Origin of the sequence: Curtobacterium sp. NPDC087082, from assembly GCF_044745045.1 — a bacterium.
In the GTDB taxonomy this organism is placed as follows: Bacteria; Actinomycetota; Actinomycetes; order Actinomycetales; family Microbacteriaceae; genus Curtobacterium.
This window is the reverse complement of sequence record NZ_JBIUZN010000003.1, coordinates 1-56819: the sequence shown is the minus strand read 5'-3', so window position 1 is coordinate 56819 and position 56819 is coordinate 1. Positions and strand designations below refer to the sequence as shown.

Genomic DNA, 56819 nt, shown 5'->3' with positions numbered 1-56819 from the left:
GTTCGACCGGCTGACCGGCGCGCAGCTGCTGTACTACTCGGCGACCCTCCGCGGGCTCGACGGTGCCACCGCGCGCAAGCGCAGCAGTGACCTGGCCGAGGCGTTCGGTCTCGGCGAGGCGCTCGGCCGTCAGGTCGCCGACTACTCCGTGGGCATGGCGAAGAAGATCGCCCTCGCGGCGACGCTCATCCACTCGCCCCGGGTGCTCGTGCTCGACGAACCGTTCGAGTCCGTCGACCCGGTGAGCGCAGCGACCATCACCGAGATCCTCCGTCGCTACACGCGCGGGGGCGGCACGGTGGTGCTCTCCAGCCACTCCATGGAGCTCGTGCAGCGCACGTGTGACTCCGTCGCCATCATCGTCGGCGGCAAGGTCCTCGCCTCCGGCACGATGGCGCAGGTCCGCGGGCGCAAGAGCCTCGAGGACAAGTTCGTCGAACTCGCGGGCGGCCGCGTCGTGGCAGAGAGCATGGAATGGTTGCACAGCTTCTCCGGCTGAGGGCGGACCTGCTCGCGGGCGAGGTCCGCGGGAGCGCCCGTCGGTCGGTCCTCGTCGTGCTCGGCAGCCTCGCGGGACTCGTCGCCGCGGTGCTCGTCGCGATCGAGGTCGTCGGGCTCCGTGACGCCGCACCCGAGGTCGCGCGTTCGGTCGTCGTCCCGGTCGGCACGCTCATCGCCTTCGCGTTCACGGTCGTCCCGCTCGTCGTCGGGCGCGGCGACCAGTTCGATCCGCGGCGCTTCACCGTGTTCGGCATCGGCCGACGCGACCTGGCGGTCGGGCTCGGGGTCGCCGGACTCATCGGGGTCCCGGTCGTCGCGGTCGCCGTCGTGGCCGTCGCGCAGTCGGTCGCGTGGATGCGCGGTGCGGGTGTCGGCGTCCTCGGCGTCGTCGCCGCCCTCCTCGCCATCGCCACGTGCGCCCTGCTCATCCGCGTCGGCAGCGCCGTCGGTGCGTCCCTGATCGGTCCGCACCGGTCGCGGGACGCCGGCTGGCTGGTCGCGCTGGTCATCGTCGTGCTGGCGATCCCGGCCGTGTCGCTCCTGCTCCGCGTCGACTGGCTCGACCCGGCCGGCGCCGAGATGCAGCGCGTCGCCGACGTCGCCGGATGGACGCCGTGGGGCGCCGCCTGGGCCGTCCCGGCCGACGTCGCGAGTGGCCGTGTGGGCGAGGGCATCGTCAAGCTCGTCATCGCGGTGGTCGTCGTGGCCCTGCTCGGCCTCGCCTGGTGGGCCGTGGTCGGCCGGGCGCTCGAGACCGTCGACGGCCGTGCGCGGACCCGTCGGTACCGGGGCCTCGGATGGTTCGACACGCTCGGCTCCACGCCCGTCGGCGCGGTGGCGGCACGGGCCCTCACCTACTGGGGACGCGACCCGCGGTACCGCGCGTCCTACCTGATCATCGTCTTCGTCCCGCTCGTCGTCATCCCGCTCGGGGTTGCCGGCGTGCCGTGGCACTGGACCGCCCTGGTGCCGCTGCCGCTGATGGCGCTCATCGCGGGCTTCCTGCCGCACAACGACGTCTCGTACGACAACACCGCGGTGTGGCTGCACGTCGCCTCGGGAGCCCCGGGCTGGAGCGACCGACTCGGTCGCCTCGTGCCGGTGCTCACCGTGGGCATCCCCGCACTCGTCGCCGGCTCGTGGGTCTCCGCGTGGCTGTTCGGCGACTGGACTGCCTTCCCGCTGCTGGTCGGCGTGAGCACGAGTGCGCTCCTGTCCGGCCTCGGGCTGTCGAGCGTCGTGTCCGTCCTGCTGCCGTACCCGACCGTCCGACCGGGCGACCATCCCTTCCAGCAGCCGCAGGCCGCCGGTGTCCTCGCCTCGGTCGCGCAGTCGTCGATGGTGGTCGGCATCCTGGTCTGCTCCGTCCCCGCGGCCTGGCTCGCGGTGCTCGCGTTCGTCGACGGCCCGGAGCCGTGGGGGATCCTGACCCTCGTCGTCGGGGTCCTGGTCGGCGTGGTCGTGCTGGCGGCGGGCGTCGCGATCGGCGGTCGCCTCTTCGACCGCCACGGGCCGGACCTGCTGGCCGCAGCGCAGCGCAACTGAGCCGGGTCGCCTCCAGGGGTGACCACCTGACGGCCTGGAGGCGCGGGTCGACCCCGCCCCGCGCCTCCAGGCCGTCGCGGGTCGGCCACGCCCCCGCGCGTCGCGGACCGTCGCGGCGCGCGCCCGGTCGTCGTACCCTGGACGCATGAGCATGACGGAACCCGGTGGCGGCCTCGACGTGATGGACCGCGAGCTCGAGAAGCTCCTCGAGGAAGAGGCGATCGAGCCCGGCGACCACGAGCGCTTCTCGCACTACGTCAAGAAGGACAAGATCCTGCAGTCGGCCCTGACCGGCAAGCCCGTCAAGGCGCTGTGCGGGAAGAAGTGGATCCCCGGGCGCGACCCAGAGAAGTTCCCGGTCTGCCCCGACTGCAAGGCGATCTACGAGAAGATGAAGGCGGAGTGACGCCGACGCTCAGATGACGAGCGTGGGGATGGCCGGGTCGCCCCGACCGATGCGTGACGCGTCGGCGGGCAGCTCGGCCTTCGCCATCTTGTGGTGCGCGCGGGCCGCTTCGACGCCCTGCACGCCGAGGAACGCCGGGTCCACCTCGCCGTTCGTCACCACGGGGACGAGCAGCGGGCGCTCGTCCGGCCCGACCTGGCCCGTGGTCAGCACGACCTCGGCGGTGGCGATGCCGTTGCGGAGGCGGCGGCCGGCCTGCTTGCGTCCGCCGACGGTGGCCTTCTCGGCCGACTTCTTCGCGACCGGGACCCAGCCGTCGTCGTTCGCACCGCCGTCGGCTGTGTCGCGGTGGCCCGCGTCGCGGTGGCTCGCGTCGCGGTGGCTCGCGTCGCGGTGTGCGACGAGCTTGAAGACCATGCCCGCGGCCGGGTGGCCCGATCCGGAGACCACCGAGGTCCCGACGCCGTAGGAGTCGACCGGCGCCGCGCGGAGTGCCGCGATCGTGTACTCGTCGAGGTCGTTCGTGACCGTGATCTTCGTGTCGGTCGCCCCGAGCCGGTCGAGCTGTGCGCGGACCGACGCCACGACGGACGGCAGGTCGCCGCTGTCGATGCGGACGGCGCCGAGCTTGCCGTCGGTGAGCCGGACCGCAGTGTCGACCGCGGCCTCGATGTCGTAGGTGTCGACGAGCAGCGTCGTGCCGGTCCCGAGGGCGTCGATCTGCGATCGGAAGGCGTCCTCCTCCGAGTCGTGGAGGAGCGTGAACGCGTGCGCCGCGGTGCCCATCGTCGGGATGCCCCAGGTGCGCCCGGCCTCGAGGTTGCTCGTCGCCCCGAAGCCCGCGATGTACGCGGCCCGGGCGGCGGCGACGGCGTTCCACTCACCCGTGCGCCGGGAGCCCATCTCGGCGAGCGGTCGACCGTCGGCAGCGGAGACCATGCGTGCGGCGGCGCTCGCGATCGCGCTGTCGGCGTTGAAGATGCTCAGCGCGAGGGTCTCGAGCACGACGGCCTCGGCGAAGGTGCCCTCGATCTGGAGGACGGGGGAGTTCGGGAAGAAGACCTCGCCCTCGCGGTAGGCGCGGATGTCCCCGGTGAACCGGTAGTCAGCGAGGTACGAGGCCGTCCCGGCGTCGATGACGCCGCGGTCGCGCAGGAACGCGATCTCGTCGTCGCCGAACCGGAAGTCCGTCAGCGCGGTCAGGAACCGGCCGAGGCCCGCGGCGACACCGTAGCGGCGCCCGTCCGGCAGGCGGCGGGCGAAGACCTCGAACACGCACCGGCGGTCGGCCGTGCCGTCCTTGAGGGCCGCGTCGACCATGGTGAGTTCGTACTGGTCCGTGAGGAGCGCGCTGGTCACCTCTCCGACACTAGTGTCGCCCGGGCCCGGAGGTACGGATCCGCCGGCCGGCGCGCGCGAGCGGGCGGTGTGTGTCGGGTCGGCGCGGCGAGCGGTGCGTGTTCCGCCCGCTCGCGCGGCAGGCGGGTCCGCGCGAAGGCGAGCGGGCGGTATGTGCTGCGTCGGCGCGGCGGGCGGTGCGTGTTTCGCCCGCCCGCGGGGTGGGTGGCGGCCTGGAGGCGCGGGGCGGCCTGGCGGGGGCGGGTCGCGCCTCCTGGACCGGCGGCTTTCGCGAGCGAGCGGATTCCGTCGGGTCGGCGCGGTGAGCGGTGCGCATTGCGCCCGCTCACGGGGCGGGCGGGCCCGCGCGCTCGGTACGCTGGTGTCGTGACGGATGCACCGATCGGAGTCTTCGACAGCGGGGTCGGCGGACTCACGGTGGCCCGCGCCATCATCGACCAGCTGCCACGCGAGAGCATCCGGTACGTGGGCGACACCGTGCACTCGCCGTACGGCCCGAAGCCCATCGCGGACGTCCGTCGCTACGCGCTCGAGGTGATGGACGACCTCGTCGAACAGGGTGTGAAGGCCCTCGTGATCGCGTGCAACACCGCTTCGTCCGCGGTGCTCCGGGACGCCCGCGAACGGTACGAGCAGGCGTACGGCATCCCCGTCGTCGAGGTCATCCAGCCCGCTGCACGCGCCGCCGTCAAGCAGACCCGCACCGGACGCATCGGCGTGATCGGCACGGTCGGCACCATCGCGTCGCGCTCGTACGAGGACGCCTTCGCGGTCGCGTCGGACATCAGCCTGAGCCTCGCTGCATGCCCGCGCTTCGTCGAGTTCGTCGAGGCGGGGGACACCTCCTCCCCAGCGCTCCGCGAGGTCGCTGCGGGCTACCTCGCACCGATCCGCGCAGCCGACGTCGACACGCTCGTCCTCGGGTGCACGCACTACCCGCTCATGTCCGCCGCGATCCAGTACGTGATGGGTCCGGACGTGACGCTCGTCTCCAGCGCCGAGGAGACCGCCAACGACGTGTACCGACGACTCGTCGAGCACGGGCTCGAACGCACTGCCACCGAGCCGCCGACCTACTCCTTCGAGGCGACCGGCGACGACAAGAACGGCTTCATCCGACTCGCCCGACGCTTCCTCGGCCCCGAGGTCTCCAGCGTCGGCCACCTCCAGACCGGGGCCATCACGCTGCCCCGCATCGAAAGGACCCCATGAGCGACACGCTCCGCATCGACGGCCGCACCGCGACCGACCACCGTCCCGTCACGATCGAGCGGGGGTGGAGCACGCAGGCCGAGGGCAGCGCGCTCATCTCGTTCGGCAACACCAGGGTGCTCTGCACCGCGTCCTTCACGAACGGCGTCCCGCGGTGGCTCGCCGGCAAGGGCACCGGCTGGGTCACTGCCGAGTACTCGATGCTGCCCCGCTCGACGAACGAGCGCATGCAGCGCGAGTCGATCAAGGGCAAGGTCGGCGGGCGCACGCACGAGATCTCCCGCCTGATCGGCCGATCGCTCCGCGCGGTCGTCGACATGAAGGGTCTCGGCGAGAACACGCTCGTCATCGACTGCGACGTGCTCCAGGCCGACGGCGGCACCCGCACGGCGTCGATCACGGGCGCGTACGTCGCGATGGTGGACGCGATCGAGTGGGGGCGCGACCGCGGGTTCGTGGCGAAGAAGGCGACCCCGCTGCTCGACAGCGTGCAGGCCATCTCCGTCGGGATCGTCAAGGGTGAGCCGATGCTCGACCTCGCGTACACCGAGGACTCCGCCGCCGACACCGACATGAACATCGTCACGACGGGCTCGGGCAAGTTCATCGAGGTGCAGGGGACCGCTGAGCACGCACCCTTCGACCGCGACGAGCTCAACGTGCTGCTGGACCTCGGGCTCGCGGGCAACCAGTCCCTCGCGGCGATCCAGAAGTCCGTGCTGGGGCTCGCATGACCTCGCGCACGGTGGTCCTGGCGACGCACAACCAGGGCAAGGTCGTCGAGCTGCGCGAGATCCTCGGGTCGGCGCTGGGCGACGGCGTCGAGCTCGTCGGGTACGACGGCCCGGAGCCCGTCGAGGACGGGGACACCTACGCCGCGAACGCCCTCATCAAGGCCCGTGCGGCGGTCGCGCACACGGGGCTCCCGGCGCTCGCCGACGACTCGGGCATCGCTGTGGACGCGTTGGACGGTGCTCCCGGCATCCACTCGGCGCGGTACGCCGGCACGCGGGTCGACGCGGACAACATCGCCCTGCTGCTGCGGAACCTCGACGGGGTCGTCGAGCGCACGGCGGCGTTCGTGTGCGCCGCGGCGTTCGTCTCGCCGGACGGCACCGAGCACGTGGTCGAGGCGGTCTGGAACGGCGAGGTCACGACCGAGCCCATCGGCGACGGTGGGCACGGGTACGACCCGGTCTTCCGGCCGGACGACGCCGACCGGACGTCGGCGGAGTTGACGCGCGAGGAGAAGAACGCGCTGTCGCACCGGAGCAAGGCGTTCCGCGGGATCGCGCCGGTGGTGCGGGAGTACTTCGGCGTCTGACGCGCGGGCAGGCGGCCGCACAACCAAAGACGACCCGAGCCACGTCGCGACGTGGCTCGGGTTGTCTTTGGTTGGGCGAGGGACCGGCGCCGCCGCGGCCGTGCGGCGAGTGGGCGGAATGTGCCGCGCGGGGGCGCCGAGGGGGACGTACTTCGCCCGCTCGGCGAAGCGGGCGGCGGCTGGGCGCCGCTGGCCGCCGCGGGCGTGCGGCGAGTGGGCGGAATGTGCCGCGCGGGGGCGCCGAGGGGGACGTATTTCGCCCGCTCGGCGGAGGGGGCGGCGGCTCGGCGCGGCGGGCGTGTGCGGCGAGTGGGCGGAATGTGCCGCCGGGAGCGGCCGAGGGGGACGTATTTCGCCCGCTCGGCGACGCGAGCGGCCCGGCGCGCCGGCCCGGCCCGGGCCGGCGCGGCCCGCGACGGACAGGAGGCGCGGCGCCAGCCGGCACCGCGCCTCCTGTCCGGCAGGACGGACCGTCAGCGCTGCGGCTCGGTTCCCGCCTCAGCCGCGGCCTCGTCGCGCTTCGCCTTGCGCGCGTTCCGGAAGTACGTCAGCGCCATCGGCACGACCGTCACGACGACGGCCGCGAGCAGGATGATGTCGATGTACTCGCGGACGATGTGCGCGACGAACGGGATGTGCCCGATGAAGTACCCGAGGAACGTCACCCCGACGCCCCACACGACGGCGCCGATCGCGTTGTACAGGGAGTACTTCTTGTAGTTCATCCGGCCCACACCGGCGGCGATCGGCAGGAACGTCCGCACGACGGGGACGAACCGGGCGAGGATCACCGCGAGGGGGCCGAACCGGTGGAAGAACGCGTTCGTGCGGTCGACGTTCGCCTTGGAGAACAGCCCGCTCTCCTTGCGCTCGAAGATGGGCGGGCCGGCCTTCTTGCCGATGTAGTAGCCGAGCTCGCCGCCGAGGAACGCGGACGCGGCGATCATCAGCGCGGCGATCCAGACGGGGATGCCGCCGATCTCGCCACCGCGGTCGAACGCGAAGAGGCCGGTGATGACGAGCAAGCTGTCGCCCGGGAAGATGAAGCCGACGAGCAGCCCGGTCTCGGCGAAGATGATGGCGCACACCACGAACACGGCGATGGCCCCGAAGTTGTCGAGGATGTACTGCGGATCCAGCCAGGGGATCAGGGCGAGTGCGACGGAGTGCATGGTTCTTCCGGTCGTGGAGGCGGGGACACGGGGAGGCGTCCCGCAGGACGAGGGTACCGTCCGCCGATGACGGCAACGTCCCTCGGTGGTATGAGATGCGTGAGGACGCAACTTCTGGTGCGGAAGGAGGGACTCGAACCCTCACGCCAGGGGCACAGGAACCTAAATCCTGCGTGTCTACCGATTCCACCACTCCCGCGAGCAGCGGCAGTCTACCGAGCGCCGCCCGCGCGCCGGACGTGATCCGCGCCTCCTGGGCCGCCCCGACCGGCTGGTCGGCGAACGGTCAGCGCAGCTTCCGCGGGAGGTACCGCGGCACGTACCGCAACAGGATGCCCGCGCCGACCAGGCCGAGCACCCCCATCACCCCGCTCGCGACGGCGATCGACGCGACGGCGGTCACGCCGGAGATGAGGAGCGGTGCAGCGGCTTGCCCGAAGTCGCCGGTGAACCTCCAGGCGCCCAGGAACGGCGCCGGGTGGTCCCGCGGCGCGAGGTCCGCGCCGAGCGTCATGAGGATGCCCGACCCGACCCCGTTCGCGAGCGACATCCCCATCGCGATCGCGACGAACCAGCCCACCCGGGCGTCGAGGTGTCCGGACCACGCGAGCAGGAAGTAGCTGATGCTGAGCCCGACCATGCAGGGGAGTGCGCTCGCCAGGCGGCCCCACCGGTCCATGATCTGCCCGCTCGTGTAGAAGAGCGCGAAGTCGACCGCACCGGCGATGCCGATGACGAGCGCTGCGGTCGAGTCGTCGAGCCCGACGCTGACCGCCCAGAGCGGCAGGATGACCTGGCGGCCGGCGCGGAGCGCGCCGATCAGGCCGGCACCGCTGCCGAGCCGGAGGAGCACGGCCCGGTTCGCGCGGATGGTGCGGAAGAGGCCGTGCGCTTCCTCTTGCACGAACTGCGCACCGGTGTCGGTGGGCGGCTCCGTGGTGGTCGCGTCGGTCGTGACGGTCGCGTCGTCCGTCGTGGGCCGGGAGGCGCGGCTCGGCCTGCGGAAGCCGCGTGCGCCCGTCGCGGGGTCGCGCAGGACGAGGAGCGTCACCGCCGCCAGGAGGCAGCAGACGATGTGGATCCAGAACGCGCTCTGCGTGGTGCCCGTCAGGTGCACGACGCCGGCGGCGATGAACGGACCGACGAAGTAGCCGAAGCGGAACACGCCACCGAGGCTCGACAGCGCCCGTGCCCGGATGTGGAGGGGGATCGCGGTCGTCATGTAGGCGTGCCGGGCGAGCGCGAAGACGGCGGTGGAGACACCGACGAGGAACACCCCGAGCGCGAGGACCCAGGCGTTCGGGGCGGCCGTGCACACCAGGAGCCCGACGACCGAGACGACCGCCGCGCCGATCATCGCGTTGCGCTCCCCGATGCGGGCGACCACCACCCCGGAGGGCACGTCCCCGATGAGCTCGCCCACGAGGATGAGCGCCGCGACGAAGCCCGCGAACGCCAGGCTCGCGCCGAGGGAGCTCGCCGCGATCGGGATGATCGGGATGATCGCGCCCTCGCCGATCGCGAAGAGCGCTGCGGGCAGGAACCCGGACAGCAGGACCGACCGGAAGTCGAAGGCAGGGGTCTCGGAGGTCATCGCTCGGACAACGGTACGCCCGCGGTACCGCTTCGTCGGCGGGTTACCCTGGAGCCATGCGAGTTCTGGCGGCGATGAGCGGTGGGGTCGACTCGGCGGTGGCCGCAGCCCGGGCGGTCGACGCCGGGCACGACGTGGTCGGTGTGCACCTGGCGCTGAGCCGCATGCCCGGGACCCTGCGCACCGGCAGCCGCGGCTGCTGCACGATCGAGGACTCGATGGACGCCCAGCGCGCCGCGTCCGCGCTCGGCATCCCGTACTACGTGTGGGACTTCTCGGCCCGGTTCAAGGAGGACGTCGTCGACGACTTCGTGGCCGAGTACCAGGCCGGCCGCACGCCGAACCCCTGCATGCGCTGCAACGAGCGGATCAAGTTCGCGGCGCTGCTCGAGAAGGCGCTCGCCCTCGGGTTCGACGCCGTCTGCACCGGGCACTACGCCTCGATCGTCACCGGTCCGGACGGGGCGCGCGAGCTGCACCGCTCGGCGGCGTGGGCGAAGGACCAGTCGTACGTCCTCGGCGTCCTGACCGCCGAGCAGCTCCAGCACGCGATGTTCCCGCTCGGAGCGACGCCCTCGAAGGACGAGGTCCGGGCCGAGGCGGCGGCGCGAGGCCTCACCGTGGCGCAGAAGCCCGACTCCTACGACATCTGCTTCATCCCGGACGGCGACACCCGGGGCTGGCTGGCGGACCGCGTCGGCACGGCCCCCGGCGACGTCGTCGAGCGGGACGGCACGGTCGTCGGTGCGCACGACGGGGCGACCGGGTACACGGTCGGACAGCGGCGCGGACTGCACCTCGGTCGACCGGCACCGGACGGCAAGCCGCGGTTCGTGCTCGAGATCCGCCCGAAGGAGAACACCGTCGTGGTCGGCCCGAAGGAGGCGCTCGACGTGACCTCGATGTCCGGGTCGCGCTTCACCTGGGCCGGCACCGCGCCGGCCGACCCGTCCACGCCGTTCGCGTGCGACGTGCAGATCCGGGCGCACGCCGACCCGGTGCCCGCGACCGCACGGGTCACCGACGGCCAGCTGGTCATCGACGTCGACGAGCCGCTCTCGGGCGTCGCGCCGGGGCAGACTGCGGTCGTGTACGTCGGCACCCGGGTGCTCGGGCAGTGCACGATCGACGCGACGGTGTCGGCGGTGCCCGCCTCCGTCTGACCGCGCGGCGCTCCCGGGTTGCCCGTCGGCTGCGCGTCCGGTCGGTGGTTGCCGGTAGAACTGAGGGCATGAGCGACACGACGCCCGCGGACTCGACGTTCGAGACGATCGACCCCGCCGCACTCGACGCGGCGCAGGCGCAGCGTGAGGTCGACCGGCTCCGGTCCAGCATCAACGAGCTGCGGCACGCGTACTACGACGAGAACGGGTCGACGGTCGCGGACGGCGAGTACGACGGGCTCGTCCACCGCCTCGACGCGATCGAGCAGCGCTTCCCGGAACTCCTCACCGAGGACAGCCCGACCCAGACCGTGGGCGGCCAGGCGCAGACCGTGCAGTTCGCGCCGGTCGAGCACGCCGAGCGGATGCTCAGCCTCGACAACGTCTTCAGCCCGGACGAACTCGTCGACTGGGCGGTCAAGGTGCAGCGCGATGCCGGTGCCGAGCGCGTCCGGTTCCTCACCGAGCTGAAGATCGACGGGCTCGCGATCAACCTCCGGTACGAGAACGGTCGGCTCGTCTCGGCCGCGACGCGCGGTGACGGCGTCGTCGGCGAGGACGTCACCGGCAACGTCCGCACGATGGGCACGATCCCGGACCGCCTGTCCGGTTCCGGGCACCCGCCCCTCGTCGAGGTCCGTGGCGAGATCTTCTTCCCGGTCGAGCAGTTCGACGAACTGAACGCCAAGCAGCGCGACGCGGGGGAGCGGGTCTTCGCGAACCCGCGCAACGCGGCAGCCGGATCCCTCCGCCAGAAGGAGGAGGGCAAGTCCGAGGCGAAGCGCGAGCTCATGGTGGACCGGCTCCGTCGGCTCCGCATGCTCGTGCACGGCATCGGCGCGTGGCCCGTCCGCGAACTCGAACGGGACACCGACGTCCGCGCGCAGTCCGAGGTGTACGAGCTCCTGCAGACGTGGGGCCTGCCGACGAGTTCGCACTACCGGGTCTTCGACTCCATCGACGAGGTGCTGGCCTTCGTCAAGGACTACGGCGAGCGACGCGCCTCGGTCGAACACCAGATCGACGGCATCGTGATCAAGGTCGACGACCTCGCCCTGCACGAGGAACTCGGGTCGACGTCGCGCGCCCCGCGGTGGGCGATCGCGTACAAGTACCCGCCGGAAGAGGTCCACACGACGCTCCTCGACGTGGTCGTCAGCGTCGGTCGGACCGGTCGCGCCACGCCCTTCGCGGTGATGGCCCCGGCCGAGGTCGCCGGGTCGGTCGTGCGGCAGGCGACCCTGCACAACCAGCAGGTCGTCAAGGCGAAGGGCGTCCTCATCGGGGACACCGTGGTGCTCCGGAAGGCCGGCGACGTCATCCCCGAGGTGCTCGGTCCGGTCGTCGAACTCCGCGACGGTACCGAGCGCGAGTTCGTCATGCCGACGAACTGCCCCGAGTGCGGCACGCCCCTCGCCCCCGCGAAGGAAGGCGACATCGACCTCCGCTGCCCGAACGCGAAGAGCTGCCCGGCGCAGGTGCGCGGCCGGGTCGAGCACATCGCCTCCCGTGGCTCGCTCGACATCGAGGGGCTGGGCGAGGTCGCTGCGGCGGCCCTGACGCAGCCGCTCCACCCCGAGCAGCCCCCGCTCGAGACCGAGGCCGGCCTGTTCGACCTGACGATGGAGGACATCGTCCCCATCGAGGTCATCGTCCGTGACGCCGAGACCGGCATGGAGAAGACCACCGACGACGGTGCGCCGAAGCGCGTGACGCCGTTCAGCCGGGCGCGCAAGAAGACCGACCCGCCGTTCGACCCCGACGCACGGGGAGCGGACTACACGGGAGAACCGAGCCGGTACCCGTCGAAGAACGCGTTCGAGATGCTCGCGAACATCGACGCCGCGAAGACGAAGCCGCTCTGGCGGATCATGGTCGGCCTGAGCATCCGGCACGTCGGGCCGGTGGCAGCCCGCGCGCTCGCGAACCACTTCGGGTCCCTCGACGCCATCCGGGCCGCCTCGCGCGAGGAACTCGCCGCGGTGGACGGTGTCGGCGGGATCATCGCCGACGCCCTGCTCGACTGGTTCGAGGTCGACTGGCACCGCGACATCATCGACCGCTGGACGGCGGCGGGCGTGCAGTTCACCACGCCCGGGCACCCCGGACCGGGCGCCGCGGACGCAGAAGGCGGCGTGCTCAGCGGGCTGACCGTCGTGGCGACCGGCTCCCTCGAGGGGTACAGCCGCGAGGGCGCGCAGGAGGCGATCATCGCCGCGGGCGGCAAGGCGGCCTCGAGCGTGAGCAAGAAGACGGACTTCGTCGCGGCCGGTCCCGGTGCCGGTTCGAAGCTCACGAAGGCCGAACAGCTCGGGGTCCGGATCATCGACGCCGAGCAGTTCCGGCTGCTCGTGACCGAGGGGCCGGCGGCGCTCGGCGACGCAGCCGGGGACGAACCCGAGGACTGAGTCCGACTCAGGAGCACGTCCGGCGTCGGTCGGTGCGGTACGGCGCGCCTGTGTGTCCACCCAGTTCGGGGGACAAGTTGCAACGCGCACGTCCTCGGGAAGGCTATTCTCCTTACACTCGATAGAGCATCACCCGTCGTCTGCAGGGAGTCGACGGGACGGCCTTCCCGGGGGAGACCCGATTGCTGCTCATCGCCGCGGCTCTGCTCACCGCCTCGATGCACTCGCTCGGAGTGGTCGAGGTCCCAGTCGCGCCCGCCACCCACTCCGTGGCCGTCGTGCACGCGATCGCGCGGGTCCCTGAGGGTGCCTCAGTACCCCGACCGGTCATGACCGGGGTACACCTGACCGCGTCGGTGTCCGTGTCCGGGCCGTCGTCCGCGTCGGGTGGGGTCACCGTCCAGCACGGGCGGGCGTTCCTCACCGACCTGTCGTCGCTCAGCGGCGCGGACCTCCTCCGTGCTGGGCAGGACCGTCACGTGCTCGCGACCGCCGAGGACGACCCGCCGACCGCCGCCGAGGTCACCGCCTGGTGGTCCGGACTCACGGACGACGAGCGCGACACGCTGACGACCCTCGCGCCGTCCGTCGTCGGGAACCTCGAGGGCGTGCCCTACGCGGTCCGCGACCGTGCGAACCGAGCGGTCCTCGCCACGGGTCTCGCCGACCACTCGGCCGCTGCCGCCGTGACCGCGATGCTCGGCCAGGTCCGCGACGCACTCGTGCACGAGGTCGGTGCACCGGACCGGTACCTCATCACGCTCGACACGCGGGGTGCCGGGCGCGCGGCCATCGCCGTCGGGGACCTGGACACCGCCGCCGACGTCACGGTCGTCGTCCCCGGCATGTTCTTCACCGTGACCGGCCAGATGGCGGACTTCACGAACACCGCGAACGACCTCTACACCGAGCAGGCGACCGTGGCCGGTCTGGCGGCGCCCGGCTCGGGCAACGGCGTCGCCGTCGTGGCGTGGATGGGCTACCGCACGCCGGACCTGTCGAACATCATGTCGCTCGGCATGGCCAAGACGGGCGGGGAGCGCCTCGCCCGGACGGTCGGCGGGCTCCGGGAGATCCGCGACGGCGACGAACCGCGGGTGAACATCGTCGCGCACTCGTACGGGTCGACCGCGGCGCTCATGGCGCTGGCCTCGGGGGAGATGAGCGCGGACACCCTGACGGTCCTGGGCTCGCCGGGGAGCGACGTGCGCACCTCGGCCGACCTGGCCGTCAGCGCCGGGCAGGTGTTCGTCGGGGACGCGCACAGCGACCCGATCGCCGGCTCCGGGTACTTCGGCACCGATCCCGGCTCCGCGGGGTTCGGCTCGACCGTGCTCGACCTGACCGGCGGCGTCGACGTGCAGGAGGCCGGCGAGGTGTTCCGCCGACCGGTCGGGCACAACGACTACCTCAAGCCGGGGACGGCGTCGCTGCACGACGTGGCGCTCATCGCCGTCGGCCGCGGGGACCTCGTGCGCGAGCAGGTCCGGCGCGGTGAGCGCGGCGGCGACGGGCTGCCGCAGGCGTCGCCGGACATGTACCTCGTCCGACCGCAGGACCTCCAGCCCCGCGACTGATCCTGGGTGGCAACCTGAGGGGCGGTGCAGCCTGGACTCGTTCCACGGCAGAACCAGTCCAGATCGTGACCGTACGGTGCCGTGCATGCGTGTGGTGCGATGGCCTGGTGCTCTCCTGACGTTCGTCGCGATGTCGGCGCTGGCCGGCATGCTCGTCGCCGTGGCGGTCACGCCGGGGGTCGCCGTCGCGGGCGAGAGCACGTCCGGGGCGGTGTCCTTCTTCGAGGACCTGCCGAGCTACCTCGACATCCAGACGCCGCAGCAGGTCTCCTCCGTCTACGCGGAGAAGGGCGGACAGCAGGTCAAGATCGCCTCGTTCTACGCCGAGAACCGCACGACCGTGGCGTCCGGGGCGATGGCGAAGACGCTCAAGCAGGCGGCGATCGACACCGAGGACCCCCGCTTCTACGACGAGGGCGGCATCGACGTCGTCGGCACGCTCCGCGGTGCGGCGGCGACGGTCGTCGGCGGTGACGTGCAGGGCGGGTCGAGCATCACCCAGCAGTACGTGAAGAACGTCCTCGTGCAGCAGTGCGAGGAGCTCACGGGCAAGGACGCCGCGGACACCGAGAAGAAGGTCGCCGCGTGCTACGAGGACGCCGCCGGGGTGACCCCGCAGCGCAAGCTCCAGGAGATGCGGTACGCGATCGCCGTGAACAAGAAGTACTCGAAGGACCAGATCCTCACCGGGTACCTGAACCTCGTCGGGCTCGGCGGCCGCGTGTACGGCGCCGAGGCCGGTGCCGAGTACTACTTCGGCGTGCACGCGAAGGACCTCTCGCTCGTCCAGTCGGCCACCCTCGTCGCGATCCTCAACAACCCGTCGAACCTGCGGATCGACCAGCCGTCGAACGCCGACAACGGTGCGAAGAACGGTTACGCGGCCACCAAGGAACGCCGCGACTACGTGCTGCAGCGCATGTACGTCCACCACGACATCACGAAGGCGCAGCTCGAGCAGGCGAAGGCGACACCGGTCACGCCGAAGATCACCGCCACGGCGAACGGCTGCTCCTCGGCCGCGACCGGGTACGACGCCGGCTACTTCTGCGACTACGTGCGCGACCAGGTGCTGCAGGACCCGGCGTTCGGCAAGACGGCCGCCGAGCGCATCGCGACGCTCGACACCAAGGGCCTCGAGATCCACACCTCGCTCGACCTCGACCTGCAGTCCCAGGCGCAGACCGCGCTGTCGACCTACGTCCCGTCGACGATGGCCGGCGTCGACGTCGGCGGATCGAACGTCACCGTGGAGCCGGGAACCGGCCGGATCCTCTCGATGGTGCAGAACACGCAGTACACGCAGGGCGACACCTCGACCGCCGGATCGACCGCGGTGAACTACAGCGCCGACAGCGGGTACGGCAACTCGGGCGGGTTCCAGACCGGCTCGACGTACAAGGTGTTCACGCTCGCCGAGTGGCTCGCCACCGGGCACACGCTCTCGCAGTCCGTGTCGACGACCGAGCACACGTTCCAGAACTCGGAGTTCACGAACACCTGCCAGAACGTCAGCGGCGGGACCTGGCCGGTGTCGAACGCCGAGAACGTGCCGTCGTCGATGACCGTGCAGGCCGCGACGTCGGAGTCGATCAACACCGCCTACGCCGCGATGGGCAAGCAGCTCGACCTGTGCAAGATCGCGCAGCTCGCCCAGTCGATGGGCATCCACCCGGCGGCCGGCGGCGCGCTCGGACAGACCCCGTCGTCGATCCTCGGCGTGAACAACCTGTCCCCGATCGACCTCGCCGAGGCCTACGCGGGCTTCGCGAACGGCGGCGTCGTCTGCACGCCGACCGCCATCGACTCCGTCACCGAGTCGGACGGCACGAAGATCACCCCGACGCCGTCGTCCTGCACGCAGGGTGTCGCTGCCGACGTGGCCGGGACGGTCGACTACGCGTTGCAGGGCGTCCTCACCGGGTCCGGCACCGCCGCGAGCGCCAACCCCGGAGACAGCACCCCGAAGTTCGCGAAGACCGGCACCACCGACGGCGACGTGCAGAACTGGCTCGTCGCGTCGAGCACGAAGTACACGAACGCGACCTGGATCGGCAACGTCCAGGGCAACGTGAGCCTGGCGAACTGGCCGTTCCTGCAGGGGACCACCGGGTACAGCGCGAAGTTCGGCGTCGGCAAGTCGATGATGTCGTACCTCGACCAGACCGTGGGCGGTGGCACGCTGCCGGCTGCGGACCCGGCGATGATCGGTCAGGCCAGCCACACGTCGTCGAGCGGATCGTCGGGCGGTTCCCAGGGCGACGCGGCGGCGACGCAGCAGCCGGGCCAGCAGCAGCCGGCACAGCAGTCTCCACAGGGGGACCAGCCCGCGCAGCAGTCTCCACAGGACCCGCAGGGGAAGCAGAAGGGCCACTGAGGCACCAATAGACTGGTGCGCAATCCACGAACCGATCGACGGAGCACCATGCCTGACATCACGAGCGAGCAGGTCGCCCACCTGGCGAACCTCGCACGTATCGCACTCACGCCCGAAGAGATCGAGAAGCTCACGGGGGAGCTGTCGCACATCGTCGACAGCGTCGCCAAGGTCACCGAGGTCGCCACCCCGGACGTCCCGGCGACCAGCCACCCCGTGCCGCTCGGCAACGTCACCCGACCCGACGTGGTCGGTCCGACCCTCACGCAGGAGCAGGCGCTCTCGGGCGCACCCGACTCCGACGGCGAACGGTTCCGCGTGACGGCCATCCTGGGAGAAGAGCAGTGACCGACATCACGAAGCTGAGCGCCGCGGCGCTCGCCGACGCCCTCGTGGCGCGCGACGTCTCGAGCGTCGAGGCCACCCAGGCGCACCTCGACCGCATCCAGGCGGTGGACGGCGACGTCCACGCCTTCCTGCACGTCAACCAGAACGCGATCGCCGCGGCGAAGTCGATCGACTCCCGCCGTGCCGCCGGTGACGACCTCGGTCCGCTCGCCGGCGTGCCGATCGCGATCAAGGACGTCCTGTGCACGCAGGACATGCCCACGACGTCGGGCTCGAAGATCCTCGAAGGCTGGGTGCCGCCGTACGACGCCACCCCGGTCGCGAAGCTCCGTGCCGCCGGCCTCGTGCCGCTCGGCAAGACGAACATGGACGAGTTCGCCATGGGCTCGACGACCGAGTTCTCGGCGTACGGCCCGACGCACAACCCGTGGGACCTCGACCGCATCCCCGGTGGCTCCGGTGGTGGTTCGGCGGCCGCGGTCGCCGCGCACGAGGCACCGCTCGCCCTCGGCTCGGACACCGGTGGCTCGATCCGCCAGCCGGGCGCCGTCACCGGAACCGTCGGCGTGAAGCCGACCTACGGCGGGGTGAGCCGCTACGGCGCGATCGCCCTGGCCTCCAGCCTCGACCAGGTCGGCCCGGTGTCGCGCACCGTCCTCGACGCCGCGCTGCTGCACGACGTCATCGGCGGGCACGACCCGCGTGACTCCACGAGCATCCCCGACGCCTGGCCGTCGATGGCGGCCGCTGCGCGCGAGGGCCTGCAGGCGGACACGCTGCGCGGCCTGCGCGTCGGCGTGGTGAAGGAGCTCGCCGGTGGCGAGGGCTTCCAGGCGGGCGTCACCCAGCGCTTCCACGAGACGGTCGCCCTGCTCGAGTCGGCCGGTGCCGTCGTCGTCGAGATCGACGCCCCGTCGTTCGCCTACGCGATCAGCGCGTACTACCTGATCCTCCCGGCCGAGGCGTCGTCGAACCTCGCGAAGTTCGACTCCGTGCGCTTCGGGCTCCGCGTGACGCCCGAGAACGGTGCCACCGTCGAGGACGTCATGGCCGCCACGCGCGAGGCCGGTTTCGGTCCCGAGGTGAAGCGCCGCATCATCCTCGGCACGTACGCGCTGAGCGCCGGCTACTACGACGCCTACTACGGGTCGGCGCAGAAGGTCCGCACCCTCGTGCAGCGCGACTTCCAGGCCGCGTTCGAGCAGGTCGACCTGCTGGTCAGCCCGTCGGCCCCGACGACCGCGTTCCCGATCGGTGAGCGCATCGACGACCCGCTGGCGATGTACCTCAACGACCTGACGACGATCCCGGCGAACCTCGCCGGCGTCCCGGGCATGAGTATCCCGAACGGCCTCGCTCCCGAGGACTCGCTCCCCACGGGCGTGCAGCTCATGGCACCGCAGCGCGAGGACGCCCGGCTCTACCGGTACGGCGCCGCCCTCGAACGCCTGCTCGAGCAGCAGTGGGGCCGCCCGCTCATCGACAGCATCCCGGACCTCGACCAGAGTCAGCAGTCCGCTGCGCAGGAAGGTGTGATCTGATGGCGCAGAAGGACGCGCTGATGGACTTCGACGAGGCACTCCGGCTGTACGAGCCGGTCCTCGGCTTCGAGGTCCACGTCGAGCTCGCGACGAAGACCAAGATGTTCTCGGACGCGCCGAACTTCTTCGGCGGCGAGCCGAACACGAACGTGACGCCGGTCGACCTCGGGCTCCCCGGGTCGCTGCCGGTCGTCAACGCGCAGGCCGTGCGGTACTCGATCCAGCTCGGGCTCGCGCTCGGCTGCTCGATCGCCGAGTCCTCGCGGTTCGCCCGGAAGAACTACTACTACCCGGACAACCCGAAGAACTACCAGATCTCGCAGTACGACGAGCCGATCGCGTACGAGGGCGAGGTCGAGGTCGAGCTCGCCGACGGCACCATCTTCACCGTGCCGATCGAGCGCGCCCACATGGAAGAGGACGCCGGCAAGCTGACGCACGTCGGCGGTGCCACGGGCCGCATCCAGGGTGCCGAGTACTCGCTCGTCGACTACAACCGTGCCGGGGTCCCGCTCGTCGAGATCGTCACGAAGCCGATCTTCGGCGCCGAGGAGCGCGCACCCGAGCTCGGCGCGGCGTACGTGCAGGTCATCCGTGACCTCGTCCGAGCGCTCGGCGTCTCCGAGGCCCGCATGGAACGCGGCAACCTCCGCTGCGACGCGAACATCTCGCTGCGTCCCCGCGGGCAGGAGAAGCTCGGCACGCGCACGGAGACGAAGAACGTCAACTCGTTCCGGGCCGTCGAGCGGGCCATCCGCTACGAGATCCAGCGCCAGGCCGCGATCCTCGCCGCCGGTGGCTCGATCACGCAGGAGACCCGGCACTGGCACGAGGACACCGGTCGCACCTCGGCCGGCCGTCCGAAGTCCGACGCCGACGACTACCGCTACTTCCCGGAGCCCGACCTGCTCCCGGTCGTGCCGGACCCGGCCGTGATCGAGGAGCTCCGCGCTTCCCTGCCCGAGGCCCCGGTGGCACGTCGCCGTCGGCTCAAGGGCGACTGGGGCTTCACCGACCTCGAGTTCCAGGACGTCGTGAACGGCGGGCTGCTCGACGAGCTCGAGGGGACCGTCGCCGCCGGTGCCGCACCGCAGGCCGCCCGCAAGTGGTGGACGGGTGAGATCAGCCGTGTCGCGAACACGCGGGACGCCGCCCCCGGTGACCTCGTCTCGCCGCAGCACGTCGCCGAGCTCATCGCCCTCGTCGAGTCCGGTGACCTGACCGACCGCCTGGCGCGCCAGGTCCTCGAAGGCGTCATCGCCGGCGAAGGGTCGCCGTCGCAGGTCGTCGAGTCGCGTGGGCTGAAGGTCGTGTCGGACGACTCGGCGCTCACCGCCGCGGTCGACCAGGCGCTCGCCGCGCAGCCCGACGTCCTCGCCAAGATCAAGGACGGCAAGGTCCAGGCCGCCGGCGCCATCATCGGCGCCGTCATGAAGGCCATGCAGGGCCAGGCGGACGCCGCGCGCGTCCGCGAGCTGGTGCTGGAGCGCGCGCAGCAGTCGTAGTCCGGACCGAACGATCGACGGGAGGCGCGGTGCCAGCTGGCACCGGGCCTCTCGTCGATCCTGGGGACGCGTCAGCGACCCGGTGAAAGGATGAGTCGTGTCCGCAACGATCCGCGCCATCGGTACCGCCGTCCCCGAGACGACACTCGAGCAGGCTGCGGTGCGCGACCTCTTCGCGTCGCAGCCCGACCTGGGCCGGCTCGGCAGGCGGCTCGTCCCCGCCGCGTTCGACGCCTCCGCCGTGGAGCACCGGCACACGGTGCTCGAGGAACTCGACAGCACGCGGCCGTCCGGCGCCTTCCGCGACGACCACGGCGTGCTGCGGTCCCCGTCGACCGGCACCCGGAACGACCGGTACCGCGAGCTCGCCCCCGCCCTGTTCGTGGCGGCCGCCCGCGACGCCGTGGACCGCGCGGGTGTGACACCCGAGTCGATCACCCACGTGGTGACCGTCTCGTGCACCGGGTTCACCCAGCCCGGCCCCGACCTCGACGTCGTCACCGAACTCGGCATCCCCCGCACGGTCTTCCGCCAGCACATCGGGTTCATGGGGTGCTGCGCGGCGTTCCCGGCGCTCCGCATCGCTGCGGCGTTCGCCGAGTCCGTGCCGTCCGCCGTGGTGCTCGTCGTCTGCGCCGAGCTCTGCACGCTGCACGTCCGGGCGAGCGACGACCCGGACCAGATCGTCGCCAACAGCGTCTTCGGGGACGGTGCGGCGGCCGCCGTGGTCACCGCCGACGGCCCTGGCCTCCGCCTGGACGACTTCGCGACGACGGTCGTGCCCGAGGGTGCGTCCGAGATGGCGTGGAACATCGGCGACGAGGGCTTCGAGATGGTGCTCAGCACGGCCGTCCCGAAGCTCGTCGGTGCCACGGTCGCCGAGGCCGTCGCACCGCTGCTGTCCGCCGTGGGCTCCGCCGCCGTCGACGTCCCGACCTGGGCCGTGCACCCCGGAGGCCGCGCGATCCTCGACCGGACGCAGGTCGCCCTCGGGCTGCCGGACGCCGCCCTCTCGGCGAGCCGTGCCGTCCTGCGCGACCACGGGAACGTCTCGAGTGCCACCGTGCTCTTCGTGCTCCGCCAGGTGCTCGACGACGGCATCGACGACGGTGCCCCCGTCATCGCGCTCGCGTTCGGACCGGGCCTGACGGTCGAGGCCGCCCGACTCACCGCCGTCGGCAGCACGCGAACGTCGATCCCGGCCCGCGAGCAGGGCGAACCGGTCGAGGACGCGACGGCAGCAGCCCGCGACCACGCGGGCGAGACGGCGACCACGGGCGTCTCGTGAGCCGCACCGAGGGGATCGACCCGCGCCTCCCGGCCGTCGACCTGACCACGCGCGCACTGGACCTCCACGAACTCATGGACGACCCGGACTGCGACCCGCGCGCGCTCGCGCGGACGTTCCGGCGCTTCGCCGTGGTGAACGCACTCGTGAGCGGCTGGCGCTCGGCGTGGCGGACGCACGTCGCGCCGGCGCTCCCCGCGAACGGGCGGGGACGCGTGCTCGACCTCGGGTGCGGTGGCGGCGACCTCGCGCGGGCGCTCGTCCGGTGGGCTGCCGCCGACGGGTTCGACGTCGAGGTCGTCGGGGCCGACCCGGACGCGCGGGCGATCGACGCGGCGACCCGGTCCACCCCGCGGGGCGTCACTTTCCGGCAGCAGTCGAGCGCCGAGCTCATCGCCGCGGGGGAGCGGTTCGACGTCGTCGTGTCGAACCACGTGCTGCACCACCTCGGCGACGAGGAGCGGCGCGGGTTCCTCGCGGACTCCGAACAGCTGGCGACGAGCCGCAGCCTGCACTCGGACATCCGGCGGTCGCGCTCGGCCTACCGGGCGTACGCGGTCGGTTCGACGCTGGTCGCGGCCGGCACCTTCGTGCGGGTCGACGGGTTGCGCTCGATCCGGCGGAGCTTCACGTTGCCGGAACTCCAGGACGTCCTGCCCACCGGGTGGCGGGCGGAGCGGGCGGCACCGCACCGGGTCCTCGCGATCCGCGACGCCTGACGTCCCCGGAGGGCGCTAGCGTCGCTGCATGGCCACGCCCCACCTGCACCGCGTCGCGGTCCTCGTGCTCGACGGGGCGAAGCCGCTCGACGTCGGGATCCCGGCGCAGGTGTTCTCGAACCGCCCGAGCATGCCGTACGAGGTCCGGGTGTGCGGCCCCCGCGTGGCACGCATCGCCGGGGGAGACGGCCTCGCGTACGCGGTCGACCACGGGCTGGACGCCCTCGAGTGGGCCGAGACGGTCTTCGTGCCCGGGTACCGGTTCCCCGCGGACACGCCACCGCCCGCCGACGTGGTGGCGGCGCTCGGGCGGGCGCACGAGCGGGGCGTCCGGATCGCGGCGATCTCCACCGGGGCGTTCGCCCTGGCCGCCGCCGGACTGCTCGACGGCCGCCGTGCGACTACACACTGGCACTACACGCGGGTGCTCCGCGACCGGTACCCCGAGGTCGACGTGGACGAGGACGTGCTGTTCGTCGACGCCGGGTCGGTCCTGACGAGTGCGGGAGCGGCGAGCGGGATCGACCTGTGCCTGCACATCGTCCGGCAGGACCACGGGGTCGCGCTGTCGAACCACGTCGCACGGCGGCTCGTGAGTGCCCCGTACCGGAGCGGCGGGCAGGCGCAGTACGTCCCGCGGAGCATGCCCGAGCCACTCGGAGACGTCTTCGCCGAGACGCGGGAGTGGGCGCTCCGGCACCTCGCCGACCCGCTGACGCTCGAGGTCCTCGCCCGGAACGCGACGGTCTCGCCTCGGACGTTCTCGCGGCGCTTCGTCGAGGACACCGGGTACACGCCGATGCAGTGGGTGCTCCGGGCTCGGGTCGACCTCGCACGGGAGCTGCTCGAGCGCTCGGACCTCGCCGTCGACCAGGTCGCCGAGCGGGCGGGGCTCGGGTCGGACGCCAACCTGCGGACGCACTTCCGTCGGATCCTCGGGACCTCGCCGACCGAGTACCGGCGGACCTTCCAGGACTGACCGCATCGCCGCAGTGGTGGCGACATCCTTTCGAACGCTGGCTCCCCAGCCACTGGAGCCGCGCCTCCCGGGCCGTGAGCATGGACCGCGGAACGAAAGGAAGTCCACATGACCCGCATCGCGATCAACGGCTTCGGCCGCATCGGCCGCAACACCCTCCGCGCGCTCCTCGCCCGGGGAGGCGACGACCTCGAGGTCGTCGCCGTCAACGACCTCACCGCACCCGAGACGCTCGCCCACCTGTTCCGGTACGACTCCGCGCTCGGCCCGTTCGCCGGGACCGTCGAGGTCGACGGGGACACCCTCGTCATCGACGGACGGCGCATCCGCGTCCTCGCGTCGCGCGAGCCGGCGGAGCTCCCGTGGGGCGACCTCGGCGTCGAGGTCGTGCTCGAGTCGACCGGCCGGTTCACCGGGCGCGACGCAGCGGCGGGACACCTGACCGCGGGAGCCCGCCGCGTCCTCATCAGCGCGCCCGCCACCGGCGCGGACGCCACCATCGCGTACGGCGTGAACTCCGACGTGTACGACCCGGCGGTGCACACCGTCGTCTCGAACGCCTCGTGCACGACGAACGCGCTCGCGCCGCTGGCGTCGGTGCTCGACGACCTCGCGGGCATCGAGCACGGGTTCATGACGACCGTGCACGCCTACACGCAGGAGCAGAACCTGCAGGACGGTCCGCACCGCGACCTGCGTCGGGCGCGTGCCGCCGGGGTGAACATCGTGCCGACGTCGACCGGGGCTGCCAAGGCCATCGGGCTCGTGCTGCCGCGGCTCGACGGCAAGCTGTCGGGTGACGCGATCCGGGTGCCGGTGCCGGTGGGGTCGATCGTCGAGCTGAACACCGTGGTGTCGCGGGACGTCACCGTCGAGGAGGTCAACGAGGCCTACCGTGCTGCCGCCGCGGGGTCGCTCGCGGGGGTGCTGGCGTTCACGGCGGACCCGCTCGTGTCGACGGACATCACGGGGCGGCCGGAGTCGAGCGTGTTCGACTCGCTGCTCACCCGTGTCGACGATGGGCGGCACGTGAAGGCGGTCGCCTGGTACGACAACGAGTGGGGGTTCTCGAACCGGGTGGTCGACATGCTGGGGTTGCTGGCGCGCGCGTAGCGCGGCGCGCGCGGCGCGGCGGCGGTCTCGCCGAGTCTCGGCTCGGCGGACAGTTTCGCGGCCCAGCGGCCCGCATCTCGTCCGCCCGGCCGAGTCTCGGGACGCGCGACCACGGGATGGGCGCGAGCACGGTCGGACGGGAGGCGCGGTGCGGGCTGGCACCGCGCCTCCCGTCCGGTCGTGGGTGCGTTCCGGGCGCGGTGTGGGTCGTGCCGCGGAAGCGACAGCGCACAGGGTGCGCGCGATGATGCTGCCGCTGGAGCGACAGTGTGCTGCGATCGTCGTGCGGCACACTGTCGCTTTCGCGGGCGCGGGCGCGGCGGCCGCGCAGGCGCGCGGCGCGGCGCGCGGGGCGCGGGCGCGCGGGCGCCCGCGCGCGGCGCGCGCGGCGCGGCGCGCGCGCCGCGTCAGCGGATCAGCGCCGTGGTGCTCGCGAAGGCGCGGGAGCGCACGGCCTGCCGGTAGCGGCCGAGCGCGGCGTCGTCGGCCCCGACGGACTCCAGCGCCGCCAACCCCGCCCCGAGCACGGGAGGATCGGTCACCCAGGTCGGCACCGCTCCGGGCACCCGGGCAGCGAGGCCGTCGACGACGCCCTCGACGAGCAGGGGATCCCGTGCCGCGAGCACCCCGCCGCCGAGGACCACGGGCACTGGGCTCGCCGCCGAACCACCGAGACCGAGACGCTCGAGCGCGACCGCGGCGAGCAGGACGATCTCCTCGGCCTGCCGCGCGACGACGCCGGCGGCCACGGCGTCACCCGCGCCGGCGACCTCGAACAGCACCGGGCACAGCCGGTTGAACACCCGCTGGTCGAGGCGGCCGAAGTGGATGGCCTCGGTCACCTCGCGGACGCTGCGGAGGCCCAGTGCCGCCGGGACGGCCGTGACCAGGGCCGTCGCCGGTCCGCGACCGTCGTCGGCGCGGGCTGCGTGCCACAGTGCACGGTTGCCGAGGTACGCGCCGCCGCCCCAGTCGCCGGAGACGTCACCGATGGCAGGGAACCGGGCGGTGGTTCCGTCGGCCCGGACCGCGAGCGCGTTGATGCCCGTGCCGCAGACGACCGCGGCGGCGTCCGGCGACAGCGTACCCGCCCGCAGCAGTGCGAACAGGTCGTTGTCGAGGACGTGCGGCGCGCCGCCGTCGGCCTCCCAGTGCGCGAGCGCCTCGGTCGCCGCGACGAGTTCGTCGTGCAGGTCGAGACCGGCCAGGTACACGTGCGTCGTCCGGATCCGACGATCGCCGAGGTCGCCGACGACCCGCGCCCGGACGTCGTCGAGGATCGGCCCGGCGACGTCCCACCCGCGGGTCTGCGGGTTCGAGCCGGGGCCCCGTGCGTGCCCGACGATCGAACCGTCGAGTGCGATCGCGACGACGTCCGTCTTGCTGCCGCCACCGTCGACGGCCAGGACGACGTCGCTCGGCGCCGGCGGGACGGGTGCGGGCGGACGGGTCGCTCGGGCGGTGCCGACGCCGCCCCCGGACGCTCCGGCTCCGTTCAGCCCGCCCACGTCAGCTGCTCCGATCGCGTCCACGGCAGGTGCTCCGCGTTCGCGGCCAGGAGCAGGTCGGTGAGCCGTTCGGCCTTGTCGACCTGCCCGACGAGCGGGTGCGCCCACATCGCGCGGAGCACGCGGTCGCGGCCTCCGTGCACGGCGGCGTCGAGGGCGAGGCGTTCGTACCCGGCGACGTGCGACACGAGTCCGACCATGTCGGCATCGAGCGGCGCGACGGGCAACGGTGTGATCGCCGCGCGGGTGACCCGGGCCGGGACCTCGATCACGTGGTCGTCGGGGAGGAACGGGAACGTGCCGTCGTTGCGCACGTTGAGGACCTGCACGTCACCGCGGTCGCCGAGGATCGAGGACAGCACGTCGATCGCCGCCTCGGAGTAGTAGGCGCCGCCCCGTTGCTCGAGCTCGGCGGGCTTCGTCACGACGGACTCGTCCGCGTACTTCGCGAGCAGGGCCCGCTCGGTCTCCATGACGGCCTCGGCACGGGTGGGTGCGTGCAGCTGTTCCTCGAGCACGACGTCGTGGCTGTAGAAGTAGCGCAGGTAGTACGAGGGCACGGCGTGCTGCAGCCGGATGAGGTCGGCCGGCATGTGCACGCTCTCCGCCATCCGGTCGAGGGCACCGGTGTCGGCACGGAGCAGGTCGGACAGGACGTCGCGCTCACCGGAGCCGTCCGTCACGTGGACGCCGCGCTCCCACGTCAGGTGGTTCAGACCGACGTGGTCGAGCCGGACGGCCGACGGGGCGACGTCGAACTCCTTCGCGAAGCGCCGCTGGAACCCGATCGCCACGTTGCAGAGCCCGACGGCCCGGTGCCCCGCTTCGAGCAGTGCACGGGTGACGATGCCCACCGGGTTCGTGAAGTCGACGATCCACGCGTCCGGCTTGGCGTACCGCTTGACGAGCGACGCGTACTCGAGCACGACCGGCACGGTGCGGAGCGCCTTCGCGAACCCGCCGGGCCCGGTGGTCTCCTGCCCGATGCAGCAGGCCTCGTGCGGCCAGGTCTCGTCCTGGTGCCGGGCGGCCTGCCCGCCGATCCGGAGCTGGAACATGACGGCGTCGGCGTCCGAGACCCCGGCGACGACGTCGTCCGTGACGTGGATCGTGCCCGGGTGGCCGGCGTGGGCGAACATCCGCTTCGCGACACCGCCGACGAGTTCGCGCCGGACGGGGTCGGGGTCGACGAGCCACAGCTCGTCGATGGGCAGCTGGTCGCGGAGCCGGGCGAAGCCGTCCACGAGTTCGGGGGTGTAGGTGGATCCGCCACCGATGACTGCGAGTTTCACTGTGGTGCTATCCCTTCACGCCGGTGAGCGCGATGCCCTCGACGAATGCCTTCTGTGCGAAGAAGAAGATGATGACGACGGGCACCATGACGACGACGGTCATCGCCATCGTCATCGACCAGTCGGTGCCGTGTTGGCCGCGGAACGTTGCCAACCCGTACGCCACCGGCCAGGCGGCCTGGTTCTCGGAGGCGTACAGGAGCGGGCCGTAGTAGTCGTTCCACGAGTGGAAGAACATGAAGATCGCCGCCGACGCGATGCCCGGGCGGGCCATGGGGACGACGACGCGCCAGAGCACGCCCCACTCGCTGCATCCGTCCATGCGAGCGGCGTCCCCGTACTCCTTCGGGATCGTCATGAAGAACTGACGGAGCAGGAAGATGCTGAACGCGTCGCCGAGCAGGTTCGGCAGGATGAGCGGCCAGAGCGTGCCGGTGAGGTGCAGCTCGGACCACATCACGTAGACCGGCACCGCGGTGACCTGCGGGGGCAGGAGCATCGCGACGATGATCACGGTGAAGACCAGGTTCGCGCCACGGAACTTGATCTGGGCGAGCGCGTACGCCGCCGGGACCGAGCTGACGAGCATGAACGCGGTGGCGAGCACGGCGTACATCGACGAGTTCCCGAACCACTGCACGAGCGGCAGTTCGGTGAACACCCGGCCGTAGTTCGAGAAGTCGAACGGGCGCGGCACGATCGACGCGGTGAGTGCCTGGTTGCTCGACATCAGCGACGTCAGGATGACGAACACGATCGGCGCGATGGTCAGGACGCCGAGCGCGACGAGTGCGGCGTGCTCGGCGATCCAGACCAGCAGGCTGCGGCGCGGACCGCGGGCGGAGCCGGACGCCGCACCGCGGGGAGCCCGGGCGAGCGGGGACTGGGACACGGCGGTCATCAGGACTCCTCGGGTCGGAAGACGGAGATGCGGCGCATCGTCAGGACGAGCACCACGGCGGTGACCACGAACAGCACCACGGCCATCGCGGACGCGTAGCCGAACTGGAAGTTGGCGAACCCGTGCTGGTAGAGCAGCTCGGTGTAGGTGAGCAGCGAGGTGCCCGGGTAGCCGAGCTGCGCGGCGGTGCCTCCGCCGATCGTGGCCTTGCCGCTGGCGACGCCCGACGCGACGGCGGCCTCGGTGAAGTACTGCAGGGCCGCGATCACCCCCGTGACGGCGGCGAACCCGATGACCGGCGCGATCGTCGGCAGCGTGATGTGCCGTACCTGCTGGACGCCGTTCGCCCCGTCGAGCGACGCGGCCTCGTACAGGTCGCGCGGCACGTCGAGGAGCGACGCCAGGAAGATGATCATGATGTCGCCCATCACCCAGACGCCCATGATCACGAGCGAGGGCTTCGACCACGCGGGGTCGTTGAACCACAGCGGGCCGTCGATGCCGAACACCCGCAGGATCTGGTTCACGGGGCCGGTGCCGGGGTTGAACAGGAAGACGAACGCGACGACGCTGGCGACGGGCGGCACCAGGGCGGGCAGGTAGAACAGCGTCCGCCAGAACCCGGTCGCCGTCTTCGCGCGGCTGAGCAGTCCCGCCACGAGCAGCCCGCAGACGATCCGGACCGGCACGAGGATGACCACGAACCACAGCGTGTTCACGACCGCGGGGCCGATCTGCGGGTCCTGGGTGAAGAGGAACCGGTAGTTCAGCAGCCCGACGAACTCGGGTTCCTGCAGCTGGTTGTAGCGCGTGAACGAGTAGAAGATCGACGCGACGAGCGGGTACGCGAAGAAGATCACGAGGCCCGCCAGGGCCGGGGCGAGCATCGTCAGCGCGACCAGGCGACGGCGGGACTCGGCGGAGTGGCGCCGACGTGGCCGGCTCCCGGGGGCCGTCGAACGCGACCCGGCGCTGGCCGGCGGCCGGGAGGCGCGGGTGGGCCGCGCCTCCAGGCTGCCGGTCTCAGGGGTGGTGACGTCGGTCATGGTCACGGACCAGCCAGCTGGTTGGCGTTGTCGATGTCCGAGTCGAGCTTCTTGAGCTTCGCGTCGAGGTCGCCGCCGTTCTGCTGGTACGCCTGCCAGAACTTCGTGAAGGTGCCGATGTAGGCGGCGCCGTCCGCGGTGCCCGGCGAGGTCATCGTGTCCTTGTCGCCCGCGACGTCGACGAAGGTCTTGTAGTTCTCGTCGACCTCGAGCTTCGGCGACTCGAGGGCCGAGGTGAGCGTCGGGATGTTCTTGAGCCCGTTGCCCATCGTGACCTGCGCGTCGGTGTTCGTGGAGAGGTACTTCAGCAGCGCCCAGGCCAGCTCGGGGTGCTTCGACCCCTTCGCGATGCCCGCCACGTTACCCGCGATGTAGGTCGATCCGTAGTTGCCGAGGCCGTCCATCACCGGAGTCGGTGCGGTGCCGTAGTCGAGGTCCGGCTTCTGGTCCTTGATGAAGGCGGTGCGGTACTCGCCGTCGATCTGCATCGCGACCTGACCGGTCTGGAAGGCGTTGTCGGCGGCGAACTCCTGGCCGAGCCCCGAGGTGAAGGCCTTGAGCTTGTCGTAGCCGATCTCGTCGACGAAGCCCTTCTGCCAGGTGATGAGCTTCTTCCAGGCGTCGGACGTGCCGATCACGCTGTTGCCCTTCGCGTCGAGCCACGAGCCGTCGACCATCGGGGCCCAGTGCTCGGGGGAGTTCTCGTAGAAGTCGATGAGCGGGTTGAACCCGAGCTGCTTGATCGACCCGTCGGCGTTGTACGTGGTGAGCTTCAGGGCGTCGGCCTTGAGCTCGTCGAGCGTCTTCGGCGGGGTCGTGATGCCCGCCTTCGCGAGCAGCGGCTTGTTGTACATGAGCGCACTGACGTCGGCGAGGGCCGGCAGGGTGCAGCGCGTGCCCTTGTACTGCGTGTACGACTGCACGGCCTTCGGGATGTCCGACAGGTCGACCTTGTCACGCTTGATGTACGGCGACAGGTCGCGGAAGGCGCCCGAGGAGCAGAAGCTGCCCACGATGGCGGTCGAGTACGACAGGCCCACGTCGATGTTCTGGCCGGAGGAGATCGCCTTCTGGAGCTTCTCGTCGTCCTGGCCGGCGTGGATGTCGACCGTGACGCCGGGGTTCTCCTTCTCGAAGCCGGCGACGGCGCTCTTCACGACGCCGGCTTCGCGCCCGGTGAAGAAGTGCCACAGGGACACGGTGCCCTTGAGCTCCTTCGGTGCGCTCTTCTCGATCGAGTCGGCGCTGCTGCCGGAGCTGCAGCCCGCGACGACGAGGGCGCCCACGGCGGCGACGGCCGTGGCGGTGACGATGCGGCGGAACGTCCGGCGGTGCGGGACGTTCGGTTGGGGGAGGGACACTGCGGTACTCGCTCTCTGGTCTCGCTCCGACGCGGTGCGGTCGCGGTGCCGCACGCCGGACGGATCCGGGCGTGCGACGTCGTCCCCGGGCGCGCCGAAGAGCCCTGGGACAGGGCCGGGTGATGGTGCCTCGAGTGGTGCGGGTGGGGTGGTGCTGGTCAGGGGCGCTCGGCCGGGTCCGGTGCGGGCACATCGTCGCTGATGCGCTCGAGCCGGTCCGCGAGCGCGGTGCGGACGACGTCGATGAGGACGTGCCGCGCACCGTGCAGGACGGGGGTGTCGGGGACGCCGGGGGCCACGACGGCGGTGGACCAGCGCGTGCGGGTCCGGAGCCAGGCGGTCACGGCGGCGGCCAGGGCGGGTCCGCCCGCGATCCCGGTCGGGCCGTGCAGCACGACCGTCTCGGGATCGGCGACGGCGAGGGCGGGGAGCACGTTGTGCCCGACGCGCTCGCCGAGGGCGGTGGTGAACGGGTGCTGCTCGGGGAGCCCGGGCAGCTGCGGGAGCACCTGGCGCCAGTCGGCAGCGGTGCCGTCCGGTGCCGTGATCCCGTGTTCGGCGGCGAGTGCGATGATCGCGGACTCGGAGATGAGGTCCGCGACGATCGTGGCCGTCGGGTCGATGGAGCGTGCGTCTGCGGGCACGCCGAGGTAGCCGATCTCGCCGGCGGCACCGGACGCGCCGGTGTGCAGGTGGCCGCCGAGGTCGAGCGCCATGCCGAGGCCCTCGGCCATCCAGAACAGGGCGAACGACCCGGGGGTCCGTCCGGCGCCCATGTTCCGTTCGGCGATCGCCGCGAGGTTGGCGTCGTTCTCGATGACGACGCGGACCCCGAGTGCGGCGGAGAGCGTCGCGGCGACCCGGTCACGGGGCCAGCCGGGCAGGCCGTCGGTGAAGATGAGGGTGTCGGTCGCGTGGTCGACACTCGCCTGGACCCCGATGCCCACCGCGGTGACGAGGTCCGGGTCGACGCCCGCGGCCGCTGCGGCCCGGGAGATCGCGGCGGCGACGATGTCGGCACCGGGCGCGCGCATCTCGGCCGGGGACATCGTGTGGGTCGCGACCGGGAAGGTGCGGCCGGCGGCGTCCACCACGGTGCTCCGGACGTCGACGAGCTGGACGTCGACCGCCACGCCGAGGTCGCGGTCGGTGATCGCTTCGTACACCACCGCGCTCGGGCCCCGGCGACCGGCCTGTGATGCGGTGCCGGCTTCGCGGATGAGGGCCGCCGCCTCGAGCCGCCGGATGATCTCGGCCGCGGTCGGCTTGCTGAGCCCGGTGCGCTGGGCGATCTCGTTGCGGGTGAGCGGCCCGTCGTCGAGCAGGAGCTCGAGCGCGGCCCGGTCGTTGAGGACACGCAGGAGGCCGGGCTGGCCGGGGGTGCGTCCTCGTGTGGTCATGTCGAGGACTGTAACGGACAACCTTCTTTACTGAAAGGTTTGTTTACCGATTCGAAACACGCGTTCCGCTCCGCGAAACGTGCGGAGCGGAACGCGCGGCGAGGAACGAGCGGCGCGGAACGTCCGACGTCGCTGTGCCCTACGGACGCAGGAGCACTTTGATCGCGCGACGCTCGTCCATCGCGCGGTACGCCTCCGCCGCCTCGTCGAGCGGGAGCTCGAGGTCGAAGACGCGGCCCGGCTCGATCGCACCCGAGAGCACGTCCGGCAGCAGCTCGGGGATGTACGTGCGCGCCGGGGCCATACCGCCCGCGACGGTGATGTTCGTGTCGAAGAGGTACCGCGTGCCGATCGTCGGCACCCCGTGCGGGACCCCGACGAAGCCGAGGTTGCCGCCCGGGCGGACCGAGTGCAGTGCCTGGTCCATGCTCTCCTCGGTGCCGACGGCCTCGACCGCGCAGTCGGCCAGGTCGCCGTCGAGCAGCTCGCGGATCGCCGCGACGCCCTCCTCGCCACGCGCCTCGACGACGTCCGTCGCGCCGAACTCGCGCGCGAGCGCCTGTCGGTCGGCGTGCCGGCTCATCGCGATGATCCGCTCGGCACCGAGCCGCTTCGACGCGAGGACCGCGGACAGCCCGACCGCGCCGTCGCCCACCACGACGACCGTCTTGCCCGGGCCCACGGCTGCCGACACCGCGGCGTGGTGCCCGGTGGAGAAGACGTCCGACAGGGTGAGGAGCGAGGGGACGAGCGCCGGGTCGACCGGGCCCGGCACCGCGACGAGGGTCGCGGAGGCGTCCGGGATGCGGACGTACTCGGCCTGGGCGCCGCCGACCGGGTCGCCGTACGCGTCCTTCCCGCCGAAGCCGGACAGGTGGTCGCAGCCGGTCGTCATGCCGTGGCGGCAGGCCTGGCACGTGCCGTCGTTCATGGTGAAGGGGGAGATGACGAAGTCGCCGACGTGCAGGTCCGTGACGGCGTCGCCCACCGCGACGACCTCGCCGACGAGCTCGTGGCCGATCGGACGCGGCTGCTTCGTCGGCGTGACGCCCCGGTACGGCCAGAGGTCCGACCCGCACACGCACGCCGCGACGACCTTGACCACGACGTCCTTCGGCGTGATGAGGTCGGGCTGGTCGCGGTCCTCGACACGGATGTCGTTCGGGGCGTGGATGATCGCAGCGCGCAAGGGAGTGCCTTCCGTCGAGATGGTGGGGTGTGCGGCCGGTCGACGTCGTCCTGGCCCGGGACGACAGTACCCTCGTGCGGGTGGACGACGACCGGTACGGCAGTGACGTGCTCTCGGGCGACTGGCGCTCGCGCGGGGTGCAGAAGGTGCGGCAGGTGCCGCTCGAGCGGGACATGGTCCTCGAGGATCCGACGACCGGCTGGGCCGGCGCCGTGGTGCGGCTCGAGGCCGGCAACGTGGAGCTCGAGGACTGGAAGGGACGCACCCGGTCGTTCCCCTTCAGCGGGCAGTTCCTGCTCGAGGGCGAGCTCGTCACGCTGGGCCGCCCGCCGGCGCCGGTGGGGCGGTCTGCTGCCGCTGCACCGCCGGTCGGGAGGCGCGGCTCGGCCCCGGCGGTCCGGCACGCGTCCGACGGTGGTCGCCTCCGCACCGCGTCCGGATCGTTCGCCGTGGAGTCGCAGCGTGCCCGGGTGGCACTGCCCTCCCGGATCATGGTGGAGGGCAAGCACGACGCCGAACTCGTCGAGAAGGTCTGGGGAGCCGACCTCCGGGTCGAGGGTGTCGTCGTCGAGGAGCTCTCCGGCGTCGACAACCTGGCCGACGTGCTCGACGACTTCCGGCCCTCGCGCGACCGTCGTGTCGGCGTGCTCGTGGACCACCTCGTGCCGGGCTCGAAGGAGTCCCGCTTCGCCGACGCCGTGATGCGCGGGAAGTGGGGCGCGAACGTGCTCGTCGTCGGGCACCCGTTCGTCGACGTCTGGCAGTCGGTGAAGCCCGCCCGCGTCGGACTCCAGGCGTGGCCGACGATCCCGCGCTCGATCGAGTGGAAGAAGGGCATCTGCCAGGCCCTCGGATGGCCCGCCGCCGAGCAGGCCGACATCGCCCGGGCCTGGCAGCGGATCCTCGGGCAGGTGCGGACGTTCGCCGACCTCGAGCCGCAGTTGCTCGGTCGTGTCGAGGAGCTCATCGACTTCGTGACCGAGCCGAAGGACTGACGACCCGGCGTCGCCCGGCGCCGCGCCGCCGTTCCGCAGTGTGCGAGGTTCCCCGCACGGTGGCACGCCCGTAGCCCCTCACGCTGCGCGGAACCTCGCACAGTGCGGCGCGCACCTCGCACGGTGCGAGCCGCGCGATCGGCCCCGGCCCGGAAATCCGCGGCGATCCCGGGCGCGGCGCATACCCTTGGAGCATGGACGGCATCGACGGACGCGTGCGCAGCGCTGTCGAGGTCTGGCTGCGCTGGCTGCCCCGCTGGCAGATCGGCACCGCGCGGCCCCGGACACGCATCTGCCGCAAGTGCACCGGTTCGCCGATCGCCACCGCCGCGGGCTTCGGACCGGACGTGCCGCACGCCGTCCAGCACGCGTTGATCGGCCGCATCTCGACGATCATCGAGGACGCCGTCGACGACTACACCGCCAAGAACCTGCCCCTGCTGCAGCGCGAACTCGAGCGGGCCGCGGCGCGCAAGCGTCACGCCGGGTACCAGCCGACCGAGGGCCTGCAGCCGGAGTTCCAGGGCCTCGATGTCGACCCCGAGCCGTCACCGGGGGAGCCGTTCCTCTTCACGCTCGGCGAGCTGACCGGCACGGGCGCGCACGAGCAGGCGCCGCGCGAACCCTTGTCGGACGAGGCGAAGTCGGCGCTCCGTCACGAGATCGCCCTCTCCGACGAGTGCGCCCGTTCCACCGGCACGGCGGTCTGCCTGGCGCTCATCGACCACCGGCCGCGGATCGCCGAGGCGGTCGAACGACTCGTCGAGCCGCAGATCGAGGCCCTGGTGTCGGACATGTTCCGCGGGTTCGACGGGCCGGAGGCACCGCGCGCCGGGCTGTTCTGACCGGTGTGCGGTCGGGCACACCTGACGGTCAGCGCTCGGCCGACACCGCCCCGCGCTGCCGGCGCCGCCCGACGGCACCGATGACGAGTCGAGCGAGCCCGCGCCACCCGAGGAGGAACACCCCGAGCACGATCGTCGCGACGATCACGAACGAGATCGGCAGCGGGTTGCCGTCCACGTCGCCCTGGCCCGTCGCCACCCGGATCGCCAACCCGACGAACACCGTGAGGACCCACACGACGACACCCGTGGGCCAGAAGCGCAGCGGGCGAGCCCACGCTCCGCTCGTCACGTAGGCGATCGCCCACCCGGCGAGGAACGGGTAGGCGGTGGTCCACAGCGCGAGTGCGGAGTTCGCCTCACCGTGCGAGGAGCGCCCGATCAGGGCGAACAGGACGATGAGCACGACGTCGATCACGGCTGCGAGCCAGCCCCAGGTGCGTTCGGTCACACCCCATTCTCGCAGTCGGCGATGGCCGGTGGTGGCCGTCGCCGGGCCTGTGGACAGGACACGTCGTCCACAGGTCTCCGCCATCCCACCGCACCGTGCGAGCGCACCGACACGATCGACCGATGACCGGGTCGCCTTCATTCCCTGCCGTCCCAGACTGTCCCTGGACCGTGGTCAACGACGGCCACCCCGACACGGCCAGGGTCATCCGTGCGCGAGCCCGCGCCGGTGAGCTCCGACGGATCGCGCACGGTCGGTACGTCCCCGCCGACACGTGGGATCTGCTCCGACCGGAGCAGCGGCACCACGTCCTGGTCCGATCGCTGGTCGACCGCATCCGACCGCACTTCGTGGTGTCGCACCTGTCCGCCGCCGCCGTGCTCGGCGTACCGTTCCTCGGACCCTGGCCCGGACGCGTCCATCTCATCCGGCCGGGCGCGGATGCACGCACGACCAGCGCCACCTTCGTCGTGCACGCCGACTTCGACCCTGAGATGCTCGGCACTTGGCAGTTCCGGAGGGACGACCTCCGAGTGACGGACCACGATCGGACCGCCGTCGACCTCGCCGTGTCCTTGCCGTTCCTCGACGGTGTGGTGGCGCTCGACCGGCTCCTGCGACTCGGCGCCGATGCGCGGGCGGTGCAGGACGGCATCGAGCGCCGTTCCGTCCGAGGACGTCGGCGTGCACTGCGCTCGCTGGAGTTCGCGGACACGGGAGCGGACACACCAGGGGAGTCCGTCGCGCGGGTCCGGCTCGACGAGTACGGAGCGCCCACTCCGGTCACGCAGCACCGTTTCCGGGAGCGCGGGCACCCCGACATCGTCGTCGACCTCTGGTTGCCGGACATCGGGGTCGTGATCGAGTTCGACGGGGAGGTCAAGTACCGGGACCGCGGCATGCGCGCCGGGGCCTCCGCCGAGGACGTCGTGATCGCGGAGAAGTACCGCGAGGACCGCCTGCGTGCGTTCGACGAGGTCCGCCAGGTCATCCGGCTGGACTGGCGTGACCTCTGGAACGAGGCGTCGTTCCGCGGCAAGCTGCGTCGGGCGCACGTCCCGATGCGCCACTGACACGCACCGTGCGAGGGTGTCGGACGGACGGCGCGAGGTTCCGCGCAGTGTGCGAGGGCGCGCGCATCCCACAGTGCGCGGAACCTCGCACACTGCGGCCAGCGCGCGCCGCCCACGCGCACGCCGCGTTCACGCGCTCGTCACCTCCGGTTCGCCGGCGTCCGGCACGATCGGCGGATGACGTCGACCGCGCAGGCACCGACGGGCCGGATGGTCGCCACCGACGCAGCCCCGGACGCCCGGCGCACCGTGCGCGCACCCCGCCTCGTCGCCCACCGGGGTGCGCCGCGCGTCCGGCGCGAGAACACCCTGCCGGCCATCGCCGTCGCCGAGGCCCTCGGCGCGGACACCATCGAGGTCGACGTCCGCCGCACCGCCGACGGCGTCGCCGTGCTGCTCCACGACGAGACCCTCGGCCGGATGTGGGGCGACGCCCGGCGCGTCCGCGACGTGGACTGGTGCGACGTCGCCCGGCTCGGCAACGGCCTCGACCGGATCCCACGGCTCGACGCCGCACTCGAACGGCTCGACGGCTGCCGGACCTCGTTGCTCGTCGACCTGACCGACCCGGAGGACGCCCTCGTCGCCGCGCGCACCGTCGCGGCGCACCGGGGGAGCACCGGCGTCGCGTGGTGCGGCGCGCCCGACGCGATGGCGGCGGTCCGCGAGGTCCTCCCGGACGCCGACGTCTGGCTCGCGTGGGAGTCGCTCGAGGCGCCGACCGCGGAGGACCTGGCGCCGCTCGCGCCCTCGACGCTGAACCTCGACGTCGCGTTCCTCACCCCGCGCACCGTCCGGGCCGCGCACGACCTCGGCCTCGTCGTGTCCGTGTGGACCGTGGACGACCCCGAGCCGGCCGTGTGGGCAGCGATGTCCGGCGTCGACTCGATCACCACGAACGACGTCGCGACGGTCCGAGCAGCGCTCGCCGAGGCGGAACGCGACGGCTGGCCCGAGCGCGACCGCGAGCCGACCGAGACCGAGGTGGCCTCGCGCGCGCAGGCACTGGCGCACCGGATCGCCCACGAGGTGATCGCCTTCACCCGTGAGCACCCCGTCGGCGAGGTCACCACGAAGGCGCACCCCGCCGACCTCGTCACCGACGTCGACCGACTCGTCGAACAGCACGTCCGTTCCCGGGTCCGGACGGTGTTCCCGACCCACGGGTTCACCGGCGAGGAGTACGGCGACGCCCCCGGCGACCGGCACCGCTGGTACCTCGACCCGGTCGACGGGACGACGAACCTCGCGAACGGGGTGCCGTGGACCTCGATGTCGCTCTGTCTCACCCGCGGTGGGCGTCCACTCGTCGGCGTCGTCGCCGATCCGTGGCGGGGTGAGGTGCTCGAGGCCCGGAGCGGTCGCGGCGCCACCCTCCGTGACCGGACGCTGCGCCTCGACGACGCCCCGCGCGCCCTCGCCGGAGCCGTGGTCGGGACCGAGCTCGACGGACACCGGCCGTGGCCCGGGTTCGGTGCGTTCCTCGACGCCGTCGCGGCCCGCTCGTGCACGCTGCGGGTGCAGGGGTCCGGCACGCTCACGATCGCGCAGGTCGCGGCCGGGCGGGGGATCGGCGGGTGCGTGTCGGCGTTCGACCCGATCGACCACGGTGCTGCGGTGTTGCTCGTGCACGAGGCGGGCGGCGTCGTGCTCACCCGGGAGGGCCCCGTCGACGGGTTCCCGCCGGCGGGGGAGCCGTTCCTGGTGGCGCACCCGGGAGCGGCTGACGAACTGCACGCCGTGTGGACGGCAGCGCTCGCCGCCGTCTGAGCGTCACCCCTGTGGGCCTGGAGGCGCGGTGCGGGCCCGACCCGCGCCTCCCGGCCCACAGGTGGGCGCGTGACGGGCCGTCAGGCCTGCGCGATCCGCACCATGTTGCCCGCGGGGTCGCGGACGGCCGCGTCGCGGACGCCCCAGAACTGGTCGGTGGGCTCCTGCAGGACCTCGGCGTCGGGACTCGCCGTGATCCGGTCGAACGTGGCGTCGAGATCGGACACGCGGAGCTGCAGCATGGTGAGGCCGCCCTTGGCGAGGAGCGCGGCGATCGCGTCGCCGTCCTCCTGCGACCGACCGGCGTGTGGCTCGGACAGGACGAGCTCGAGGTCGGCGTGGTCCTCGCTCGCGAGGGTCACCCACCGGAACCCGCCGTTCTCGACGGTGTTGCGGACGGTGAAGCCGAGGACGTCGCCGTAGAAGGCGACAGCGGCGTCGATGTCGTCGGCGAGCACGTGCACGCCGCTGATCTGGATGCTCATGGCAGCGAGACTAGGACCGCCCGGTCGCCCCGCGCTTCTCGGATCCTGCTCGAACGGGTCGGGTGACGACCATGGCGTGACAGCTCCACACGCCGGCCATGGCATCGTGATCGGCGGCACGGTACTGCGACGGGGTCATCCCGACGAGCTCGGTGAAGCGCGACGAGAACGATCCGAGGCTTGTCGCGCCGACGGCGAGGCAGACCTCGGTCACGCTGAGCCCGGTGCTCCGGAAGAGCGCCTGTGCACGTTCGATGCGCCGGGTCATCAGGTACGCGTACGGGGTCTCGCCGTAGGCGGCGCGGAACCGGCGGCTGAAGTGGGCGGGCGACATGAAGGCGCCGGCGGCGAGCGACGGGACGTCGAGGGGTTCGGCGTAGGCGCGGTCCATCCGGCTGCGGGCGCGCCGGAGCCGTCGGAGTTCGTCGAGGTCCGCGGTCACACAGGCCATCCTGCACCGCCGGCTCTCGGGTGACTCTGTGCGGGCGTTCAGTCAGTGGTCGCCGGCGCTCCCTAGGGTGGCAGTCCACGGCACCGCTCCACGGCGGGCCGCACTGCTCCGCCGCCGGCGGGGCGCACCCGAAGGAGCATCGACCATGGGATTCCTCGACCGCCTGCTCGGACGTCCGGAGCGCGACCAGAACGGCGCCGCGCAGCAGAACCAGTGGGGACAGCCGCAGCAGCCGCAGCAGCAGGGGTACCGCTACGGCCAGCAGTCCTACCACCAGCCCGCGCCCACGGGAGCGCCGGCGGCCGGCGGCCAGTACGGCACGCCGCAGTGGGGCGGCGGCGACCCGACCGGTGGTCAGCAGGCGTCGACCGACGACGAGCGTGCGGTCGAGCGCTACCGCTACCTGCTCCGCACGGCACCGCCGGAGCGCATCGAGGAGGTCCACGCCGAGGCCTTCGCGAAGCTGACGGACGAGCAGCGCCGGATGGTCTACGACGAGTTCACCCGGTCCGCGCCAGCTGGTGAGGCCCCGCGCGGCGACGACCCGCGCTCCCTGGCCCAGGCCGCGACGCGCTCGGAGATCCGGCAGCCCGGGTTCATGGAGCGCTCGCTCGGCGGTGTCGGGAACGGTCGCGGCGGGATGTTCGGCGGTGCCGGGCAGCGCTCCGGTCCTTCGTTCGGCAGCATGATCGGCGCCTCGATCCTCGGGACGGTCGCCGGCTACGTGATCGGTTCGGCCATCATGAGCGCCTTCCTGCCGGACCCCGGATCGTTCGACGGCGGTACCGATGCTGCGGGTGACGGTGGTTCGGAGGACACTGGTGCCGACTCCGGTGACGGAGGCGCGTCCGACAGCGGCGCGTCCGACGGCGGCGGGTTCGAGAGTGCGGGCTGGGGCGACAGCGGATCCGACTTCGGCGGTGGCTTCAGCGACTTCGGTGGTGACTTCGACGTGTAGCGCGTCACGGTCGGCGCCGACCATCTGATATGTTCCATGCTCGACAAGGGAGCGACATGGCCATCATCGAAGCCTCCGGGCTGACCAAGACGTACCGATCGAAGTCCGGTCCCGTGCACGCACTGGCCGGGCTCGACCTGGTGGTGCCGCAGGGCACCGTCAAGGCGCTGCTCGGGCCGAACGGTGCCGGCAAGACCACCACGGTGAAGGTGCTGACCACGCTCATCACGCCGGACAGCGGCACGGCGACGATCGACGGCATCGACGTCATCGCCGACCCGCAGGCCACCCGGCGTTCCATCGGGGTCTCGGGCCAGTACGCCGCGGTCGACGAGAACCTGACAGGGTTCGAGAACCTCGAGATGATCGGGCGGCTGTACCACCTCGGTCGTCGGACGGCGCGGGAACGGGCGCGCGAGCTCATCGACGTCTTCGACCTGGCCGAGGCCGGGGACCGCCCCGTGAAGGGCTTCTCCGGCGGCATGCGGCGGCGGATCGACCTCGCCGGCGCACTCGTGATGAACCCCCGCGTGCTGTTCCTCGACGAGCCGACCACCGGGCTCGACCCGCGCAGCCGGCTCGCGCTCTGGGGCATCATCGAGGGGCTCGTGGCCGAGGGCACGACGGTGCTCCTCACCACGCAGTACCTCGAAGAAGCCGACCAGTTGGCCGACGACATCGCGGTGATCGACGGTGGGACCGTCATCGCCGAGGGCACCTCCGACCACCTCAAGGCCCAGGTCGGTGGCCACCGGGTCGTCGTCACGCTGGTCGATCAGGCCGATGCGGACGCCGCCACGACCGTCCTCCGTCGCTACGGCGTCGGCGAGGTCGAGGCCTCCGGCGACGGCCGGACCCACGCCATCGCGGTCGAGGCCGGACCCTCGGCCCTCCAGCGGGTGCTCGCCGACCTCGGTGACGCCGGCATCGAGCTGCACGACGCCGGCATGCGACGCCCCACCCTCGACGACGTGTTCCTCCGGCTCACCGGTCACGCGGCGACGGACGACGATGCGGTCGACCCGGCTGCCACGAAGCAGAAGGAGGCGGCACGATGACCGCCACCACACCCGCCACGGCACTCGGCCGGCAGCTGCCCGTCGTCGTCACCTCGCCCGCGGCGGTCTGGTTCGAGGACGGCTGGACGGTCACGAAGCGGAACCTCATCAAGATCAAGCGGTCGCCCGACATGCTCGTGTTCGCGGTGCTGCAGCCGATCATGTTCGTCCTGCTCTTCAGCCAGGTCTACGGCGGCGCGATCCAGGTGCAGGGGACCGACTACACGCAGTTCCTGATGGCGGGGATCTTCGCCCAGACGGTCGTGTTCGGCGCGACGTTCTCCGGCTCGGCGATGGCGCAGGACCTCAAGGAAGGGCTGATCGACCGGTTCCGCACGCTCCCGATGTCGGCGTCCGCGGTGCTCGTCGGCCGGACGAACTCCGACCTGGTGCTGAACGGGATCTCGATGGCGATCATGATGCTCACCGGGCTCGCGGTCGGGTGGCGGGTGAACTCGTCGCCGCTGGAGTTCCTCGCCGGCATCGCGCTGCTGCTGCTCTTCAGCTACGCGTTCAGCTGGGTGATGGCGCTGCTGGGCATGAGCGTCAAGACGCCCGAGGTGATCAACAACGCCTCGTTCATGATCCTGTTCCCGTTGACGTTCATCTCGAACGCCTTCGTCCCGAGCGACACGCTGCCGCTCGTGCTGCGGGTCTTCGCGGAGTGGAACCCGGTGTCGTCGCTCGTGCAGGCCGCCCGCGAGCTGTTCGGCAACGTCGGCTCGGCACCGGTGCCGGACATCTGGACGATGCAGCACCCGATCGTGACGGTGCTGATCGGGATCGCGGTGATGCTGGTGGTGTTCGTGCCGTGGTCGGTGAACAAGTACACCCGCATCAGCTCGAAGTAGAGCTCAGAGGAGCTTCCGCTGGAGCGCCCACGCCGTGAGCTCGTGCCGGTTCGACAGCTGCAGCTTCCGCAGGACCTTCGACACATGCGTCTCCACGGTCTTCACCGAGATGAACAGGTCCGCGGCGACCTCCTTGTAGGCGTACCCGCGGGCGATGAGCCGCATCACCTCCTGCTCACGCGCGGACAGGCGGTCGAGTTCCGTGTCGACCTGCGCGGTCTCGCCGCTCACCGCGCCGAACGCGTCGAGCACGAAACCGGCCAGCCGCGGCGAGAACACCGCGTCCCCCTCGGCCACGCGGTCGATCGCCTCGGCGACGTCGGCCTCCGACGAGCTCTTGGTGATGTACCCGCGCGCTCCCGCCCGGATCACCCGCACCACGTCGTCCGCCGCGTCCGAGACGCTCAGCGCGAGGAACCGGGTGTCCGGGTGGCCCGGGGCGGCGCGTGCGATCACCTCGGCGCCACCACCGCCCGCACCGCCGGGCAGGTGGACGTCGAGCAGGACGACGCGCGGTCGGGTCGCGGCGACGAGGTCGACGGCCTCGTCGACGGTCGCGGCCTCACCGACGACCAGGAGGCGCGGCGGCAGCCCGGCGCGCACGCCGGCCCGGAAGATGGAGTGGTCGTCCACGATGGCGACGGTGAGCGGTGCGGCCTGCGGCTGCGCGGTGGGGTCGTCGGTCACGGGTGCTCCTCGGTCGGCCGGTCGGGGGCGGTCAGGGGGAGGACCAGACGGACCTCGGTGCCGGTGCGTCCCGGCCCCGGCGCGATCGTCGCGGTGCCACCGATGCGCTGCATCCGGCCGACGATCGATTCGCGGACGCCGTAGCGGCCCTCCGGGACGGCCGCGGGGTCGAAGCCCGGCCCACGGTCGCCGATGGTGACCTCCACGCGGTCGTGGGCGGTCTCGGCGTACACCCGGACGGTCCCGCCGGCGTGCCGCGCGGCGTTGAGCATCGCCTCGCGGGCGGCCGCGACGATGCCCTCGGGGAGGTCCGCCCGCGCCGGACCGATCGCGATCACCTCGACCTGCGCCGGGTACTCGGTCTCGATCTCGACCGCGGTCGCCCGGAGCTGGGCCCCGAGGTCGGCGGTCGGCTCGGCCTGCTCGGCGAACAGCCACGACCGGAGTTCGCGCTCCTGGGCCCGCGCGAGCCGTGCGGCGTCGGAGCCCGGCTCGGCCCGCTGCTGGATGAGGGCCAGGGTCTGCAGGACGGAGTCGTGCAGGTGCGCCGCGATCTCGGCCCGCTCGACGTCCCGCACGCGGGCGGCGCGCTCCTCGGCGAGGTCGCGGACGAGCCGGACCACCCAGGGCGCGACCACGACGGCGACGCCGAGCAGCACCGCGGTCGCGGCGGTGAGGACCGTCCAGACGTTCGGGTGCGTGCTCGAGGTGAAGAACAGCAGGATGCCGAGGACGACGAGCACGAGCGCGCCGAGGGCCCGGACGACGAGGGCGGAGGACCCCGCGGCGCGGACGTTCCGGAGGGCGTCGAGTTGCCGCCACGCGAGTGCCGCTCCGGTGGCGACGACGATCGCCGGCACGATGAACGCGAGCGGGACGTCGGCGCCCAGGCGTGAGGCGACCATCGCGCCGCCCGCCGTCAGCAGGGCGATGCCGAGCAGGATCTCCACGACCGGCGCCCGGCGCGCGTGCTCGTCCGGCGCGGCCTCGGCCTCCGCTGCGGGACGGGTCAGCACCGCCCGCAGGGACGTCGGCGTCGCCGGTCCCTGGCTCGGCGTCGTCGCCCAGAGCCAGGCGTAGAGCAGGAGACCGGCCCCGCCGCACACCGCCAGCACCGCGGTCGCGAGCCGCACCGCGCCGACGGGCAGCCCGGTGTGGGCAGCGAACCCGCCGCACACGCCACCGACGACCCGGAGGGCCGGGCGGGACATCGAGGCGGTCGGCATGGGCCAATCCTGGCACCCCGGGTCCGCCGACCGCGGGCTCGGGGGCGGGGATCAGGGGACGATCAGGGTGAACCCCGATGGTGCCGACCGTCGGCGGCCACGATGCTGGTGGCCATGACACAACAGGACACCGGCGGCCCCGCGTCGGCGACACGGTTCTTCGACTGGATCCGGGGCATCCACGTCACCCGGTCCGACGACCGCTGGCTCGCCGGCGTGTGCGGCGCCGTCGCCGGGCGCACCGGACTCGACCCGCTCGTGGTGCGGGGCGTCGCGATCGTCGTGGCGCTCCTCGGCGGCCCGGTGTTCCTCGCCTACGCGGCGGGGTGGGCGCTGCTGCCGGACTCGTCCGGACGCATCCACGTCGAGCGGATGGTCCGCGGGGTACTCGACCCGGCGCTCATCGCCATCGGCGTCCTCGTGGTGCTGACCTTCGTCCCCGCCGTCCAGGGCATCTGGTGGCAGGGTGTCCCGGTGGCGTGGGGGATGCCGGGCTGGCTCTCGGCCACGCTCGGGACCGCGTGGACGATCGCCCTCGTGGGGTGCGCGGTGTGGCTCGTGGTGGTCCTGGCGCGCCGGGGCTCGCAGCCGGCAGCCGGTGAGCCGGCTGCGGCCGGCGAGCAGGCGGAGCCGGGCACGCGCCGCGACTTCTGGACGAGTGCCGACGACCCCGCGCCGACGCCGTGGGCGGCGACGGGCGCGACGACGGCGGGTGGACCCGACCACGTCGCTCCCGGTGGGTCCGCGGCGGGGGCGAGCAGCGCCTCCTGGCAGTGGGACACGACCTCCGCGGCGGACCGACACCGTCAGCACACCGAGCGGATGCGCGCGGAACGGCAGCGTCAGGCGGAACGGCGTGCGGAGCGAGCCGACCGGCTCCCCGGTGCCGGGTACGTCGCCGTGAGCCTGGGCCTCGCCCTCGTCGTCGGAGCCGGCGTCGCGGTGTGGGCGCAGCAGACCGACCTGCCCGTACCGGTGCTCGGGATCGCCGCCGCGGTCGCCGTGCTCGCCGTGGCGACCGTCGTGGCCGGCGTGCGCGGGCGGGAGAGCGGTGGCCTCGGGCTGTTCTCGACCATCGGGGTCGTCGCGCTCGTCGTGACGGGGGTGCTGCCGACCGGCACGCAGGTCACGGTCGTCGGCGGGACCACCTGGCGGGTGGACGACGTGCGGCCGGGCACCGAGCGGAACTACGCGATGGTGGTCGGTGGGCCGACGCTGGACCTCCGTGGGCTCGACGAGGCCGACGGCGGCGGGACGGTGAACCTCTGGCTGGGAGCCGGGGGAGCCGAGGTCCAGCTGCCGACCGACGCTCCCGTCCGGGTCCGGGTGAGCGGCGTCGGGTACGGCGTCGAGCTCCGTCCGGACGACGACGCGGACGACAGCCTCGGTGGCGCGCTCGGCACGACGACCGTCGAGAACCGGGCAGCGCGATCGGCGGACGCCGCCGAGACCACGACCGTGCACGTGTGGCTCATCGGCGGCGGCGTCGACGTGCCGCGCGCCGTGACCGTCGACCAGTGAGGAACGAGACGATGACGAACGACGAGACCACCCCCGACGACCGGACCACCCCGGTCGACCCGACCACCCTGGACGACCGGACCACCCCGACCACCCCGTTCGACGGGGTCCCGGCACCCGCTCGCCGCCCGCGCCGTGCACCCCGCTTCGGCACGGTCTTCTGGGGGGTCGTCCTCCTCGTGTTCGCCGCCGCGATGGCCGTGAGCGCCCTGCCGTGGTTCACCGTCGACCCGATGACGCTCCTGCTCGGGGCCTGCCTGACCGCCGGGGTCCTGCTCGTGGTGGCCGGTGTCGCGGCGGTGATCGCGAGACCACGGCGCTAGGACGGCCTACGATCGTGTCCGTGACCGCGACAGACGCCGAGCGGGCCGCGGAACGCGACGCGACCGAGCCTCCCCTCGATCGAAGCACCCGTGTGCGTCGCTGGATGCTGCACGGGGCCGACCAGGGCGCCTCGCACCAGGGCCCGCACCAGGTCGAGGTGGAGAAGACCCACTCGTGGTGGCGCGTCATGTGCCTCACGGGCGTCGACTACTTCTCGACGCTCGGGTACCAGCCCGCGATCGCCGCGCTCGCCGCCGGGCTCCTGTCGCCGATCGCGACGATCGTGCTCGTGCTCGTCACGCTGTTCGGCGCGCTGCCGGTGTACCGCCGGGTCGCGCAGGACAGCTTCCGGGGCGCCGGCTCGATCATGATGCTCGAGAAGCTCCTGCCCTGGTGGGCCGGCAAGCTCTTCGTGCTCGTGCTGCTCGGGTTCGCCGTGACGGACTTCATGATCACGATGACGCTGTCCGCGGCGGACGCGACGGCGCACATCGCCGAGAACCCCTTCACGCCGCACTGGTTCACCGAGATCCCGGTGCCGCTCACGCTCGCACTGCTGCTCCTGCTCGGGGTGGTGTTCCTCCGCGGCTTCAAGGAGGCGATCGGCATCGCGGTCGCGCTCGTCGCGGTGTACCTGTTGCTCAACGCGGTCGTCGTCGGGGTGTCCCTGTGGCACGTGTTCGAGAACCCGATGGTGGCGAGCGACTGGTGGAGCGGCCTCACGGCGCAGCACAGCAACCCCCTCGTGATGATCGGCATCGCCCTCATCGTCTTCCCGAAGCTCGCGCTGGGCCTGTCCGGCTTCGAGACCGGCGTCGCGGTGATGCCGCAGGTGCGCGGCGACGCGTCCGACGACACGAGCGCCCGACCCGAGGGGCGGATCCGCGGGACGAAGCGCCTGCTCACCGTCGCCGCGGTCATCATGAGCTCGTTCCTCATCACCTCGTCGATCGTCACGACGTTCCTCATCCCGCAGCACGAGTTCCAGCCGGGCGGCGGTGCGAACGGGCGGGCGCTGGCGTACCTGGCGCACGAGTACCTCGGTGGCGTGTTCGGCTCCGTGTACGACTTCTCGACGGTCGCGATCCTGTGGTTCGCCGGTGCGAGTGCGATGGCGGGTCTGCTCAACCTCGTGCCCCGGTTCCTGCCCCGCTACGGCATGGCGCCGCAGTGGGCGCGGGCGACCCGACCACTCGTGATCATCTTCACGCTCATCGCCTTCGTGATCACGATCATCTTCCAGGCGAACGTCGACGCGCAGGGCGGCGCCTACGCCACGGGCGTGCTCGTCCTCATCACGAGCGCCGCGGTCGCGGTGACCCTGTCGGCCCGACGCAAGCAGCAGAAGAAGCGCACGATCGGGTTCGGCATCATCGCCGTGGTGTTCGTGTACACGACCGTCGCGAACGTCATCGAGCGACCGGACGGCGTCCGGATCGCCGCGATCTTCATCATCGCGATCGTCGTGGTCTCGCTGGTCTCCCGGGTCCGCCGGTCGTTCGAGCTCCGTGCGTCGTCGATCGAGCTGGACGCCACCGCCCGGCAGTTCATCGAGGCCGACGCCGACCAGTTCAGCTCGGTCTGCATCATCGCGAACGAGCCGGGTGCCGGCACGGCCGAGGCGTACCGGTCGAAGGGGCGCGAGGAACGCCGCGACTCCGGCATCCCCGCCCGCGTGCCGACGATGTTCCTCGAGGTCCTGCCCGCCGACTCCTCCGACTTCGAGGAGGACCTCGTCGTCGAGGGCCACGTCATCCACGGGCACCGCGTGCTCAAGGTCCGGTCGGGCAACGTGCCGAACACGATCGCGTCGACGCTCCTCGCCATCCGGGACATCGCCGGCGTCGTCCCGAGCATCTACTTCGAGTGGAACGAGGGCAGCCCGATCCGCAACGCCATCCGCTTCGTGTTCACCGGCGTCGGTGACGTCGCGCCCGTGACGCGCGAGGTGCTGCGCGAGGCGGAACCCGACGTGAACCGCCGACCGAGCGTCCACGTGTCGTGACGGGCGGGGCGGACGCGAGCCGCGCCTCCAGGCCCGTCGGTGGACTCGCCGCGGTCCTCGTCGCCGCGGGCGTGTGGGGGACCACCGGCACCGCGACGCACTTCGCGCCCGGGGTCCCCGCGTTCGTGTTCGGGGCCGTGACGTTCGGCCTCGGCGGGATCGTCCTCGCCCTCGGCGCCGGTCGCGGCACGCTCCGCACGGTCGCCGACCCGGCGAGTCGTCGTTGGGCGCTGCTCGGTGCGGCGTCGCTCGTCGTCTACGCGGTCGCGTTCTACGCGGCCCTCGCCGACGCGGGCGTCGCGCTGGGCACGACGGTGGCCATCGGGTCGTCGCCCGTGTTCGCGGGGCTCGTCGAGTGGGTGGCGGACGGGAGGCGCGTCACGCGCAGGTGGGTCGTCGCCACCCTGGTGAGCGTGGTCGGGATGGTCGTCGTGACGCTCGCGCGGTCCTCCGAGCATGCGGGCGCGTCGGATGGTTCCGATCGGGGCGGGTCGCTCGTGCTCGGGCTCGGGAGTGCGCTGCTCGCCGGTCTGACGTACGCGCTGTACTCGTGGGCGGTCGCGCGGGGCATGCGTGCGGTGTCCGTTCCCGTCCCGCTGCCCGGCGGTGTGTCCGTGGCGGATCGTGCTTCGCTGCTGGCTCGCGCGTCGCTGCCGGCTCGCGCGTCGCTGCCGGGTGAGCGCGGACTCGTCGGTGCGGTGTTCGGGCTCGCGGCGGTCCCGCTCGTGGTGCTCGCCGTCGTGGGCGGGCAGGCGTCGCTCGGGGTCGCGGCGAACTGGCCGGTGTTCCTGTACCTCGCGCTCGTGCCGACGGTGCTCGGCCACTCGCTGTACGCCGTCGGGCTGCGGTCCGTGAGCGCCTCGGTCGCGACGCTGCTGTCGTTGTTCGAGCCCGTCGTGGCCGCGGTGCTCGCCGTGCTCGTGGTGGGGGAGCACCTCGGTGCCGGAGGCTGGGTCGGCATCGGGCTGGTGGTCGTCGGGCTGGCGGTCCTGGCCGTGCCGGAGCGGACGCGCGCCTAGCGGTGCGGGTGCGCCTAGCGGTGCGGGTGCGCCGCCAGGGGCGCGCCGCTACTCGCCGAGGATCTGGTCGCGCACCTTCCGCCGCAGCACCTTGCCGATCATCGAGCGCGGCAGGTCCTCGACCACGACCACCCGGCGGGGCACCTTGTACGCGGCGAGGTGCTCGCGCGACCACGCCCGCAGGGCATCGGCGTCGAACGTCGCGGGGTCCTTCGGCACGACGGCCGCGACGACCTGCTCGTTGCCGCCCTGGGTGATCCCGACGACCGCGACCTCGCGCACGCTCGGGTGCTTGAGCAGGGCGTCCTCGACCTCGGTCGGGGAGACGTTGAACCCGCCCGTGATGATGAGCTCCTTGAGGCGGTCGACGATCCGGACGTACCCGTCGGCGTCGATCGCCACGATGTCACCGGTCCGGAACCAGCCGTCCGGCGTGAAGACCTCGTCGGTGGCCTCGGCCTTGCCCCAGTACCCACGGAAGACCTGGGGTCCGCGGACCTGGAGCTCGCCCGGCTCGTCGGTCCCGAGGACCTTCGTCGGGTCGTCCGGGTCGGCCACCCGCGCCTCGGTCGAGGACAGCGGCAGGCCGATCGACCCGAGGCGGCGGGCCGGGGACACCGGGTTCGCGAGCAGGACGGGGGAGCACTCGGACAGGCCGTAGCCCTCGACGAGGTAGCCGCCGGTGCGGGCCTCCCACGGCTCGACGACCTCCTTCGAGAGCGCCATCGCCCCGGAGATGCCGATCTCGATCCCCTCGAGCGAGACCTTCGCGGAGTCCGCCGCGTGCTGCAGCCGCGCGTAGATCGGGGGCACGGCCGGCAGGAACGTCGGCGGGTGCTTCTTCATCGCGGCGAGCACGAGTGCCGGGTCGAACGTCGGGAACAGCACGAGCCGCGACGCCATGCTCATCGCGAAGGTCAGGCAGAGCGTCAGGCCGTAGGCGTGGAACATCGGCAGGACCGCGTAGACCACGCTGCCGTCACCGGGCTGGATCTGCGGGACCCACGCCCGGGCCTGTGCGGCGTTCGCGATGAGGTTGCCGTGCGACAGCACCGCACCCTTCGGCACGCCCGTCGTGCCGGACGTGTACTGGATCAGGGCGACGTCGTCGGTGGCGGGTCGGGGGTGGCGCTTCGACAGCTTCCGGTTCGACACGAGGTCGTCCCACGGCGTCGTGCCGCGCACCTTGGTGGTCAGCTTCGCCCGGGACTCGCGGGCCTTCGCGACCGGGAGCGACAGCGCGATCCGGGTCCCGCGCGGCATCGCGCGGGTGAGGTCGACCGAGACGATCGCGTCGAGCTTCACGTCCGAGGGGAAGTCCTGCAGCGTCGCCACCGACTTGTCCCACGCGATCGCGACCTTCGCGCCGTGGTCCTCGAACTGGTGGCGGAGCTCGCGCGGCGTGTACAGCGGGTTGTGCTCGACGACCACGGCGCCGAGGCGGAGCACGGCGTAGAAGGCCACGATGTGCTGCGGGCAGTTCGGCAGCACGATCGCCACCCGGTCGCCGGCGGTCACCCCGAGCTTGCGGAGGCCGTTCGCCGCCCGGAGGATCTGCTCCTCGAGCTCGGCGTACGTCGTCGTCCGCTTGAAGAACTCGAGTGCGACCTTCTTCGGGAAGCGCCTGGCGGACCCCTCCACGATGTCGTACAGGGAGCCGGTCGGCTCGTCGATGTCGTGCGGGACCCCCGGGGCGTACGAGGCAAGCCAGGGACGAGGCGTGTCGATGCTCACGCCGACCAACCTAGCGGGCCACCCGAGCGCGTTGTCAGGGGCACGACGGACGATGGCGTCATGCCCTCTGTCGCCGATGCCTTCCGATCCCGTCTCAACGACACGTTCACCGGTGGTGCGACGGAGCGCCCGGCCTGGATCGACGAGCTCGAACAGGGCACCGACGCCGGGTTCTTCGGGCCCGGCTCCGCCACCTGGTCGGTGCACGGTGGGAAGCAGACGATCCTCGCGGGTGTCCGCGCCCTGCTCGTCCAGGCGCTCCACCCGGGGGCGCTCGCCGGCGTCGCCGACCACTCTCGCTACCGCGAGGACCCGTTCGGCCGCCTCGCCGGCACGATCCGCTGGATCTACACGGTCTCGCACGGCGACACCACGGCGGCCCGGTCCGCGAGCGCCTGGGTCCGGAAGCTCCACGAGCGCGTCCGTGGCGAGTACGTCGACGGCCACGGGGTCACGAAGCCGTACGCCGCGAACGACCCGGACCTCGCCCGGTGGGTGCACCTCGCGTTCACCGACGCCTTCCTCCGCAGTGCGCAGCTGTGGGGCGAACCCATCCCCGGCGGTGCCGACGCCTACGTCCGCGAGTGGGCGATCGCCGGCCGGCTGATGGGCGTCGAGGACGCCCCCGAGTCCGACGCCGAGCTCCGCGCCCAGATGAACGGGTACCTCGACCGCGGGGAACTCGTCGCGACCGCACGGACGCTCGACGTCGTCCGGTTCATCAAGGACCCGCCGCTCGCACGCCTGCTGCGCCCCGGGTACCGGGCGCTCTTCGACGGCGCGGTCGTCTCCCTCGATCCGCGCCACCGCTCGATGCTCGGGCTGCGGACGCCTGCGGTCGGGCCGGTGGAGTTCCCGGTCCGGCGGACCGCGGGCGTGGTGCTCGACGGCATCGGTGCCGTGCTCGGGCACCAGCCGGGGACGGAGCGCGCGGCGCTCGTGCGGATCGCGCGGCTGGGCGGCGAGCGGCGGATTCCGGACGCGACCGTCTGACGGCCAGGAGGCGGGGGGGGCCCGGGGGCCCCCCCCCCCCCCCCCGGGGGGGGGGGGGGGGGAGGGCCGCCCCCCCCCCCGGGGGGGGGCGGGGTATGGGCGGGTGGTGGGGGGGGGCGGGGGGGGCGGGGGGGGCGGGGGGGGCGGGGGGGGGGGGGGGGGGGGGGGCGTTGCCGGCCCCCGCGGGGGGGGGGGCGGGGCGGGGGGGGCCCCGCGGCCCCCCCGCCTCCCGTCCGTCCGGTGGGTGCGTCAGAAACCGGACGGCACCCGGGGTGTGTACGCGGATTCGAGACGGGTGACGTCGTCGTCCGTGAGCTCGATCGTCGTCGCAGCGACCGCGTCGTCGATGTGGTGCTCCTTCGTCGCGCCGACGATCGGGGCGGAGACCGCGGGCTGCCGCATCACCCACGCGAGGGCGATCTGCGCCATGCTCGCGTCGTGCGCCTCGGCCACCTGCTGCACCGCGTCGACGATCGCGCGGTTGGCGTCCTCGTCCTGCTTGTAGAGCGTCTTGCCGAACTCGTCGGTGTCGGCCCTGCTGCCGGACCCCTGCGCGTCCCAGGGGCGGGTGAGCTTGCCGCGGGCGAGCGGGCTCCACGGGATCACGCCGACGCCGGTGTGGGCGCAGAAGGGGTGCATCTCGCGCTCCTCTTCGCGTTCGAGGAGGTTGTACTGGTCCTGCATGCTGACGAACCGCGTCCAGCCGTTCCGTTCCGCGATGTGCTGCATCTCGGCGAACTGCCACGCCCACATGCTGCTCGCGCCGATGTAGCGCGCCTTGCCGGATTTGACGACGTCGTGGAGGGCCTCCATCGTCTCCTCGACCGGGGTGTGCGGGTCGAAGCGGTGGATCTGGTACAGGTCGACGTAGTCCGTGCCGAGGCGGGTCAGCGAGGCGTCGATCTCGTGCATGATCGCCGCCCGCGAGAGTCCGGCGCCGTTGGGGCCCGGGCGCATGCGGTTGAAGACCTTGGTGAAGACCTGGACCTCCTCGCGCGGGGCGAGTTCCTTGAGGAGGGTGCCGGTGATCTCCTCGGAGCTGCCCGCGGAGTAGACGTTCGCGGTGTCGAACGTGGTGATGCCCTGGTCGTAGGCGCGGCGGACGAAGGGGCGGGCCTCGTCGATGCCGACGCTCCACTCGTGGGCGCCCTTGTCGGGGTCGCCGTAGGACATCATGCCGAGGATGACGGAGCTGATCTGGAGGCCGGAGGCGCCGAGGCGGGTGGTCGGGGTTGCCGGGCGGGTGGTTTCGGGGGTTGCCGGGCTTGTCGAGCGGGCGGTTTCGGGGGTTGCCGGGCTTGTCGAGCGGGCGGTTTCGGGGGCTGCCGAGCGGGCGGTTTCGGTTTCGGGGGTTGCCGAGCGGGCTGTTTCGGTCATGCCGCCACCCTGGCATCGCGCCCTGTGACCGCGAGGAGGCGGACCTGCAGCGGTGCGTCCTCGTCGACGTCGACCGGTGCGGCGTAGAGCCCCGTCGCGGCGAGGTCCTCGATCTGCGGCTCGAAGTGCTCCCACACGGCCTGCACGAGTTCGTCCGGGAGGGTCTCGTCGCTGCCGGTCGCCCGCGCGAGGTCCCACGTGTGGATCGTGATGTCGCTGGTCTGCTCGGTGAGGTACTGCCCGGCCGGGACGACGTCCGTGGCGAGGTGCACCGGCGTGTCAGCGGGCGTTCTCTGCCACGCCTCGATGGCTTCGGCCGCGAACTTCGCCCACTCGGCTGCGAGGTCGGAGCCGACCGCTTCGAGATCCGCTTCGGCCTGGGCGTAGTCGCACCCCGTCAGGAGCTTCGGGATCCACCGCTGCTCCTCGACGACGTGTCGGACGAGGTCTCGGGTGGTCCATTCGGAGTCGGGGGTCGACGCGTCCCAGTCCGTGACGGCGGCGACGCGGCGGCCGAACTCGGCTGCCGCGAGTGCCTGCAGCGCGATCCAGTCGGTGGCCATGGTGGTGCTCCTGTTCGTGGGTCCTGCGGGTGCGGGGTGCTGCGTGTTGGTGGGCGTTCGACGACCGGCCCGGAGGCGGGTTCCCGTGTGTTCCCCTGCAACCTTCCAGCTCGGGTTCCGATTCCCCGCGGCGGTCGCCCGGTGCCGGTCGGCGGACGCTGCGGTCTCACGCTACTGCGCGCAGTCGCCGGGCGAGCGGGCGAAATGTGCGGGGGTGCCACGTCCATCGGTGCAGAATCCGCCCGATCGGCGCGCGCCACGGAGTCGATCGCGTGGCGGTCGCGGCGAGCGGGCGGAAGCTGGCGGGTACGTGCCGCGAACCGCGCGTACTTCGCCCGCTCGACCGTGGGACGCGCGAGCGACCAGGCACAAGACCCCCCCAAAGCCCCACCCCGCAACGACGAACGGCCCGACTCCGTGGGGGAGGAGCCGGGCCGTTCGCTTCGGGTACTGCAGTGTCCTGCGGTTCGATGTCCCTCAGGTCACGCGCAACGCGATGACCTTCGGGTCAGGAGGGACGAGGTGTCAGGCCGCCTGGAGGACGAACTGCACGTCGAGGTTGATCGTCACGTCGTTGCCGAGCGTGAAGCCACCGGCCTCGAGCGCAGCGTTCCAGTTCACGCCGAACTCGGTGCGGTCGATCTTGGTCGTGGCCTCGGCGCCGAACTTGACCTGGCCGTAGCCGTCGGTCGTGAAGCCGCCGAGCTCGGCCTTGAGGACGACCGGCTTGGTGACGCCACGCAGCGTCAGGTCGCCGGCGATGTGCAGGTCGTCGCCCTTGGCCTCGATGCTCGTCGAGCGGAAGGTGAGCTGCGGGTGCTCCTCGGTGAGGAAGAAGTCGCTCGTCTTGAGGTGCTGGTCGCGCTGCTCCTGGCCGGTGTTGATCGACGCGACGTCGATGTTCGCCTCGACGGTCGACTCGAGCGGGTTCTCGGCGGTGACGACGGTGGCGTCGAAGGTCTCGAACTTGCCCTTGACCTTGCTGATCGCGAGGTGGCGGACCGAGAACGTGACCTCGGAGTGGGTGGGGTCGATCTTCCAGGTACCGGTCTGGTAGCCGGGGATGGTCGAGGCGGTGAGCGTCATGGTGACTCCTTCGAAGCGTGTGGACTGCGTTCCCGAGCAGGCGTCGGGCGGAACCACGATTCCATGCGCCTGCATCGAAGTTGATGCTAGCCCATTCTGCACGTGTTTGGTTGAAGCGTCAACCAATGTTCATCTCGATGACGCTGGCCGGCGTGTCGGACGTGGGTCGTGCCTCCCGGTCGAGACGCCGTCGAGGAGGCGACGGACGCGCGCGACGAGCGCCTCGATCGCCGGTCCCTCGTCGTCCGCGGTGGCGCGCAGCAGCCACCAGCCGGCGTCCTTCAGGTGTTCACCCCGCGTGATGTCCTTGCGGAACGTGCGATCGTCGGTGCGGTGGAGGTCGCTCTCGTACTCGATCGCGACACGGGCGTCCGGGTAGGCGAGATCGACGCACGCGACCCACCGGCCGTCCACCACGACGTCGTGGTTCAGGGCCGGTTGTGGCAGACCGCGCCGCGTGAGGGCGATTCGGAGCCGGGTCTCGCCGGGCGAACGTGACCCTGGGCGCATCTCGGCGAGGGCTGCTCGGACGCGACGGATGCCCCTCGCTCCGCGGTAGCGACGAGCTGCGGCGACCAGTTCGGCGTGGTCGCACCACCCGAGCCAGCCGATGATCGCGTCGCCGACCACGATGAGTTCGTCACGGCTCAGGAGGGTCGCGAGCGCGACGAACGTGTCCGCTGGGTGGGTCAGCGCCGCGGTGCCCGAGTGGACCACCTGGAGTCTGCCGCGGCGGGCGCGGTGCCCGATCGTCCCGCGGACACGGAGCGCCTGGTCCGTCCCGATCGTCGTCACGTGGACGCGGGGATCGCGCTCGAGCCGGCGCGGGAGCGGGAAGCCGAGGATCGCTGCGGCGGTCGTGTGGCTGAACGCCTGGTCCGGGCGCAGGCGCGGCTGCACCGCTCGTGCGCGCTCGTCGTGCGTCTGCGGACGGGTCCAGGCGCGGATGCCGTGGAACGGGCGGAGGAACGCTCGTGATCGGAGTCGGCCGGCGCTGACGCCGCGGTGCAGGGCTTCGCGCACGCGGAACGGCCGGCCGCGGAGGGCCATCGGGAAGGTCGCGTCGACGTGCATGCGGCCAGCATGGCCGCCGGTGGCACCGTGCGAGTGGCGCCCGCCCTGATCTGTGGACGGCTGGTGCAAGCGACCGCCTGTGGACGGATGGCCGGCTCGAGCGCGGCTCGGGAGGCGCGGCGCGAGCGGGCGGAACCGGCGCGGTCCCAGCGTGGTCCCGTGGGTATTCCGCCCGCTCGCGCATCCCCTCCCGCTCGCCCACCCCGCACCCCACCCCCGCGCGCGCCCCCCGCGCCCCCCGCACCCAGGTACTCGCACGGCCCCTCACGGCGCGGGGAAGCCCGCTAGCGTCGGGAGCATGGAATTCAGGTACCTGGGCAACTCCGGACTCAAGATCTCCGAGATCACCTACGGCAACTGGCTGACGCACGGCTCGCAGGTCGAGAACGACGTCGCCACCCAGTGCGTGCGGGCAGCGCTCGACGCCGGCATCACCACGTTCGACACCGCGGACACGTACGCCAACACCGCCGCCGAGACCGTCCTCGGCGAGGCACTGAAGGCCGAGCGCCGCCAGTCGCTGGAGATCTTCACGAAGGTCTACTGGCCGACCGGGCCGAAGGGGCACAACGACGTCGGCCTCAGCCGCAAGCACATCATGGAGTCGATCGACGGGTCGCTCGAGCGCCTCCAGACCGACTACGTCGACCTCTACCAGGCGCACCGGTACGACCACGAGACCCCCCTCGAGGAGACGATGCAGGCCTTCGCCGACGTCGTCCGCCAGGGCAAGGCGCTGTACATCGGCGTCAGCGAGTGGAACGCCGAGCAGATCCGCGCCGGTGCCGCGCTCGCGAAGGAGCTCGGCTTCCAGCTCATCTCGAACCAGCCGCAGTACTCGATGCTGTGGCGGGTCATCGAGGGCGAGGTCGTCCCCGCGTCGAAGCAGCTCGGCCTCAGCCAGATCGTCTGGTCGCCGATCGCCCAGGGCGTGCTCACCGGCAAGTACAAGCCCGGTCAGCCCCTCCCCGAGGGCTCCCGCGCCACCGACGAGAAGGGCGGCGCCGACATGATCAAGCGGTTCATGCGCGACGAGGTCCTCGAGGCCGTCCAGCGCCTCCAGCCCGTCGCCGACCAGGCCGGCCTGACCCTGGCGCAGCTCGCCATCGCGTGGACGCTCCAGAACGAGAACGTCGCGAGTGCGATCGTCGGCGCGTCCCGTCCGGAGCAGGTCACCGACAACGTCAAGGCCGCGGGCGTGCGCCTGGACGCCGACGCCCTCGCGGCGATCGACGCAGCCCTGGGGGACATCCCGGAGCGCGACGCGTCGAAGACCGTCAGCCCGGCGTCGCGCCCCGCGTAGACGCGACCACCCTTCCGACCTGGAGGCGGGGGGGCCCCCGGGCCCCCCCCCCCCCGCCCGCGGGGGGGGGGGGGCCCCCCCCGGGGCCCCCCCCCCCCCCGGGGCCCCCCCCGGCCCCCCCCCCCCCGGGGGCGGGGGGGAC

The 56819-nt window shown here is 72.2% G+C and carries 50 protein-coding genes and 1 tRNA gene (1 of these 51 running past the window's edge); 30 read left to right on the top strand and 21 right to left on the bottom strand.

Annotation, left to right across the window (positions count from 1 at the left end; translation table 11 throughout):
* From ACIPEP_RS09315 to ACIPEP_RS09305, 3 genes are all read left to right on the top strand, one after another.
* Positions 1–499 carry the 3' end of an ABC transporter ATP-binding protein gene (locus ACIPEP_RS09315; RefSeq protein ID WP_402717097.1) on the top strand. 896 nt of this gene lie to the left of the window's left edge, so 499 of the gene's 1395 nt are visible here — the last part of the coding sequence; its start codon lies beyond the left edge, outside the window; the stop codon is at positions 497–499.
* The gene (locus ACIPEP_RS09310) at positions 475–2046 is read left to right on the top strand and encodes an ABC transporter permease (protein WP_229085210.1); all 1572 of its coding nucleotides are present in this window, start codon (positions 475–477) and stop codon (positions 2044–2046) included. The genes ACIPEP_RS09315 and ACIPEP_RS09310 overlap by 25 nt, the downstream gene beginning before the upstream one ends.
* Positions 2047–2191: 145 nt before the next feature.
* On the top strand, positions 2192–2452 hold the full coding sequence (locus ACIPEP_RS09305; protein WP_092384164.1) for a DUF3039 domain-containing protein: 261 nt from the start codon (positions 2192–2194) through the stop codon (positions 2450–2452).
* A 9-nt stretch (positions 2453–2461) separates the two neighbouring features.
* On the opposite strand, the gene ACIPEP_RS09300 is transcribed toward ACIPEP_RS09305, so the two are convergent.
* Positions 2462–3811: a nicotinate phosphoribosyltransferase gene (locus tag ACIPEP_RS09300; RefSeq protein ID WP_402717096.1), complete on the bottom strand. Its 1350-nt coding sequence runs from the start codon at positions 3809–3811 to the stop codon at positions 2462–2464.
* Positions 3812–4177: 366 nt separating this feature from the next.
* Here ACIPEP_RS09300 and murI point away from each other — a divergent pair, with 366 nt between their 5' ends.
* Genes murI through rdgB form a run of 3 tightly spaced genes read left to right on the top strand, consistent with a single transcriptional unit; the run spans position 4178 to position 6347 of the window.
* Entirely contained in the window at positions 4178–5023 is an 846-nt protein-coding gene (murI, locus tag ACIPEP_RS09295) for a glutamate racemase (protein ID WP_070419170.1), read from the top strand.
* Positions 5020–5757, top strand: coding sequence for a ribonuclease PH (rph, locus tag ACIPEP_RS09290; protein WP_402717095.1), 738 nt, complete (start codon positions 5020–5022; stop codon positions 5755–5757). The genes murI and rph overlap by 4 nt, the downstream gene beginning before the upstream one ends.
* Positions 5754–6347: an RdgB/HAM1 family non-canonical purine NTP pyrophosphatase gene (rdgB, locus tag ACIPEP_RS09285; RefSeq protein WP_402717094.1), complete on the top strand. Its 594-nt coding sequence runs from the start codon at positions 5754–5756 to the stop codon at positions 6345–6347. The genes rph and rdgB overlap by 4 nt, the downstream gene beginning before the upstream one ends.
* Positions 6348–6820: 473 nt before the next feature.
* On the opposite strand, the gene ACIPEP_RS09280 is transcribed toward rdgB, so the two are convergent.
* From ACIPEP_RS09280 to ACIPEP_RS09270, 3 genes are all read right to left on the bottom strand, one after another.
* Positions 6821–7519, bottom strand: coding sequence for a DedA family protein (locus ACIPEP_RS09280; protein WP_070416665.1), 699 nt, complete (start codon positions 7517–7519; stop codon positions 6821–6823).
* 115 nt (positions 7520–7634) lie between these two features.
* Positions 7635–7718, bottom strand: a tRNA-Leu gene (locus ACIPEP_RS09275).
* 87 nt (positions 7719–7805) lie between these two features.
* Positions 7806–9113, bottom strand: a complete 1308-nt coding sequence (locus ACIPEP_RS09270; protein WP_336697438.1) for an MFS transporter — start codon at positions 9111–9113, stop codon at positions 7806–7808.
* 56 nt (positions 9114–9169) lie between these two features.
* Between ACIPEP_RS09270 and mnmA the strand changes: the two genes are divergently transcribed.
* The 11 genes from mnmA to gap all read left to right on the top strand — a co-directional run bounded on the left by mnmA (position 9170) and on the right by gap (position 24131).
* Positions 9170–10276 (top strand): tRNA 2-thiouridine(34) synthase MnmA, encoded by a 1107-nt coding sequence (mnmA, locus tag ACIPEP_RS09265; RefSeq protein ID WP_229086726.1) that lies wholly within the window; start codon positions 9170–9172, stop codon positions 10274–10276.
* A 68-nt stretch (positions 10277–10344) separates the two neighbouring features.
* The gene (gene ligA, locus ACIPEP_RS09260; protein WP_402717093.1) at positions 10345–12684 is read left to right on the top strand and encodes an NAD-dependent DNA ligase LigA; all 2340 of its coding nucleotides are present in this window, start codon (positions 10345–10347) and stop codon (positions 12682–12684) included.
* Between the two features lie 329 nt (positions 12685–13013).
* The gene (locus tag ACIPEP_RS09255; RefSeq protein WP_402717092.1) at positions 13014–14261 is read left to right on the top strand and encodes an alpha/beta hydrolase; all 1248 of its coding nucleotides are present in this window, start codon (positions 13014–13016) and stop codon (positions 14259–14261) included.
* Between the two features lie 85 nt (positions 14262–14346).
* Positions 14347–16638, top strand: coding sequence for a transglycosylase domain-containing protein (locus ACIPEP_RS09250; protein ID WP_402717091.1), 2292 nt, complete (start codon positions 14347–14349; stop codon positions 16636–16638).
* 48 nt (positions 16639–16686) lie between these two features.
* Positions 16687–16986, top strand: a complete 300-nt coding sequence (gene gatC / locus ACIPEP_RS09245; RefSeq protein ID WP_070416660.1) for an Asp-tRNA(Asn)/Glu-tRNA(Gln) amidotransferase subunit GatC — start codon at positions 16687–16689, stop codon at positions 16984–16986.
* A complete protein-coding gene (gene gatA, locus ACIPEP_RS09240) occupies positions 16983–18527 on the top strand; it encodes an Asp-tRNA(Asn)/Glu-tRNA(Gln) amidotransferase subunit GatA (protein WP_070416659.1) in 1545 nt (514 codons plus the stop codon). Before gatC ends, gatA begins: the two co-directional genes overlap by 4 nt.
* On the top strand, positions 18527–20032 hold the full coding sequence (gene gatB / locus ACIPEP_RS09235; protein WP_071295008.1) for an Asp-tRNA(Asn)/Glu-tRNA(Gln) amidotransferase subunit GatB: 1506 nt from the start codon (positions 18527–18529) through the stop codon (positions 20030–20032). The genes gatA and gatB overlap by 1 nt, the downstream gene beginning before the upstream one ends.
* 97 nt (positions 20033–20129) lie before the next feature.
* Positions 20130–21320, top strand: coding sequence for a type III polyketide synthase (locus ACIPEP_RS09230; protein ID WP_402717090.1), 1191 nt, complete (start codon positions 20130–20132; stop codon positions 21318–21320).
* A complete protein-coding gene (locus ACIPEP_RS09225) occupies positions 21317–22039 on the top strand; it encodes a methyltransferase domain-containing protein (protein ID WP_336697433.1) in 723 nt (240 codons plus the stop codon). Before ACIPEP_RS09230 ends, ACIPEP_RS09225 begins: the two co-directional genes overlap by 4 nt.
* A 28-nt stretch (positions 22040–22067) precedes the next feature.
* Positions 22068–23018 carry a GlxA family transcriptional regulator gene (locus ACIPEP_RS09220; protein WP_402717089.1) on the top strand — a complete coding sequence of 317 codons (951 nt, stop codon included), beginning with the start codon at positions 22068–22070 and terminating at the stop codon, positions 23016–23018.
* 108 nt (positions 23019–23126) lie between these two features.
* The gene (gene gap / locus ACIPEP_RS09215; RefSeq protein WP_402717088.1) at positions 23127–24131 is read left to right on the top strand and encodes a type I glyceraldehyde-3-phosphate dehydrogenase; all 1005 of its coding nucleotides are present in this window, start codon (positions 23127–23129) and stop codon (positions 24129–24131) included.
* A 407-nt stretch (positions 24132–24538) separates the two neighbouring features.
* Here the strand turns inward: gap and ACIPEP_RS09210 are convergent, their stop codons facing one another.
* The 7 genes from ACIPEP_RS09210 to ACIPEP_RS09180 all read right to left on the bottom strand — a co-directional run bounded on the left by ACIPEP_RS09210 (position 24539) and on the right by ACIPEP_RS09180 (position 32828).
* Entirely contained in the window at positions 24539–25639 is a 1101-nt protein-coding gene (locus tag ACIPEP_RS09210) for an N-acetylglucosamine kinase (RefSeq protein ID WP_402717087.1), read from the bottom strand.
* Positions 25627–26931 (bottom strand): 6-phospho-beta-glucosidase, encoded by a 1305-nt coding sequence (locus tag ACIPEP_RS09205; protein ID WP_071295011.1) that lies wholly within the window; start codon positions 26929–26931, stop codon positions 25627–25629. The genes ACIPEP_RS09210 and ACIPEP_RS09205 overlap by 13 nt, the downstream gene beginning before the upstream one ends.
* A 7-nt stretch (positions 26932–26938) precedes the next feature.
* Entirely contained in the window at positions 26939–27832 is an 894-nt protein-coding gene (locus ACIPEP_RS09200) for a carbohydrate ABC transporter permease (protein ID WP_402717086.1), read from the bottom strand.
* Positions 27832–28878, bottom strand: coding sequence for a carbohydrate ABC transporter permease (locus tag ACIPEP_RS09195; protein WP_402717315.1), 1047 nt, complete (start codon positions 28876–28878; stop codon positions 27832–27834). Before ACIPEP_RS09195 ends, ACIPEP_RS09200 begins: the two co-directional genes overlap by 1 nt.
* Before the next feature lie 2 nt (positions 28879–28880).
* Positions 28881–30239, bottom strand: coding sequence for an extracellular solute-binding protein (locus tag ACIPEP_RS09190; protein WP_083403239.1), 1359 nt, complete (start codon positions 30237–30239; stop codon positions 28881–28883).
* Positions 30240–30397: 158 nt separating this feature from the next.
* Positions 30398–31639: an ROK family transcriptional regulator gene (locus ACIPEP_RS09185; RefSeq protein WP_071295013.1), complete on the bottom strand. Its 1242-nt coding sequence runs from the start codon at positions 31637–31639 to the stop codon at positions 30398–30400.
* Between the two features lie 139 nt (positions 31640–31778).
* Positions 31779–32828 carry a zinc-binding dehydrogenase gene (locus ACIPEP_RS09180; RefSeq protein ID WP_402717085.1) on the bottom strand — a complete coding sequence of 350 codons (1050 nt, stop codon included), beginning with the start codon at positions 32826–32828 and terminating at the stop codon, positions 31779–31781.
* 80 nt (positions 32829–32908) lie between these two features.
* On the opposite strand from ACIPEP_RS09180, the gene ACIPEP_RS09175 reads away from it, so the two are divergent.
* Positions 32909–33823 carry a DUF3097 domain-containing protein gene (locus ACIPEP_RS09175; protein ID WP_402717084.1) on the top strand — a complete coding sequence of 305 codons (915 nt, stop codon included), beginning with the start codon at positions 32909–32911 and terminating at the stop codon, positions 33821–33823.
* Positions 33824–34017: 194 nt separating this feature from the next.
* A complete protein-coding gene (locus ACIPEP_RS09170; protein ID WP_070416650.1) occupies positions 34018–34668 on the top strand; it encodes a spermidine/putrescine ABC transporter substrate-binding protein in 651 nt (216 codons plus the stop codon).
* A gap of 28 nt (positions 34669–34696) precedes the next feature.
* On the opposite strand, the gene ACIPEP_RS09165 is transcribed toward ACIPEP_RS09170, so the two are convergent.
* Positions 34697–35119 (bottom strand): DUF3054 domain-containing protein, encoded by a 423-nt coding sequence (locus ACIPEP_RS09165; protein WP_071295015.1) that lies wholly within the window; start codon positions 35117–35119, stop codon positions 34697–34699.
* Between the two features lie 170 nt (positions 35120–35289).
* On the opposite strand from ACIPEP_RS09165, the gene ACIPEP_RS09160 reads away from it, so the two are divergent.
* Together ACIPEP_RS09160 and ACIPEP_RS09155 are read left to right on the top strand one after the other, a co-directional pair.
* Positions 35290–36192, top strand: a complete 903-nt coding sequence (locus ACIPEP_RS09160) for a hypothetical protein (RefSeq protein WP_402717083.1) — start codon at positions 35290–35292, stop codon at positions 36190–36192.
* Between the two features lie 177 nt (positions 36193–36369).
* Positions 36370–37962, top strand: a complete 1593-nt coding sequence (locus ACIPEP_RS09155) for an inositol monophosphatase family protein (RefSeq protein WP_402717082.1) — start codon at positions 36370–36372, stop codon at positions 37960–37962.
* Between the two features lie 80 nt (positions 37963–38042).
* Here ACIPEP_RS09155 and ACIPEP_RS09150 read toward each other — a convergent pair whose 3' ends face one another.
* The gene (locus ACIPEP_RS09150; RefSeq protein WP_402717081.1) at positions 38043–38447 is read right to left on the bottom strand and encodes a VOC family protein; all 405 of its coding nucleotides are present in this window, start codon (positions 38445–38447) and stop codon (positions 38043–38045) included.
* 10 nt (positions 38448–38457) lie between these two features.
* Positions 38458–38838, bottom strand: coding sequence for a helix-turn-helix transcriptional regulator (locus tag ACIPEP_RS09145; protein ID WP_402717314.1), 381 nt, complete (start codon positions 38836–38838; stop codon positions 38458–38460).
* A gap of 205 nt (positions 38839–39043) precedes the next feature.
* Between ACIPEP_RS09145 and ACIPEP_RS09140 the strand changes: the two genes are divergently transcribed.
* Genes ACIPEP_RS09140 through ACIPEP_RS09130 form a run of 3 tightly spaced genes read left to right on the top strand, consistent with a single transcriptional unit; the run spans position 39044 to position 41765 of the window.
* Positions 39044–39856 (top strand): hypothetical protein, encoded by an 813-nt coding sequence (locus ACIPEP_RS09140; RefSeq protein ID WP_083295011.1) that lies wholly within the window; start codon positions 39044–39046, stop codon positions 39854–39856.
* 56 nt (positions 39857–39912) lie between these two features.
* The gene (locus tag ACIPEP_RS09135) at positions 39913–40914 is read left to right on the top strand and encodes an ATP-binding cassette domain-containing protein (RefSeq protein WP_070416646.1); all 1002 of its coding nucleotides are present in this window, start codon (positions 39913–39915) and stop codon (positions 40912–40914) included.
* Complete coding sequence (locus ACIPEP_RS09130) at positions 40911–41765, top strand: ABC transporter permease (protein WP_070416645.1); 855 nt, start codon at positions 40911–40913, stop codon at positions 41763–41765. Before ACIPEP_RS09135 ends, ACIPEP_RS09130 begins: the two co-directional genes overlap by 4 nt.
* Positions 41766–41768: 3 nt before the next feature.
* Here ACIPEP_RS09130 and ACIPEP_RS09125 read toward each other — a convergent pair whose 3' ends face one another.
* Both ACIPEP_RS09125 and ACIPEP_RS09120 read right to left on the bottom strand, forming a co-directional pair.
* Positions 41769–42452 (bottom strand): response regulator transcription factor, encoded by a 684-nt coding sequence (locus ACIPEP_RS09125; RefSeq protein ID WP_070416644.1) that lies wholly within the window; start codon positions 42450–42452, stop codon positions 41769–41771.
* Positions 42449–43678, bottom strand: a complete 1230-nt coding sequence (locus ACIPEP_RS09120; RefSeq protein WP_402717080.1) for a PspC domain-containing protein — start codon at positions 43676–43678, stop codon at positions 42449–42451. The genes ACIPEP_RS09125 and ACIPEP_RS09120 overlap by 4 nt, the downstream gene beginning before the upstream one ends.
* Before the next feature lie 114 nt (positions 43679–43792).
* On the opposite strand from ACIPEP_RS09120, the gene ACIPEP_RS09115 reads away from it, so the two are divergent.
* From ACIPEP_RS09115 to ACIPEP_RS09100, 4 genes are all read left to right on the top strand, one after another.
* A complete protein-coding gene (locus ACIPEP_RS09115) occupies positions 43793–45199 on the top strand; it encodes a PspC domain-containing protein (protein ID WP_402717079.1) in 1407 nt (468 codons plus the stop codon).
* Positions 45200–45210: 11 nt separating this feature from the next.
* Entirely contained in the window at positions 45211–45522 is a 312-nt protein-coding gene (locus tag ACIPEP_RS09110; protein WP_402717078.1) for a hypothetical protein, read from the top strand.
* A gap of 104 nt (positions 45523–45626) precedes the next feature.
* Complete coding sequence (locus ACIPEP_RS09105; protein ID WP_402717313.1) at positions 45627–47528, top strand: amino acid transporter; 1902 nt, start codon at positions 45627–45629, stop codon at positions 47526–47528.
* On the top strand, positions 47525–48547 hold the full coding sequence (locus tag ACIPEP_RS09100; RefSeq protein WP_402717077.1) for an EamA family transporter: 1023 nt from the start codon (positions 47525–47527) through the stop codon (positions 48545–48547). Before ACIPEP_RS09105 ends, ACIPEP_RS09100 begins: the two co-directional genes overlap by 4 nt.
* A gap of 48 nt (positions 48548–48595) precedes the next feature.
* Here ACIPEP_RS09100 and ACIPEP_RS09095 read toward each other — a convergent pair whose 3' ends face one another.
* Positions 48596–50281 carry a long-chain-fatty-acid--CoA ligase gene (locus ACIPEP_RS09095; RefSeq protein WP_070416639.1) on the bottom strand — a complete coding sequence of 562 codons (1686 nt, stop codon included), beginning with the start codon at positions 50279–50281 and terminating at the stop codon, positions 48596–48598.
* Positions 50282–50341: 60 nt separating this feature from the next.
* Here ACIPEP_RS09095 and ACIPEP_RS09090 point away from each other — a divergent pair, with 60 nt between their 5' ends.
* Positions 50342–51274 carry an oxygenase MpaB family protein gene (locus ACIPEP_RS09090; protein WP_071295024.1) on the top strand — a complete coding sequence of 311 codons (933 nt, stop codon included), beginning with the start codon at positions 50342–50344 and terminating at the stop codon, positions 51272–51274.
* A gap of 249 nt (positions 51275–51523) precedes the next feature.
* Here ACIPEP_RS09090 and ACIPEP_RS09085 read toward each other — a convergent pair whose 3' ends face one another.
* From ACIPEP_RS09085 to ACIPEP_RS09070, 4 genes are all read right to left on the bottom strand, one after another.
* Entirely contained in the window at positions 51524–52450 is a 927-nt protein-coding gene (locus tag ACIPEP_RS09085; protein WP_402717076.1) for an aldo/keto reductase, read from the bottom strand.
* Between the two features lie 197 nt (positions 52451–52647).
* The gene (locus ACIPEP_RS09080) at positions 52648–53214 is read right to left on the bottom strand and encodes a TIGR03086 family metal-binding protein (RefSeq protein WP_070416636.1); all 567 of its coding nucleotides are present in this window, start codon (positions 53212–53214) and stop codon (positions 52648–52650) included.
* A gap of 525 nt (positions 53215–53739) precedes the next feature.
* Entirely contained in the window at positions 53740–54300 is a 561-nt protein-coding gene (locus ACIPEP_RS09075; RefSeq protein ID WP_070416635.1) for a YceI family protein, read from the bottom strand.
* Between the two features lie 129 nt (positions 54301–54429).
* Positions 54430–55374 carry a hypothetical protein gene (locus ACIPEP_RS09070; protein ID WP_402717075.1) on the bottom strand — a complete coding sequence of 315 codons (945 nt, stop codon included), beginning with the start codon at positions 55372–55374 and terminating at the stop codon, positions 54430–54432.
* A gap of 298 nt (positions 55375–55672) precedes the next feature.
* On the opposite strand from ACIPEP_RS09070, the gene ACIPEP_RS09065 reads away from it, so the two are divergent.
* A complete protein-coding gene (locus tag ACIPEP_RS09065) occupies positions 55673–56677 on the top strand; it encodes an aldo/keto reductase family protein (protein ID WP_229087280.1) in 1005 nt (334 codons plus the stop codon).
* Positions 56678–56819 lie beyond the last annotated feature (142 nt).

What these genes read in the sequence shown, in the direction of transcription:
- ACIPEP_RS09140 (WP_083295011.1), top strand. Translation starts at nt 39,044, where the DNA reads ATGGGATTCCTCGACCGCCTGCTCGGACGTCCGGAGCGCGACCAGAAC.
- ACIPEP_RS09105 (WP_402717313.1), top strand. Translation starts at nt 45,627, where the DNA reads ATGCTGCACGGGGCCGACCAGGGCGCCTCGCACCAGGGCCCGCACCAG.
- ACIPEP_RS09250 (WP_402717091.1), top strand. Translation starts at nt 14,347, where the DNA reads ATGCGTGTGGTGCGATGGCCTGGTGCTCTCCTGACGTTCGTCGCGATG.
- ACIPEP_RS09150 (WP_402717081.1), bottom strand. Translation starts at nt 38,447, where the DNA reads ATGAGCATCCAGATCAGCGGCGTGCACGTGCTCGCCGACGACATCGAC.
- ACIPEP_RS09115 (WP_402717079.1), top strand. Translation starts at nt 43,793, where the DNA reads ATGACACAACAGGACACCGGCGGCCCCGCGTCGGCGACACGGTTCTTC.
- ACIPEP_RS09310 (WP_229085210.1), top strand. Translation starts at nt 475, where the DNA reads ATGGTTGCACAGCTTCTCCGGCTGAGGGCGGACCTGCTCGCGGGCGAG.
- ACIPEP_RS09135 (WP_070416646.1), top strand. Translation starts at nt 39,913, where the DNA reads ATGGCCATCATCGAAGCCTCCGGGCTGACCAAGACGTACCGATCGAAG.
- ACIPEP_RS09145 (WP_402717314.1), bottom strand. Translation starts at nt 38,838, where the DNA reads ATGGACCGCGCCTACGCCGAACCCCTCGACGTCCCGTCGCTCGCCGCC.
- ACIPEP_RS09075 (WP_070416635.1), bottom strand. Translation starts at nt 54,300, where the DNA reads ATGACGCTCACCGCCTCGACCATCCCCGGCTACCAGACCGGTACCTGG.
- gap (WP_402717088.1), top strand. Translation starts at nt 23,127, where the DNA reads ATGACCCGCATCGCGATCAACGGCTTCGGCCGCATCGGCCGCAACACC.
- ACIPEP_RS09085 (WP_402717076.1), bottom strand. Translation starts at nt 52,450, where the DNA reads ATGATGTCCTACGGCGACCCCGACAAGGGCGCCCACGAGTGGAGCGTC.
- rph (WP_402717095.1), top strand. Translation starts at nt 5,020, where the DNA reads ATGAGCGACACGCTCCGCATCGACGGCCGCACCGCGACCGACCACCGT.
- ACIPEP_RS09280 (WP_070416665.1), bottom strand. Translation starts at nt 7,519, where the DNA reads ATGCACTCCGTCGCACTCGCCCTGATCCCCTGGCTGGATCCGCAGTAC.
- ACIPEP_RS09220 (WP_402717089.1), top strand. Translation starts at nt 22,068, where the DNA reads ATGGCCACGCCCCACCTGCACCGCGTCGCGGTCCTCGTGCTCGACGGG.
- ACIPEP_RS09110 (WP_402717078.1), top strand. Translation starts at nt 45,211, where the DNA reads ATGACGAACGACGAGACCACCCCCGACGACCGGACCACCCCGGTCGAC.
- ACIPEP_RS09195 (WP_402717315.1), bottom strand. Translation starts at nt 28,878, where the DNA reads ATGACCGACGTCACCACCCCTGAGACCGGCAGCCTGGAGGCGCGGCCC.
- ACIPEP_RS09070 (WP_402717075.1), bottom strand. Translation starts at nt 55,374, where the DNA reads ATGCACGTCGACGCGACCTTCCCGATGGCCCTCCGCGGCCGGCCGTTC.
- ACIPEP_RS09305 (WP_092384164.1), top strand. Translation starts at nt 2,192, where the DNA reads ATGAGCATGACGGAACCCGGTGGCGGCCTCGACGTGATGGACCGCGAG.
- ACIPEP_RS09065 (WP_229087280.1), top strand. Translation starts at nt 55,673, where the DNA reads ATGGAATTCAGGTACCTGGGCAACTCCGGACTCAAGATCTCCGAGATC.
- rdgB (WP_402717094.1), top strand. Translation starts at nt 5,754, where the DNA reads ATGACCTCGCGCACGGTGGTCCTGGCGACGCACAACCAGGGCAAGGTC.
- ACIPEP_RS09170 (WP_070416650.1), top strand. Translation starts at nt 34,018, where the DNA reads ATGGACGGCATCGACGGACGCGTGCGCAGCGCTGTCGAGGTCTGGCTG.
- gatC (WP_070416660.1), top strand. Translation starts at nt 16,687, where the DNA reads ATGCCTGACATCACGAGCGAGCAGGTCGCCCACCTGGCGAACCTCGCA.
- ACIPEP_RS09090 (WP_071295024.1), top strand. Translation starts at nt 50,342, where the DNA reads ATGCCCTCTGTCGCCGATGCCTTCCGATCCCGTCTCAACGACACGTTC.
- ACIPEP_RS09185 (WP_071295013.1), bottom strand. Translation starts at nt 31,639, where the DNA reads ATGACCACACGAGGACGCACCCCCGGCCAGCCCGGCCTCCTGCGTGTC.
- ACIPEP_RS09255 (WP_402717092.1), top strand. Translation starts at nt 13,014, where the DNA reads ATGACCGGGGTACACCTGACCGCGTCGGTGTCCGTGTCCGGGCCGTCG.
- ACIPEP_RS09200 (WP_402717086.1), bottom strand. Translation starts at nt 27,832, where the DNA reads ATGACCGCCGTGTCCCAGTCCCCGCTCGCCCGGGCTCCCCGCGGTGCG.
- gatB (WP_071295008.1), top strand. Translation starts at nt 18,527, where the DNA reads ATGGCGCAGAAGGACGCGCTGATGGACTTCGACGAGGCACTCCGGCTG.
- ACIPEP_RS09080 (WP_070416636.1), bottom strand. Translation starts at nt 53,214, where the DNA reads ATGGCCACCGACTGGATCGCGCTGCAGGCACTCGCGGCAGCCGAGTTC.
- ACIPEP_RS09155 (WP_402717082.1), top strand. Translation starts at nt 36,370, where the DNA reads ATGACGTCGACCGCGCAGGCACCGACGGGCCGGATGGTCGCCACCGAC.
- ACIPEP_RS09120 (WP_402717080.1), bottom strand. Translation starts at nt 43,678, where the DNA reads ATGCCGACCGCCTCGATGTCCCGCCCGGCCCTCCGGGTCGTCGGTGGC.
- ligA (WP_402717093.1), top strand. Translation starts at nt 10,345, where the DNA reads ATGAGCGACACGACGCCCGCGGACTCGACGTTCGAGACGATCGACCCC.
- ACIPEP_RS09270 (WP_336697438.1), bottom strand. Translation starts at nt 9,113, where the DNA reads ATGACCTCCGAGACCCCTGCCTTCGACTTCCGGTCGGTCCTGCTGTCC.
- ACIPEP_RS09130 (WP_070416645.1), top strand. Translation starts at nt 40,911, where the DNA reads ATGACCGCCACCACACCCGCCACGGCACTCGGCCGGCAGCTGCCCGTC.
- mnmA (WP_229086726.1), top strand. Translation starts at nt 9,170, where the DNA reads ATGCGAGTTCTGGCGGCGATGAGCGGTGGGGTCGACTCGGCGGTGGCC.